Annotated in this window: 49 protein-coding genes (1 of these 49 running past the window's edge); 6 read left to right on the forward strand and 43 right to left on the reverse strand. The window is 69.8% G+C overall.

Annotated features, from left to right (window positions below; all coding sequences use genetic code 11):
• Window positions 1–535 precede the first annotated feature (535 nt).
• Window positions 536–1,837, reverse strand: a complete 1,302-nt coding sequence (gene tyrS, locus MQH31_RS19965) for a tyrosine--tRNA ligase (protein ID WP_243013519.1) — start codon at window positions 1,835–1,837, stop codon at window positions 536–538.
• A 165-nt stretch (window positions 1,838–2,002) separates the two neighbouring features.
• Between tyrS and MQH31_RS19970 the strand changes: the two genes are divergently transcribed.
• Both MQH31_RS19970 and MQH31_RS19975 read left to right on the forward strand, forming a co-directional pair.
• Window positions 2,003–2,728: a DNA-binding protein gene (locus MQH31_RS19970; RefSeq protein WP_243013520.1), complete on the forward strand. Its 726-nt coding sequence runs from the start codon at window positions 2,003–2,005 to the stop codon at window positions 2,726–2,728.
• Window positions 2,725–3,321: a hypothetical protein gene (locus MQH31_RS19975; protein ID WP_243013521.1), complete on the forward strand. Its 597-nt coding sequence runs from the start codon at window positions 2,725–2,727 to the stop codon at window positions 3,319–3,321. Before MQH31_RS19970 ends, MQH31_RS19975 begins: the two co-directional genes overlap by 4 nt.
• Window positions 3,322–3,875: 554 nt before the next feature.
• Here the strand turns inward: MQH31_RS19975 and MQH31_RS19980 are convergent.
• The 15 genes from MQH31_RS19980 to MQH31_RS20050 all read right to left on the reverse strand — a co-directional run bounded on the left by MQH31_RS19980 (window position 3,876) and on the right by MQH31_RS20050 (window position 21,073).
• The gene (locus MQH31_RS19980; RefSeq protein ID WP_243013522.1) at window positions 3,876–4,499 is read right to left on the reverse strand and encodes a DNA-3-methyladenine glycosylase; all 624 of its coding nucleotides are present in this window, start codon (window positions 4,497–4,499) and stop codon (window positions 3,876–3,878) included.
• Between the two features lie 53 nt (window positions 4,500–4,552).
• Window positions 4,553–5,989, reverse strand: a complete 1,437-nt coding sequence (gene argH / locus MQH31_RS19985) for an argininosuccinate lyase (protein ID WP_243013523.1) — start codon at window positions 5,987–5,989, stop codon at window positions 4,553–4,555.
• 10 nt (window positions 5,990–5,999) lie between these two features.
• Window positions 6,000–7,199 (reverse strand): argininosuccinate synthase, encoded by a 1,200-nt coding sequence (locus MQH31_RS19990; RefSeq protein WP_134531704.1) that lies wholly within the window; start codon window positions 7,197–7,199, stop codon window positions 6,000–6,002.
• Between the two features lie 33 nt (window positions 7,200–7,232).
• Window positions 7,233–8,165: an ornithine carbamoyltransferase gene (gene argF / locus MQH31_RS19995; protein WP_134531705.1), complete on the reverse strand. Its 933-nt coding sequence runs from the start codon at window positions 8,163–8,165 to the stop codon at window positions 7,233–7,235.
• Between the two features lie 35 nt (window positions 8,166–8,200).
• On the reverse strand, window positions 8,201–9,403 hold the full coding sequence (locus MQH31_RS20000) for an acetylornithine transaminase (protein WP_279239344.1): 1,203 nt from the start codon (window positions 9,401–9,403) through the stop codon (window positions 8,201–8,203).
• 106 nt (window positions 9,404–9,509) lie between these two features.
• On the reverse strand, window positions 9,510–10,415 hold the full coding sequence (gene argB / locus MQH31_RS20005; protein WP_243013562.1) for an acetylglutamate kinase: 906 nt from the start codon (window positions 10,413–10,415) through the stop codon (window positions 9,510–9,512).
• Between the two features lie 131 nt (window positions 10,416–10,546).
• Entirely contained in the window at window positions 10,547–11,719 is a 1,173-nt protein-coding gene (argJ, locus tag MQH31_RS20010) for a bifunctional glutamate N-acetyltransferase/amino-acid acetyltransferase ArgJ (RefSeq protein ID WP_243013524.1), read from the reverse strand.
• Entirely contained in the window at window positions 11,716–12,762 is a 1,047-nt protein-coding gene (gene argC / locus MQH31_RS20015; RefSeq protein ID WP_243013525.1) for an N-acetyl-gamma-glutamyl-phosphate reductase, read from the reverse strand. The genes argJ and argC overlap by 4 nt, the downstream gene beginning before the upstream one ends.
• A gap of 316 nt (window positions 12,763–13,078) precedes the next feature.
• On the reverse strand, window positions 13,079–15,661 hold the full coding sequence (pheT, locus tag MQH31_RS20020) for a phenylalanine--tRNA ligase subunit beta (protein WP_243013526.1): 2,583 nt from the start codon (window positions 15,659–15,661) through the stop codon (window positions 13,079–13,081).
• Window positions 15,661–16,719 (reverse strand): phenylalanine--tRNA ligase subunit alpha, encoded by a 1,059-nt coding sequence (gene pheS, locus MQH31_RS20025; protein WP_134531710.1) that lies wholly within the window; start codon window positions 16,717–16,719, stop codon window positions 15,661–15,663. Before pheS ends, pheT begins: the two co-directional genes overlap by 1 nt.
• A gap of 102 nt (window positions 16,720–16,821) precedes the next feature.
• Window positions 16,822–17,685: an amino acid ABC transporter permease gene (locus MQH31_RS20030; RefSeq protein ID WP_243013527.1), complete on the reverse strand. Its 864-nt coding sequence runs from the start codon at window positions 17,683–17,685 to the stop codon at window positions 16,822–16,824.
• Window positions 17,682–18,329, reverse strand: coding sequence for an amino acid ABC transporter permease (locus MQH31_RS20035; RefSeq protein WP_243013528.1), 648 nt, complete (start codon window positions 18,327–18,329; stop codon window positions 17,682–17,684). Before MQH31_RS20035 ends, MQH31_RS20030 begins: the two co-directional genes overlap by 4 nt.
• Before the next feature lie 105 nt (window positions 18,330–18,434).
• Window positions 18,435–19,325 (reverse strand): glutamate ABC transporter substrate-binding protein, encoded by an 891-nt coding sequence (locus MQH31_RS20040; protein ID WP_243013529.1) that lies wholly within the window; start codon window positions 19,323–19,325, stop codon window positions 18,435–18,437.
• Window positions 19,326–19,380: 55 nt separating this feature from the next.
• Entirely contained in the window at window positions 19,381–20,169 is a 789-nt protein-coding gene (locus tag MQH31_RS20045; protein WP_243013530.1) for an amino acid ABC transporter ATP-binding protein, read from the reverse strand.
• 100 nt (window positions 20,170–20,269) lie between these two features.
• On the reverse strand, window positions 20,270–21,073 hold the full coding sequence (locus MQH31_RS20050) for a TrmH family RNA methyltransferase (protein ID WP_243013531.1): 804 nt from the start codon (window positions 21,071–21,073) through the stop codon (window positions 20,270–20,272).
• Window positions 21,074–21,208: 135 nt separating this feature from the next.
• Between MQH31_RS20050 and MQH31_RS20055 the strand changes: the two genes are divergently transcribed.
• Window positions 21,209–23,434, forward strand: coding sequence for a glycosyltransferase family 39 protein (locus MQH31_RS20055; protein WP_243013532.1), 2,226 nt, complete (start codon window positions 21,209–21,211; stop codon window positions 23,432–23,434).
• Between the two features lie 273 nt (window positions 23,435–23,707).
• Here the strand turns inward: MQH31_RS20055 and rplT are convergent, their stop codons facing one another.
• From rplT to infC, 3 genes are read right to left on the reverse strand one after another with little or no spacing between them, the layout of a single operon-like run.
• Window positions 23,708–24,094 (reverse strand): 50S ribosomal protein L20, encoded by a 387-nt coding sequence (rplT, locus tag MQH31_RS20060; protein ID WP_134446990.1) that lies wholly within the window; start codon window positions 24,092–24,094, stop codon window positions 23,708–23,710.
• Window positions 24,095–24,121: 27 nt separating this feature from the next.
• Window positions 24,122–24,316: a 50S ribosomal protein L35 gene (gene rpmI, locus MQH31_RS20065; protein ID WP_134531716.1), complete on the reverse strand. Its 195-nt coding sequence runs from the start codon at window positions 24,314–24,316 to the stop codon at window positions 24,122–24,124.
• Window positions 24,309–24,893 carry a translation initiation factor IF-3 gene (gene infC, locus MQH31_RS20070; protein WP_134446986.1) on the reverse strand — a complete coding sequence of 195 codons (585 nt, stop codon included), beginning with the start codon at window positions 24,891–24,893 and terminating at the stop codon, window positions 24,309–24,311. Before infC ends, rpmI begins: the two co-directional genes overlap by 8 nt.
• A gap of 294 nt (window positions 24,894–25,187) precedes the next feature.
• Here infC and MQH31_RS20075 point away from each other — a divergent pair, with 294 nt between their 5' ends.
• Window positions 25,188–25,535, forward strand: a complete 348-nt coding sequence (locus MQH31_RS20075) for a DUF1844 domain-containing protein (RefSeq protein ID WP_134531717.1) — start codon at window positions 25,188–25,190, stop codon at window positions 25,533–25,535.
• A gap of 135 nt (window positions 25,536–25,670) precedes the next feature.
• Here the strand turns inward: MQH31_RS20075 and MQH31_RS20080 are convergent, their stop codons facing one another.
• The 8 genes from MQH31_RS20080 to MQH31_RS20115 form a co-directional block, all read right to left on the reverse strand.
• Window positions 25,671–26,450 carry a DNA-formamidopyrimidine glycosylase family protein gene (locus tag MQH31_RS20080; RefSeq protein ID WP_243013533.1) on the reverse strand — a complete coding sequence of 260 codons (780 nt, stop codon included), beginning with the start codon at window positions 26,448–26,450 and terminating at the stop codon, window positions 25,671–25,673.
• Window positions 26,451–26,548: 98 nt separating this feature from the next.
• Window positions 26,549–31,492 carry an Lhr family ATP-dependent helicase gene (locus tag MQH31_RS20085; RefSeq protein ID WP_243013534.1) on the reverse strand — a complete coding sequence of 1,648 codons (4,944 nt, stop codon included), beginning with the start codon at window positions 31,490–31,492 and terminating at the stop codon, window positions 26,549–26,551.
• A 49-nt stretch (window positions 31,493–31,541) separates the two neighbouring features.
• Complete coding sequence (locus tag MQH31_RS20090) at window positions 31,542–32,363, reverse strand: SseB family protein (protein WP_243013535.1); 822 nt, start codon at window positions 32,361–32,363, stop codon at window positions 31,542–31,544.
• A complete protein-coding gene (gene priA, locus MQH31_RS20095; RefSeq protein WP_243013536.1) occupies window positions 32,347–33,087 on the reverse strand; it encodes a bifunctional 1-(5-phosphoribosyl)-5-((5-phosphoribosylamino)methylideneamino)imidazole-4-carboxamide isomerase/phosphoribosylanthranilate isomerase PriA in 741 nt (246 codons plus the stop codon). Before priA ends, MQH31_RS20090 begins: the two co-directional genes overlap by 17 nt.
• 63 nt (window positions 33,088–33,150) lie before the next feature.
• Window positions 33,151–33,783, reverse strand: a complete 633-nt coding sequence (gene hisH / locus MQH31_RS20100) for an imidazole glycerol phosphate synthase subunit HisH (protein ID WP_134534921.1) — start codon at window positions 33,781–33,783, stop codon at window positions 33,151–33,153.
• Window positions 33,780–34,418: an imidazoleglycerol-phosphate dehydratase HisB gene (gene hisB, locus MQH31_RS20105; RefSeq protein ID WP_134534922.1), complete on the reverse strand. Its 639-nt coding sequence runs from the start codon at window positions 34,416–34,418 to the stop codon at window positions 33,780–33,782. The genes hisH and hisB overlap by 4 nt, the downstream gene beginning before the upstream one ends.
• A 25-nt stretch (window positions 34,419–34,443) precedes the next feature.
• Complete coding sequence (locus MQH31_RS20110) at window positions 34,444–35,532, reverse strand: histidinol-phosphate transaminase (RefSeq protein WP_372488199.1); 1,089 nt, start codon at window positions 35,530–35,532, stop codon at window positions 34,444–34,446.
• Between the two features lie 139 nt (window positions 35,533–35,671).
• Complete coding sequence (locus MQH31_RS20115; RefSeq protein WP_134534923.1) at window positions 35,672–36,034, reverse strand: LysM peptidoglycan-binding domain-containing protein; 363 nt, start codon at window positions 36,032–36,034, stop codon at window positions 35,672–35,674.
• Between the two features lie 404 nt (window positions 36,035–36,438).
• Here MQH31_RS20115 and lexA point away from each other — a divergent pair, with 404 nt between their 5' ends.
• The gene (lexA, locus tag MQH31_RS20120) at window positions 36,439–37,062 is read left to right on the forward strand and encodes a transcriptional repressor LexA (RefSeq protein WP_241975417.1); all 624 of its coding nucleotides are present in this window, start codon (window positions 36,439–36,441) and stop codon (window positions 37,060–37,062) included.
• 186 nt (window positions 37,063–37,248) lie between these two features.
• On the opposite strand, the gene metE is transcribed toward lexA, so the two are convergent.
• The 3 genes from metE to hflX form a co-directional block, all read right to left on the reverse strand.
• Entirely contained in the window at window positions 37,249–39,588 is a 2,340-nt protein-coding gene (metE, locus tag MQH31_RS20125) for a 5-methyltetrahydropteroyltriglutamate--homocysteine S-methyltransferase (protein ID WP_243013538.1), read from the reverse strand.
• 203 nt (window positions 39,589–39,791) lie between these two features.
• The gene (locus tag MQH31_RS20130; protein ID WP_243013539.1) at window positions 39,792–40,808 is read right to left on the reverse strand and encodes a methylenetetrahydrofolate reductase; all 1,017 of its coding nucleotides are present in this window, start codon (window positions 40,806–40,808) and stop codon (window positions 39,792–39,794) included.
• Window positions 40,809–41,014: 206 nt separating this feature from the next.
• Complete coding sequence (hflX, locus tag MQH31_RS20135) at window positions 41,015–42,565, reverse strand: GTPase HflX (protein WP_134534926.1); 1,551 nt, start codon at window positions 42,563–42,565, stop codon at window positions 41,015–41,017.
• Window positions 42,566–42,606: 41 nt separating this feature from the next.
• Here hflX and MQH31_RS20140 point away from each other — a divergent pair, with 41 nt between their 5' ends.
• Complete coding sequence (locus tag MQH31_RS20140; protein WP_134534927.1) at window positions 42,607–43,230, forward strand: class I SAM-dependent methyltransferase; 624 nt, start codon at window positions 42,607–42,609, stop codon at window positions 43,228–43,230.
• 157 nt (window positions 43,231–43,387) lie between these two features.
• Here MQH31_RS20140 and dapF read toward each other — a convergent pair whose 3' ends face one another.
• The 13 genes from dapF to MQH31_RS20205 form a co-directional block, all read right to left on the reverse strand.
• The gene (dapF, locus tag MQH31_RS20145; protein WP_243013540.1) at window positions 43,388–44,269 is read right to left on the reverse strand and encodes a diaminopimelate epimerase; all 882 of its coding nucleotides are present in this window, start codon (window positions 44,267–44,269) and stop codon (window positions 43,388–43,390) included.
• 277 nt (window positions 44,270–44,546) lie between these two features.
• Complete coding sequence (gene miaA, locus MQH31_RS20150) at window positions 44,547–45,467, reverse strand: tRNA (adenosine(37)-N6)-dimethylallyltransferase MiaA (protein WP_243013541.1); 921 nt, start codon at window positions 45,465–45,467, stop codon at window positions 44,547–44,549.
• The gene (gene miaB / locus MQH31_RS20155) at window positions 45,457–47,202 is read right to left on the reverse strand and encodes a tRNA (N6-isopentenyl adenosine(37)-C2)-methylthiotransferase MiaB (protein ID WP_243013542.1); all 1,746 of its coding nucleotides are present in this window, start codon (window positions 47,200–47,202) and stop codon (window positions 45,457–45,459) included. Before miaB ends, miaA begins: the two co-directional genes overlap by 11 nt.
• Window positions 47,203–47,284: 82 nt before the next feature.
• Window positions 47,285–48,028 (reverse strand): regulatory protein RecX, encoded by a 744-nt coding sequence (locus MQH31_RS20160; protein WP_243013543.1) that lies wholly within the window; start codon window positions 48,026–48,028, stop codon window positions 47,285–47,287.
• 2 nt (window positions 48,029–48,030) lie between these two features.
• Entirely contained in the window at window positions 48,031–49,182 is a 1,152-nt protein-coding gene (recA, locus tag MQH31_RS20165; protein WP_134534931.1) for a recombinase RecA, read from the reverse strand.
• 285 nt (window positions 49,183–49,467) lie between these two features.
• Complete coding sequence (locus tag MQH31_RS20170) at window positions 49,468–49,689, reverse strand: DUF3046 domain-containing protein (RefSeq protein WP_134446951.1); 222 nt, start codon at window positions 49,687–49,689, stop codon at window positions 49,468–49,470.
• Between the two features lie 46 nt (window positions 49,690–49,735).
• The gene (locus MQH31_RS20175) at window positions 49,736–50,044 is read right to left on the reverse strand and encodes a helix-turn-helix domain-containing protein (protein WP_134446949.1); all 309 of its coding nucleotides are present in this window, start codon (window positions 50,042–50,044) and stop codon (window positions 49,736–49,738) included.
• A gap of 155 nt (window positions 50,045–50,199) precedes the next feature.
• Window positions 50,200–50,733, reverse strand: a complete 534-nt coding sequence (locus MQH31_RS20180) for a CinA family protein (RefSeq protein ID WP_243013563.1) — start codon at window positions 50,731–50,733, stop codon at window positions 50,200–50,202.
• A 15-nt stretch (window positions 50,734–50,748) separates the two neighbouring features.
• Window positions 50,749–51,348, reverse strand: a complete 600-nt coding sequence (gene pgsA, locus MQH31_RS20185; protein ID WP_243013544.1) for a CDP-diacylglycerol--glycerol-3-phosphate 3-phosphatidyltransferase — start codon at window positions 51,346–51,348, stop codon at window positions 50,749–50,751.
• A gap of 2 nt (window positions 51,349–51,350) precedes the next feature.
• Complete coding sequence (locus MQH31_RS20190; RefSeq protein WP_134534933.1) at window positions 51,351–54,341, reverse strand: FtsK/SpoIIIE family DNA translocase; 2,991 nt, start codon at window positions 54,339–54,341, stop codon at window positions 51,351–51,353.
• 119 nt (window positions 54,342–54,460) lie between these two features.
• On the reverse strand, window positions 54,461–55,684 hold the full coding sequence (locus MQH31_RS20195; RefSeq protein WP_243013545.1) for an ABC transporter permease: 1,224 nt from the start codon (window positions 55,682–55,684) through the stop codon (window positions 54,461–54,463).
• Between the two features lie 8 nt (window positions 55,685–55,692).
• On the reverse strand, window positions 55,693–56,463 hold the full coding sequence (locus MQH31_RS20200; protein WP_243013546.1) for an ABC transporter ATP-binding protein: 771 nt from the start codon (window positions 56,461–56,463) through the stop codon (window positions 55,693–55,695).
• A protein-coding gene (locus MQH31_RS20205; RefSeq protein WP_243013547.1) for a permuted SH3 domain-containing protein crosses the window boundary here: on the reverse strand, window positions 56,460–57,467 show its 3' portion. 33 nt of this gene lie beyond the right edge of the window; 1,008 of the gene's 1,041 nt are visible here — the last part of the coding sequence; its start codon lies off the right edge, out of view; it ends in the stop codon at window positions 56,460–56,462. The genes MQH31_RS20200 and MQH31_RS20205 overlap by 4 nt, the downstream gene beginning before the upstream one ends.

Raw genomic sequence — 57,467 nt, forward strand, 5'->3', positions numbered from 1 at the left:
CAAGGATCGGACGCACCCGGCTTCAGGCCACACCGTAACCGGCTTAGTGGCTGTCGCTCCGAGGCAACTTGTCTAACCTAACCTCCCCCGCGGTCCCTGTCAAATCGGCCGGAACCCGGTCTCAGACACGAAAAACGCGTCCGAAATAGGATTCTTACCAACCCGATGAAACATGCGGAAGGAAGACTTTCAAGCCTACGCCTGTTGCATCTGAATCAATGATTCAGAGTGTATAAAAGCGTAAAACTTCGGTCCCACGTGAGGCCGGAAAGCACTGCGGCTTTTCCGCACCTTTGGGGTACGTGAAGACATTACGTGCCCCCGCCCACCCCGTCAAAACCCATGCACCCCCGGGCGTGTCACCACCCCCACAACGCCCGCGCCCAGCATCCGCCCACCCCCACCAACACCCCGCCCACACCCCGCGAGAGTACACTTTTGGCCCCTAAAACGGAGTCTTAAGGGCCAAAAGTCCGCTCTCGCGGAACAGTACACCGCGGGTCGGGACCCACGGGGCGGGGACGGGCGGGCGGGGCTACTGGACGAAGATGCCGGCGAGGGTCTTCTTGCCGCGGCGGAGCACGGCGACACCACCGGGGAGCACGGCTCCCTCGATAGTCTGGTCCTCACTGAGGACCTTGACGTTGTTCAGGTACACCCCGCCCTGGTTGATCGCGCGGCGGGCCTCGCTCAGGCTCGTCGTGAGTCCGGTGTCCACGAGCAACTGCATCACCGGCGCGCGCGGGGCGGTCGTCGTGTTGGGGAGTTCACGCAGGGCGGCCTCGAGGGTCGCCTCGTCGAGGTCGGCGAGGTCACCCTGGCCGAAGAGGGCCTGCGCGGCGTGGATGGCAGCATCCGTCGCCGCCCGCCCGTGCACGAGGCTCGTCACCGAGACGGCGAGGGTGCGCTGGGCGAGCCGCTTGAACGGTTCGGTCGCGACCGATTCCTCGAGCCCTTCGATCTCGGCGCGCGTCAGGAACGTGAAGATCTTGAGGCGCAGGATCACATCGGCATCGTCGGTGTTGAGCCAGAACTGGTAGAAGGCGTAAGGGCTCGTCAGGGTGGGGTCGAGCCAGACGGCGTTGCCCTCGCTCTTACCGAACTTGGTGCCGTCGCTGTTCGTGATCAGCGGGGTGCCGATCGCGTGCACACTCGCGCCCTCCGCCTTACGGATCAGGTCTGTGCCGCTCGTGAGGTTGCCCCACTGGTCACTGCCCCCGGTCTGCAGCACGCAGCCGTGCGCGCGGAAGAGTTCGAGGAAGTCGAGGCCCTGGAGCACCTGGTAGCTGAACTCGGTGTAGCTGATGCCGGCGTCGGAGTTGAGCCGGGCGCTCACGGCATCCTTCTTGAGCATCGTGCCGACCCGGAAGTATTTGCCGATGTCGCGCAGGAAGTCGATCGCGCTGAGCGGACCGGTCCAGTCGAGGTTGTTCACGAGGGTGACGGGGTTGTCGCCCTCTGCGCTCAGGAAGCGCGAAACCTGCGCCTGCAGGTAACCGACCCAGGTGCTCACGGTGTCCTTGGTGTTCAGCACTCGTTCCGCGGTGGGCCGTGGGTCGCCGATCAGGCCGGTGGACCCGCCGACGAGGCCGAGCGGCCGGTGGCCGGCGAGCTGCAGGCGGCGCATCAGCAGGAGCTGGACGAGGTTGCCGAGATGCAGGCTCGGCGCGGTCGGGTCGAATCCGCAATAGAAGGTGATCGGCTCCCCCGCGAGCAGTGTGCGCAACTCGGTCTCGTCGGTCGACACCTGCACAAGGCCACGCCAGGAGATCTCCTCCCAGACATTCTCGAAGGTGACGTCGTTGGACTGCTGCTTGAGGATCGCTGGATCTGACACGCAGCCCAGATTACCAGCGCGGCAGTGCCGGGCCGGGAGGACAGGCCTGAACCTTCATCGTAAAGAATTAAGTCTGTACCATGAATAGGAACCTATTTAGTGTGTAGGCTTACTTTATGCGCGCGACTCCGCACGCTGCACCGCAACCGGCCGGGAGGCACGCTCATGTTCGTGATCACCGCAGACCAGATCGACAGCCGCCACGACCGGGACCGGGCCGGCGAGATGATCGCCCGCCTCGCCGCCGACTTCGGCCCCGCCTTCGTGCTGCCCCCCGACCAGACCTCCGGAGACGAGATCCAGGTGCTGCTCACCGACGCGGCGGCCGCGCTCGACGTCGTGTTCGCCCTGCACCGGTCCGGGCACTGGAGCATCGGCCTGGGCATCGGCCCGGTCCGGGAGCCGCTCCCCCACGCCACTCGGCAGGCCTCCGGCGCGGCATTCATCGCCGCGCGGGCCGCCGTGACCCGGGCCAAGAAAGCGGATGCCCGCTTCGCCCTCGACGCGGACGGCTCCGGGACCACGGTAGCCGGGGCATCCGCCGGCCGGTCGAACCCAGGGGCACCTGCGGACTCCGCACCCGAAGTACCGGCACCCGGTTCGTCCGCGGGCGAGCCGATTCTCGCTGGCGCCGAGGTCGAGGCCCTCATCGCGACCGTGCTCCTGCTCCGCCAGCGCCGGTCGCCGGAGGGCTGGGCGGCGGTCGACCTGCTGCGCGACGGCCTGAGCCAGGTCGAGATCGCCGGCCGGCTCGGGATCACGCCCGCGGCGGTGAGCCAGCGGATCAAGTCCTCGCTCTGGAGGGTCGAAGAGGCCGCGCACCCCGCACTGGTTAGGCTCATGGAAGACCTCGAGCAGACTTCGACAGAAACGGACACCGCCGGATCATGATCCAGTCCTTCCAGATCCTCGCCACGCTGTACTGGCTGTTGCTGTTGCTCGTGACCATCGGCTCGCTTGTCTGCGCCGTGATTGCATTCCGGTGGCGGAAACAGAGCTTCGCGATCATCTCGGCGGGCGCCCTCGCCGCGGCCCTCCTGATCGCGGCGGCCCCCGCGCCCGGTGGCAGCGACACCTTCGGCGTCATGCTCGGCCTGATCGCCCTCGCCCTCGCCGTCGTCGGCGGCGGTCCGATGGCCCTGCTCGCGCTCGACTTCGCCACCCATGATTCCGCGCGGCCCGGCCAGCACGGCGGAATCCTCGTCGACGACGGCACGACTCCGGTAGCCCCCGGCGTGACCGGCGCCGTGCACGAGGTGCTCCGCGGCGGCCTGATGATCGGCATCCTCGAACGCCTTGCGGTCGCAGGCGCGATCCTCGCCGGGTTCCCCGAGGCGATCGCGGTCGTCGTCGCCATCAAGGGCGTCGGCCGGTTCACCGAACTCACCGAGGCCGAAACCCGTGAGCGTTTCATCATCGGCACCTTCGCGAGCCTGATCTGGGCGTGCGCGTGCGCCGCCCTCGTCAAGATCGCGACCAGCTAGGCCCCCGCTCCCGTCGCTCGCGCCTCACCCGCACCGGCACGCCCTGCAGATGTCGGGGTCGGCCCGGGCATCCGTGGCTAACTCAGGAGAATCGTCCGGCTCGCGAAAATCAGCCGCACTCGTCCGCGGGCGGGCGACTGCCCGGTGGGCTGATCTCCTGAATTCGACACCGGGAGAACGCGCGACCGGCCGTGTGTGCAGGCAGAATTCCTGAGCCAGTCCCCGCGAGCCGGCATGACCGCCCAGGGCGTGGCTAACTCAGGAGAATCTTCGGGCTCGCGAGCACCGGCCGCACTCGTCCGCGGGCCGACGACCGCCCGGCGGCTAGATTTCCTGAGTTACCCCCCGGGGGCGCGCGTGACCGCCGTTGGCGCAGGCAGAATTCCTGAGCCAGCCCCCGCGAGCCGGCATGACCGCCCAGGGCGTGGCTAACTCAGGAGAATCTTCGGGCTCGCGAGCACCGGCCGCACTGGTTCGCGGGCCGACGACCGCCCGGTGGGAAGATTTCCTGAGTTAGCCCCCTCGGGGCGCGTGACCGCCGCGGGGCGGGCGAGTCAGAGTCGGACCGGGCCGGGGCCGGGCGGCGCGAGGTGCGGATGCCGCCGGTAGGGCGAGACGGTCGGGTCGCCCGGGATCCAGAATCGCCAGGGGAATTCCGCTCCCCCGCCGGGACCGCTGACACCGGTGCGCGGCCCGGTATGTACTGCCGGCACCGGAACGGCGGGCAGGGTCAGGTCGAACGGCGGGACGGCGAGATCGGCACCGTCGTCGTCGAGCCCGATCCCGAGGGCGATCGTGAGTCGAGCCGGTCCCCGCGCCAGGTCGGTGTCGGTCTTCGAGGTCGTGCGGCGCGACCGGGCTTCGGCCAGTCCGTCGACGATTTCGCCGCCGCGGAGCAGGAGCGCTGACGCGGAGCCCTCCGGGGAACAGACGATGTTGGCGCAGACGTGCATTCCATAGCTGAAATACGCGTAGAGGTGCCCGGGCGGGCCGTACATGGTCGCGTTACGCCGGGTGCGACCGCGGAAGGCGTGCGAGCCCGGGTCTGCTCCGTCGCCGAGGTACGCCTCGACCTCGGTGATCCGCAGCGCGACCCCGCCGTGGCGGAGCACAGCACCGAGGAGCAGCGGCGCGAGTTCGACCGACGGCCGCGCGAGCAGGTCCCGGTCGAGGGTCACCGGCGGCGCCCATCACGATGCGGGTCCCGGTCGACGCCCACGGGGATTGCCCGCTAGAGCTTGAGTGCCGACGCGAGCACGCGGACCCGGGCGACGAGCACGGCCCGCTGCTCGGCGACGCGAACCGGGGCGGTGCCGCCCTGGCCGTCGCGACCCTCGACCGACCCGTGGATGCTCAGCACGCTGCGCACCTCCGGGGTGAGATGCGGCGAGATCGCAAGAAGCGCGGAATCCTCCACCTCGTGCAGTTCGAGTTCGTTCTGCTCGGCGTACTTGACGAGCAACCCGGTGATCTCGTGCGCGTCGCGGAACGACACCCGCTGCTTGACAAGCCATTCGGCGACATCCGTGGCCAGGGAGTAACCGGCGGGGGCGAGTTCCGCCATCCGCTCGGTGTGGAAGGTCAGGGTCGCGATCATGCCGGCGAAGGCGGGCAGGAGCACCTCGAGGGTGTCGATCGAGTCGAAGACGGGTTCCTTGTCCTCCTGCAGGTCGCGGTTGTACGCGAGCGGAAGGCCCTTGAGGGTCGTGAGCAGGCCGGTGAGGTTGCCGATCATGCGACCGGACTTGCCCCGGGCGAGTTCGGCGATGTCGGGGTTCTTCTTCTGCGGCATGATCGAGGACCCGGTGGAGTACGAGTCGTCGAGGGTGACGAAACCGAACTCGCGGGTGTTCCAGAGGATGATCTCCTCGGCGAGGCGGGAAATGTCGATGCCGATCTGCGCGGTGATGTACGCGAACTCGGCGACGAGGTCGCGGCTCGCGGTGCCGTCGATCGAGTTCTCGACCACGTGGCCGAAGCCGAGGTCGGTCGCGACGAGCCGGGCGTCGAGGCCGAGGGTGTTCCCGGCGAGGGCGCCGGAACCGTACGGCGAGTAGTCGGCGCGCTTGCCCCAGTCGGTGAAGCGTTCGAGGTCGCGCACGAGCGGCCAGCAGTGCGCGAAGAGGTGGTGCGCCAGTAGGACCGGCTGGGCATGCTGCAGGTGGGTGCGCCCGGGCATGATCGCGGTCTCGTTGGCCTCCGCCTGGGCGGCGAGGGCGTCGATCACCGTGATCAGGTGCGCGGAGATGCTCGCTGCCTTGTCGCGGAGCAGCATCCGGATCAGGGTCGCGACCTGGTCGTTCCGGCTGCGCCCGGCGCGGAGCTTGCCGCCGAGCGGGGCACCGACGATGTCGATCAGGCCGCGTTCGAGGGCGGAGTGCACGTCCTCGTCGCTCTCGGCAGGCTGGAAGCTCCCGTCGGTGATGGCAGCGTCGAGCGTGTCGAGCCCGGCGATCATGGCGGCGAGTTCTTCGGCGCTCAGGTAGCCCGCGGCGGCCAGGGCGCGGGCGTGAGCCCGGGAACCCCGGATGTCGTAGGGCGCGAGCGGCCAGTCGAACTGGGTCGACTTGCTCAACCGGGCGAGCTCGGGGCTCGGTCCCCCAGCGAAGCGACCACCCCAGAGGGCGCCCGCTTCACCGGCGCGGTTGACCGGAGAATCGCCTGTCATGCTCCGGACCCTACTTGCCGGCCAGGTCGCGGCGTGCGGAGATCTTGCTCGGCAGCGACCACAACTCGATGAAGCCCTTGGCCATGGACTGGTCGAAGGTGTCGCCGGTGTCGTAGGTGGCGAGGTTGAAGTCGTAGAGGCTCTGCGGGCTCGTGCGGCCGGTGACGACCGCGCTGCCGGCGTGCAGCTTCAAGCGGATGTCGCCGGTCACGTACTTCTGCGTCTCGTCGATGAACACGTCGAGGGCACGCTTGAGGCCGGAGAACCAGAGCCCGTCGTAGACGAGTTCGGCCCACTTGGCTTCGACGCCGCGCTTGTAGCGGGCGAGGTCGCGCTCGATCGTCATGTTCTCGAGCTCTTCGTGCGCGGCGATGAGGGCGATGCCGGCGGGGGCCTCGTAGACCTCGCGGCTCTTGATGCCGACGAGACGGTCCTCGACCATGTCGATCCGGCCGACGCCCTGGTCTCCGGCGAGCTTGTTCATGATCTCGATGGCCTGCAGCGGGGTGACCGGCTTGCCGTCGATCGCCACGGGCACGCCCTGGTCGAAGCGGATGACGACCTCGGTCGCGTCGCGCGTGACCGTCGGGTCCTGGGTGTACGTGTAGAGGTCTTCGATCGGGGCGTTCCACGGGTCTTCGAGGAAGCCGGTCTCGACCGCGCGGCCGTAGACGTTCTGGTCGATCGAGTACGGGCTCTTCGCGGACTGCTTGATCGGCAGGTTGTGCTCGGCGGCGTAGATGATGGCCTTGTCGCGGGTCAGCGCGAAGTCACGGACCGGGGCGAGGGAGATCAGGTCGGGAGCGAGCGCGGCGACGGCGGCCTCGAACCGGACCTGGTCATTGCCCTTGCCGGTGCAGCCGTGGGCGACGCTGTCGGCGCCGAGCGCCTTCGCGGTCGAGGCGAGGTACTTGGCGATCAGCGGGCGGCTGAGCGCGGAGACGAGCGGGTAGCGCTTCTGGTACAGCGCGTTGGCCTTGAGAGCCGGGACGATGTAGTCGTTGGCGAATTCGTCCTTCGCGTCGACGACGATGGCCTCGACCGCGCCGCAGTCGAGCGCACGCTGGCGGATGGCTTCCATGTCTTCGCCGTCCTGTCCGACGTCGATGGCGAGGGCTACGACCTCCTTGCCGGTCGCATCCTTCAGCCAGCCAATGCCGACCGAGGTATCCAGTCCACCGGAATATGCGAGCACAACACGTTCAGCCATGGTTCTCCCTCTAAATATCTACTAAGTCTCAGTTTACGGGTTGGTGTTGTGGCCGAGCAGCCAGACCAGCAGCGCCTTCTGCGCGTGCAGGCGGTTCTCGGCCTCATCCCAGATGATGCTCTGCGGGCCGTCGATGACATCCGCGGTGACCTCGTAGCCGCGGTCGGCGGGGAGGCAGTGCATGAACAGCGCATCGGGCTTGGCGCGAGCGAGCAGCGCGCTGTCGACGCGGTATGAGCCGAGCGAGGCGACGCGTGCGGCCTTCTCCTCCTCGAAACCCATCGACACCCAGGTGTCCGTGACGACGACGTCGACACCGGTGACCGCTTCCGCGGGGTCGGTGTAGAGCGCGATCGAACCGCCGGTCGTCGCGGCGATCGCCTCGGCATCCGCCAGCACCTGCGGCTGCGGCGTGTAGCCGGCCGGGGAGGCGATGCGGATGTGCATGCCCGCCGTCGCGCCGGCGAGGAGGTACGAGTGCGCCATGTTGCAGGCGCCGTCGCCGAGGAAGGTGAGAGTGAGGCCGGCGAGCTCGCCGCGGTGTTCGCGGATGGTGAGCAGGTCGGCGAGGAGCTGGCACGGGTGGAAGTCGTCGGAGAGCGCGTTGACGACGGGCACGGTGGTGCCGAGGGACATCTCCTCGAGGCCGGCCTGGCCGTAGGTGCGCCAGACGATCGCGGCGACCTGGCGTTCGAGCACGCGGGCGGTGTCGGCGGCCGTCTCCTTGCCGCCGAGCTGGCTGTTGGCAGTGCTGATGATCAGCGGGCTGCCTCCCAGGTCGGCGATGCCGACGGCGAAGGACACCCGGGTGCGGGTGGATGACTTGTCGAAGATCACGGCGACGGTCTGGGGGCCGGCGAGGGGCTTCGCCTGGAACCTGTCGCGCTTGAGCACCAGGGCCAGGTCGAGGATCTCGGCTTGTTCGGCCGGGGAGATGTCGTCGTCGCGCAGGAAATGGCGGGTCACGGGGTCACTTTCGCTGGAATGGGGGATTCTTCAGCCTAGAGGCTGGCCAGGGCGAGCCCGAATCGGCGCCCGAATTCGGCCAGTTCGGTGTCGCCGACGATGAGCGGCGGCGCGAGCCGGAGGGTGGACTCGTTGGCGGCGTTGACGATGAGGCCGGCGTCGAGGGCCGCGTCGGCGAGCTTCAGGGCGACGGGCTCGGCCAGGCCGATGCCGAGGAGCAGGCCGCGGCCGCGGACCTCGAGGATGTGCGGGGAGTCGAATCCGAGGATCAGCTCGCGAAGCTGCTCGCCGCGCCGGGCGGCGTTGGCGACGAGGCCGTCCCGCTCGATGATGCCGAGCACGGTGTTCGCGGTCGTGGTCGCGAGCGGGTTTCCGCCGAAGGTCGAGCCGTGCTGGCCGCGCTGGAAGAGCTCGGAGGCCGCACCGAAGGTGACGAGGGCGCCGATCGGCACGCCGCCGCCGATGCCCTTCGCGATCGAGATCGCATCGGGCAGGATGCCGTCGTGCTGGTACGCGAACCAGTCTCCGGTGCGTCCGGCACCGGTCTGGACCTCGTCGAGGATGAGCAGCACCCCGTGCCGGGTGCAGAGCTCGCGGGCACGTCGCAGGAAACCGTCCGGCAGGTCGATGACACCGGCCTCCCCCTGCACGGGCTCGAGGAAGAGGGCGGCGACGGTGTCGTCGATCGCGGTCTCGAGGGCCTCGAAGGTCGCGTGGATGTGCTCGACGCCGCCGGGAACCGGCAGGAACGGGGCCCGCATCGCGGGCTTGCCGGACAGGGCGAGCGCGCCCATGGTGCGGCCGTGGAAGGACTCGTGCAACGAGAGGATGCGGGTGCGCGGCCGGGCGGGATCGCTCCCGATGTTGAGGCGGGCGAGTTTGAACGCGGCCTCGTTGGCCTCGGCGCCCGAGTTGCAGAAGTATACCCGGCCGGCCGGCCCGGCGCCGGTGATGCGCTTGAGCCGTTCGGCGAGTTCGATCTGGGACGGGGACGCGAAGTAGTTGGAGATGTGCGCGAGGGTACCGACCTGGGCGGAGACGGCGGCGACCATCTCGGGGTGGGCGTGCCCGAGGGAGTTGACGGCGATGCCCGCGAGGAAGTCGAGGTATTCGGTGCCGTTCTCGTCCCAGACGTAGCAGCCGGCGCCGCGGACGAGCATCGCGCGCGGCGGCGCGAAGGTGAGCATCATCGCCGCGGTGTATCGGTCCCGCCAGCCCGCGCTGCGTGCCGCGAGCATGGCCGCGTCGGTCGTGCCCGCGTAGGTTGCCGGTGAGTCGGTGATCGTTTCGCCTGTCATTCTCAAATCCGTTGTGTCGATGTTGTGGTGCGGTGTGGTGCGGGCTTTACTTGGCCCGGGGTACGACTTCGGTGCCGATGCCGCTTCCGGTGAAGACCTCGAGCAGGATCGAGTGCGGCACGCGTCCGTCGATGATGGCCGCCTTGGCGACGCCGCCGTCGACGGCGTCGAGGCAGGCGGTCATCTTGGGGATCATCCCGGATTCGAGGTCTGGCAGCAGGGCGCGGAGTTCCGGAACCTCGATGATCGAGACGAGGGAGTCCCGGTTCGGCCAGTCGCTGTAGAGCCCGGCGACATCGGTGAGGATCACGAGCTTCTCGGCCCCGAGCGCGATGGCCAGTGCCGCGGCGGCGGCGTCGGCGTTGATGTTCAGGGACTGGCCCGGGACATCCGTGTCGGGGGCGATCGAGGAGATCACCGGGATGCGGCCGGCGTCGAGCTGCGCGTGCACGGCCTCGGGGTCGACGCCGATCACGTCGCCGACGAGGCCGAGGTCGACCTCGACGCCGTCGATCACGGTGCCGCGGCGGCGGCCCTGGAAGAGGCCGGCGTCCTCGCCGGACAGGCCGGCCGCGAGCGGGCCGTGCTCGTTGATGTGGCTGACGAGTTCGCGGTTGATCTGGCCGGTGAGCACCATCCGCACGACGTCCATGGCCTCGGGGGTCGTCACGCGGTAGCCGCCGCGGAACTCGCTCTGGATGCCGAGGCGTTCGAGCATGGCCGAGATCTGCGGGCCGCCGCCGTGAACGACGACGGGGCGGAGGCCGGCGTAGCGGAGGTAGACCATGTCCTCGGCGAAGCTGCGCTGCAAGGCCTCGCTGACCATGGCGTTGCCGCCGAACTTGACGACGATGATCTTGTCGTGGAAATGCTTGAGCCAGGGCAGCGACTCGATCAGGGTCTCGGCCTTGACCGCGGCCTCGGCCCGGGTGTTCGTCTCGTTCTCGGTCACGACCGGGTTGCGGTCGTCGGTGGACGGGTCCGCCGGGTCGGTGTCCGCATGCGTGCCTGCGCCCGCGTGCGTTCCCGAACCGGTGTCCGCGAGCGGATGCCGATGCGAGCCCTTGCCGTGCGTGTGCCGGGTCAACTCGAGTACGCGCTGTTCTCTTCGACGTAGGCGTGCGTGAGGTCGTTGGTCCAGATCGTCGCTTCCGCGTCCCCCGCGTGCAGGGTGATCAGCACCGTGACGGACCGGGGGGTGAGGTCGACGAGTTCGCGGGGCTGGTCCGGCTCCCCCGCCGTGCACACCTGAACCCCGTTGATCGTGACGTCGATGTTGTACGGGTCGAAGGCGGCATCCGTCGTGCCGACGGCGGCGAGCACGCGGCCCCAGTTCGGGTCGTTGCCGAAGATGGCGGTTTTGAACAGGTTGCTGCGGGACACCGCGCGCGCGACGGTGACGGCGTCGGCCTCGGTCTCGGCAGCGCGCACCGTGATGGCGACGTCGTGGGCGCTGCCCTCGGCGTCGGCCTGGAGCTGCAGGGTGAGGTCCTGGCAGATCGCGGTGAGTGCCGCGGCGAATTCGGCTTCGTCCGGTGCGATGCCGCTCGCGCCGGAGCCGAGCAGGCTGACCGTGTCGTTGGTCGACATACAGCCGTCGGAGTCGAGGCGGTCGAAGGTGATCCGGGTGGCCGTCCGGAGTGCGGTGTCGAGCTGCGCGGAGTCGAGGACGGCATCGGTCGTGATCACGACCAGCATCGTCGCAAGTCCCGGTGCGAGCATGCCGGCGCCCTTGGCCATGCCGCCGATCGACCAGCCGGCCGGCGCGGTCACGGCGGACTGCTTCGGGGTGGTGTCGGTCGTCATGATGGCCCGGGCCGCGGAGAGGCCGGCCTCTGCGGAGGTGGAATCGTCCTTCTGCAGGGCGAGGGTGGCGTCCCAGATGCCGGCGGTGATCTTGTCCAGGTCGAGCTGTTCGCCGATCAGGCCGGTGGAGCAGACGATGACCTCGCCGGCCGAGACGCCGAGGCGGTCACCGACGGCCTCCGCGGTCGCGTGGGTGGTCTGGAAGCCGATGCTGCCGGTGTAGCAGTTCGCGCCTCCGGAGTTGAGCACGATCGCGCGGACACTGCCGCCGCGCATGACCTGCTGGCTCCAGATCACCGGGTTCGCCTTGCAGCGATTGCTCGTGAACACCGTTGCGGCGCTCGAGAGCGGGCCGAGGTTCTGCACCACGGCGAGGTCGAGTCCGCCGGAGTGCTTGAGGCCGGCGGTGACGCCGGCTGCCGAGAATCCGGCGGGGGTTGTGACGCTCACGGCGCGACTCCATTCATGCTGAGGCCCAGGGTCTCGGGCAGCCCGAGGGCCAGGTTTGCGGATTGGATCGCGGCACCGGCGGTGCCCTTGGCGAGGTTGTCGACGGCGGTCACCGTGACGACGCGGCCGGCGGCCTCGTCGACGGCGAGGCCGATGAGTGCCGTGTTGGCGCCGAGCACGTCGCTCGTGCGGGGGAAGTGCCCGGCCGGGAGCAGGTGCACGAACGGTTCGTCGGTGTATGCGCTCTCCCAGGCCGCGCGCACGGCGGCCGCGGAGGTGCCGGGCACGAGGCGCGCCGTCGCCGTCGCGAGGATGCCGCGGGACATCGGCACGATCACGGGTGTGAAGGAGATGGTCGGGTTCACGGCCCCCGCCCAGCGCAGGCTCTGCTGGATTTCGGGGATGTGCCGGTGGGTGCCGCCGACCGCGTACGGGTTGGCGGAGCCGAGCACCTCCGCGGCGAGGTTCGGGACCTTGAGGCTCTTGCCCGCACCCGAGGGTCCGACGGCGAGTACGGCGACGAGGTCGGCGGCCTCGATCACGCCGGCGTGGATACCGGGCGCGAGGGCCAGGGCGACCGTGCTGGCGTTGCAGCCGGGCGCGGCGATCCGGCGGGCGCCGATCAGGCGGGAGCGCTGCTTGCCGCCGCCGGGGATCGGCAGTTCGGGAACGCCGTAGGCCCAGGAGCCGAAGTAGTCGCCGCCGTAGAACGCGGCCCAGTCGCCGGCGTCTTCGAGCCGGTGGTCCGCGCCGCAGTCGATCACGAGCGTGTCGGGCGACAGCTCAGCGCTCAGGGCACCGGATGCGCCGTGCGGCAGGGCGAGGAAGACGACGTCGTGCCCGGCGAGGTTCGCGGCACTCGTGTCCACGAGAGTGAGGTGCGCGAGGCTGCGGAGGTGCGGTTGCACGTCGATCAGTCGCTGGCCCGCATTGCTGTGCGCGGTCACCGTGCGCACCTCGAATTCGGGGTGTCCGGCGAGCATTCGCAGCAATTCTCCGCCCGCGTAGCCGCTCGCGCCTGCAATTGCTACCGAAAAAGCCATGTGACAAACCTATCGCGCCACCCCGCGCCCCCGGGAATCCGGGCAGAATCGGGCCGGTTCCCGCCGGCATCCGCCCCCGGGCACCGAGACGCGCGCCAGCCGCGCACGCAAGAAAGTTGCGCGGCACCTCTGCCGCTTCGCGCCACCTCCGCCCGATCGCGCGCCAGTTTCGCCGTTACGCGCCACCTCTCCCCAATCGCGCGCCAGTTTCGCCGTTTCGCGCCAGGCATGCTTGGCGCGAAACGGCGCACGTGGCGCGCGCTGGGATCGGAGGGTCGCGGAGGGTCGAGCGGGATTGGGGCGGGGGTGGGTCGGGCTACTCGCGGAGGGTCGCGTCGAAGCGCGCGGCTGCGACGGCGACGCCGGCGAGCTTCGCGTCGCTCGCCTCCGCAGCGGTCAGGGTGCGGTCGGCGGCCCGGAATCGCAGCGCGAACGTCAGCGACTTGAGGCCGGGCTCGATGCCGGTGCCGCGGTAGTCGTCGACGAGTTCGATGTGGTCGAGCAGCGCACCGGCGCCTTCGGACACGGCGGCGAGCACCTCGGCGGCGGGCACCGCCGCGGAGACGACGAGCGACAGGTCCTGCGTCGCGGCGGGCATCGTCTTGATCGGCGCGGCGTGCAGGTCGGCGCCGGCCTGGGCGAAGACGTCGGAGAGGGTGATCTCGGCGACTCCGACCACGGCGGGCAGGTCGAACTCCGCGGCGACGGCGGGCAGCAGTTCGCCCGCGAAGCCGACACTCAGGTCCCCGGCGGGGGTGGCGACGAACAGTTCGGCGGTGCGGCCGGGGTGCATCGCCGGGTGCGCGCCCTGGCGCACGACGATCGGCACGCCGGTCGCGAGCGCGACCTGCTGCACGGCGGTCAGGGCGTCCTGCCAGCCGGCGGCGACGGGCGCCCGGCCCGGCTGGTGCCGCACGGTGTTCCCGGTCAGCACGACCGCGACCGAGAACGGCTGCGGCGGGATGCCCGCGTTGAGCTCGGCCTCGAGGGCTGTGCTCGGGCGCACGGCCCCGGCCGGCACGACGAGGCTGCCGTAGCGGATGCCCGCCACCGGTCGGAAGACGAGTCCCTGTTCGAAGACGGCGAGGTCGGTGATCCCGCGAGAACGGTTGCGGTGCGCGATCCGCAGCAGTCCCGGGATGATCGAGGTGCGCAGGAACGGCGCCTCGCCGTCGAGCGGGTTGGCGACGCGGATCTGGGGCACCTCGGCGACGGCGGGGACGCCGGCGGCGGCACCGGCGGCATCCGCCGACACGGCAGCGGTCGGCGCGAACAGGCGGTTGTCGGCCTCGGAGACGAACGGGTAGGCGAGCACCTCGGTGTGGCCGGTGGCGGCGAGGGTCTGCGCGACCGTGCGGCGCAGGCGCTGCACGAGAGTCAGGCCGCGGCCGGGCGGGGCGACCGGGAGCACGGAGGGGATGCTGTCGTAGCCGACGATCCGGGCGACCTCCTCGGCGAGGGTCCACTTGTCGGTGAGGTCGGGGCGCCAGGTCGGCGGGGTGACCGAGAGCCCGGTCGGGGTCTCGACGAGCTCTCCGCCGATCTCGGCGAGGGCGGAGCGCTCCTCCTCGACGGAGTAGGTGCGTCCGATGAGCCCGGAGATGAAGTCACGCGGGAGCTCGATCGCGACGGGCGGCACCGAGGAGTCGATCGCGGAGCCGAGGGAGTCGGCGGTCCCGCCGGCGAGGTCGACCAGCAACTGCACGACGCGGGCTGCCGCGATCGCGGCGACCTGCGGGTCCACCCCGCGTTCGAAGCGACGCGAGGCCTCGCTCGGGAGCTTGTGGCGGCGGGCGCTGCGGGCGATCGACACCGGGTCGAAGTTCGCGGCCTCGATGAGCACGTTCGTGGTGGTGGCGCCGATCTCGGTGCTGCGGCCGCCCATGACCCCGGCGAGGCCTATGGCACCGGACTCGTCGGTGATCAGGAGGTCTTCCGGGCTGAGGGCGCGCACGACGCCGTCGAGGGTCGTGAGCTTCTCCCCCGGTTCCGCCCGGCGCACCAGGATGCCGCCGGTCAGCGTGTCGAGGTCGTAGCCGTGCAGCGGCTGGCCGAGTTCGAGCATGACGTAGTTGGTCACGTCGACGATGAGGGAGATGGACCGCATGCCGGCGAGGGCGAGCCGGGTGATCATCCAGGCCGGGGTGGGGCGTGAGGGGTCGACGCCGCGCACGGCCCGGGTCACGAAGACGCTCGCGCCCACGCGTCCGCGGATGGGCGCCGCGTCGGCGAGCGTGACGGGGAACTCGACCGTCGAGGCGGCGAGCACGGTCGCGAGGGCCGGGTCGCGGAAGACCGCGCCGGTCGCGTGCGAGTATTCGCGGGCGATGCCGCGGATCGAGAACGCGTAGCCGCGGTCGGGGGTCACGTTGACCTCGACGGCGGTGTCGTCGAGGCCGAGCAGGGCGATCGCGTCCGTGCCGACCGGGGCGTCGTCGAGGCCGAGGTTCTTCAGCAGCAGGATGCCGTCGTGCTCGTCGCCGAGGCCGAGCTCACGGGCGGAGGCGATCATGCCGTCGGAGACATGGCCGTAGGTCTTCCGCGGCGCGATCGGGAACGGGCCGGGGAGCACCGCGCCGGGCAGGGTCACGACGACCTTGTCGCCGACGACGAAGTTGTGGGCGCCGCAGACGATGCCGTGCACGGCGGGGCCGCCGTCCGCCGCGGTCTCGTCGCCGGGGGCGACGCGCACCTGGCACCAGTTGATGATCTTGCCGTTGGTCTGCGGTTCGCCGACGAACTCGAGCACCTCGCCAACCACGATCGGGCCGGTCAGCTCGAAGCGGTGGATCTCTTCTTCTTCGAGGCCGACGCTCACGAGGGCGGCGTGCACGGCTTCGGGGGTCGTGCCGGGTTCGAGGTCGACGAATTCGCCGAGCCAGCTCAGGGGAACGCGCATCAGACGGTCATCCCGTACTGCTGGCTGAACCGTGCATCGCCTTCGACCATGTCGTGCATATCCTTCACATCATTGCGGAACATCAGTGCTCGTTCGACGCCGACGCCGAACGCGAAGCCCGAGTAGACCTCGGGGTCGATCCCCGCCGAGCGGAGCACGTTGGCGTTGACCATGCCGCAGCCGCCCCACTCGATCCAGCGCGCGCCGCCCTTGAAGGTCGGGTGCCAGACGTCGAGCTCGGCGCTCGGCTCGGTGAACGGGAAGTAGTTCGGCCGCAGCCGCACCTTCGCCTCCGGGCCGAAGAGGGCCTGGACGAAGTGGTCGAGGGTGCCGCGGAGGTGCGCCATCGTGAGGCCCTTGTCGACGGCGATGCCCTCGATCTGGTGGAATACGGGCGTGTGGGTGGCGTCGAGTTCGTCGGTGCGGTACACCCGGCCGGGCGCGACAACATAGACCGGTAGTTCGCGGGAGAGCAGGGCGCGCATCTGCACGGGCGAGGTGTGGGTGCGCAGCACGAGGTGCGCCTCGGGCGGGTCGATGAAGAAGGTGTCCTGCATCGCGCGCGCCGGGTGGTCCTCGTCGAAGTTGAGCGCGTCGAAGTTGAACCACTCGCTTTCGAGCTCGGGGCCTTCCGCGACTTCCCAGCCCATCGCGACGAAGACGTCGGCGACGCGTTCCTGCAGCAGGGCCAGCGGATGCCGCGCCCCGGCGTGCCAGGTCGACGCCGCGGCGGTGACGTCCACGGTTTCGGCGGCGAGCTTCGCGGCGGCCTCTGCCGCGCCGATCTCGGCCTCGCGGGCGGCGAGGGCCTGGGTGACCCGGCCCCTGGCCTGGCCGACGAGCTTGCCGGCCGCGGCCTTCTGCTCCTTCGACACCGAACGCATCAGGGCGTTCAGGCGGGAGAGCGGGGACGCCTCACCGGCGTGCTCACGACTCGCCGCCTTGAGGGCGGCCGAGTCGGCGGCGGTGGAAATGGCGGCGAGGGCGGCGGTGACCGCCGCGGTCACGGCCGCTTCGGTGATCTCGGCCGGTGCGGGGTTTTCGGTGGATTCAGACACAGGTCCCAAGTTTAGTGCGTGGGCTCCGGCGTTCCCGGCGTCCGGCACCGCTCAGCGGCATCAGGCATCGCCCGCTCGGTCGCTCGGTCGGACAGCCTTCGGTCAGTTCTCGCTCGCCGACAGCTCGGACTGTGCCGCACTCATCGGCCGCGCCCCACTGCGACTGCGACGACTGCGAATCTCGACCCACTTCGCGACGCCCGAGAGGGCGAGGCAGAGCAGCACGTAAATGGTGCCGAACACTATGGTGGCGGGAATGATCGGCGACCCGTAGGTGAACTGCGCCCCATAGAACTTCGCCAGGTACAACAGTTCGTGGTACGTGACGATGAAGCCCAGCGCGGTGTCTTTGAGCACGACAACCAGCTGGGAGATGATCACCGGCATCATTGCCCGGATCGCCTGAGGAAAGAGGATCAACGACATGACCGCGCTCTTGCGCAGCCCGATCGCGTACGCGGCCTCTTTCTGGCCGGTCGGCAGGGATTCGATTCCCGCCCGGAACACCTCAGCGAGAACGGACCCGTTGTAGAGGGTCAGTCCGGTCACGACCGCCACGAACGGGGTGACGAAAGTCACTCCGAGCGGCGGCAGGCCGTAGTACATGATCATCATCAAAATGAGCACGGGCACCGCGCGGAACAGTTCGATGAAGCCCGTACACGGCACGCGCACCCACGCGTGGTCCGAAAGCCGGCCGATCGAGAGCACCAGCCCCAGCGCGAGGCTGGCCACCGCGGCCACCGCGAATGCGCTCAGGGTGGCAAGAATCGCCAGGCCGATGTTCTGCTGCACGAGCGGGAAGGTGAAGACCCTCCATTTCTCGGCCGAGAACTGCCCGGTGTCGGCCAGCCGGTAGACGACAAAGGTGATCCCGGCCGCGACCACGGCGATCGTGATCGCGCCGAGGATGCGGTTGCGGAGGATCGCGCGGGGGCCTGGGACGTCGTAGAGCACATTCGTCATCGGAGGACCTTCCATCGGCGCTCGAGGTATCGCTGCAGCGCGGAGAGGACCCCCACCAGGATCACGAAGAAGAGTGCCACCCAGAGGAGTACGACGATGGCGGGTTCGCCCCGTTCGGAGAGATTGGCCCGGATTGCGCCGGCTTCCGCGACGGAGAACCCGGCGGCGACGGTGGTGTTCTTCAGCAGGGCGATGAAGACGCTCATCATCGGCGGGATCACGGCCCGGAAGGCCTGCGGCATGATCACGAGGGTCATCGTCTGGGAGAACGGTAGGCCGATCGCCCGCGCCGCCTCGGCCTGGCCGGTCGGCACCGTGTTGAACCCGGAGCGAAGCACCTCGGCAACGTACGTAGCGCTGTAAATGCTCAATGCGATGATGGCGAGAGTTGTGTACGGCAGCTGGACGAGGTGAAGCTTCGGGTAGCCGAACGCGAAGAAGAACATCAGCAGAGTCAGCGGCGTGTTGCGGACGAGGTTGACGTACAGCGTTCCGAACGCCCGCATGACCGGCACCGGCGACACCCGCATGGCGCCGACGACGATGCCGATGCCGAGGGCGAACACCGCCGAGACCGCGAACAGGAGGAGGGTGTTCTGGAATCCGAGCGCGAAGAGGTCGAGATTGTTGAACAGAGTGTCCATGATCTGGTCTTCCCTTCTCCTGCGATTACGAGTGGTGGTCGCCCGGGGCGACCCCGGGCAGCCTGCCGGCGCCGCCCGGACCGGGCGGAGCCGGCGAGCCGGTGGTTAGTAGGCTTCGACCGTGGGCTGCTCGACCTTGGTGCCCGACTTGCCGAGCGTGTCGTCGTAGATCGCGGTCCAGGTGTCTCCACCCGTGGTGAACATGTCGTTGGTGAACGCCCGCAGCGCGGCGTCGCCCTTCGGCATGCCCACGCCGTACTTCTCGACCGTGAAGGGCTCGCCCACGACCTTGAGGCTCTCGGGATCCTGCGCGGCGTAGCCGATCAGGATCGCGGCATCCGTCGTGACGGCGTCGACCGAACCGTCCTTGAGTGCTTCGACACACTGCGAGTAGGTGTCGAATTCGGTGGTCTTCGTGTCGGGGTAGTTCGCCTTGATGTTCTGGATCGGCGTTGAGCCGGTCGCCGAACATACCCGCGTTCCCGCGAGGTCCTTCTCGCTCGTGATCGTCGTGTTGTCAGCGGCGACCAGGAGGCCCTGCCCGGTGACGAAGTACGGGCCGGCGAAGTCGACCTGAGCCTTTCGCTTGTCGTTGATCGAGTAGGTTCCCACGTAGAAGTCGATGTCGCCGTTGACGATCGCGGACTCGCGGTTGGCGCTCGGGATTGCTTCGAACGTGATCTTGTCCTCGGAGAATCCGAGGGACGCGGCGATCCACGTCGCGATTTCGATGTCGAAACCGCTGCGTTCGCCGGTGGCGGCGTCCAGATAGCCGAGGCCGGGCTGGTCCTCCTTCACGCCAACCTTCACCGTGCCGCGCTTCGTCATGGCGTCGAAGGTGGGGCTGCCGGTGAGGGCCACGTCGGTCGCCACCGTGAACGGGGACGTGCCTGCGGAATCGGAGGCGCCGTCGCCTGCCGGGTTGGGCCCGGAACAGCCGGTGAGCGCGAGGGCGGATGCTGCGATCACGGCGAGGAGAGTCATTCTCTTACGCATGTGAGTTCCTTTCGTGGTGCGGGGCGTTTCAGCGCCGCAGAAGTTGTCGTTCAGGTCAATGCGTGATGAGTTTGGACAGGAAGTCCTTCGCCCGATCGGTCTGGGGGTCGGTGAAGAAGCGCTCCGGGGTGGTCTCTTCGAGGATTTCGCCGTCGGCCATGAAGATCACCCGGTTGGCGGCCTTGCGGGCGAAGCCCATCTCGTGGGTGACGACGATCATGGTCATTCCGTCATTGGCCAGGTCGATCATGACCTCGAGAACCTCGTTGATCATCTCCGGGTCGAGCGCGCTCGTCGGCTCGTCGAGGAGGATCACCTTGGGCTCCATGGCGAGGGCCCGGGCGATCGCGACGCGCTGCTGCTGGCCGCCGGACAGCTGGGCGGGCATTTTGTGAGCCTGGTCAGCGACGCCGACCCGTTCGAGGAGGGCCATCGCCCGGGTCTCGGCGTCGGCCTTGGAACGCCCGCGCACCTTGATCGGCCCGAGGGTGACGTTCTGCAACACGGTCATGTGGGCGAACAGGTTGAACGACTGGAAGACCATGCCGACGTCGGCGCGCAACCTGGCCAGGGCCTTGCCCTCTTCGGGAAGCGCCTGCCCGTCGATCGTGATCACGCCGGAGTCGATCGTCTCGAGGCGGTTGATCGCCCGGCAGAGCGTGGACTTGCCCGACCCGCTCGGGCCGATGACGACGACGACCTCGCCGCGGGTGACGACGGCGTTGATGTTCTTGAGGACGTGCAGCTCGCCGAAGTGCTTGTTGACATCGGTCACGACGACGAGTGGCTCACCCCGACGCACCGTGATGTTCGACGTAGCCGGCGTGGGATCTGTTGGCTCCATCACCCCAACTTAGGTCACAAAATGCGATATTCTCGCCATTCTGATCAGTTGGGCACGAACGCAACTCACATTTTGCTCGCCCAACCGGCCTTCGCTTGACCTAAATGCTGCGCTGGGCGAAGGCACTTTCGTACAGGCAAACGGATGCCGCGGTCGCGAGATTCATCGACTCGGCGTGGCCGTAGATCGGCACGGTGATCGACCGGTCGACGAGGGCCAGGTCCTCGTCGGTCAGCCCGCGGGCCTCGTTGCCGAACAGCCAGGCCGTCGGGGCGAGGAGGAGTCCCTCGTTGCGGGCGGCGAGCAGGTCGGTGCCCTTGATGTCGGCGGCGAAGATCTGGAGGCCGGCGAAGCGGGCGCGTTCGCGGACGTCGTCGAGGGTGACGCCGACGGCGACGGGCAGGTGGAAGATCGATCCTGTGGACGAGCGCACGACCTTGGGGTTGTAGAGGTCGACGCTGCGACCGGTGAAGATCACGGCGTCGGCACCGGCGGCATCCGCTGCCCGGATGATCGTGCCGGCGTTGCCCGGGTCGCGCACCTCTTCGAGGATGGCGATGAGCTTCGGTTCCTTGGCGAAGATCTCCTTGACCGAGGTCGGGAACTGGTGGCAGACCGCGACGAAGCCCTGCGGGGTGACGGTGTCCGCCATGGTCTCGAGGACCTGCTCGGTGACGAATTCGACGTCGACGCCCGCGTCGACGGCGGTTTCGGCGATCTCGGGGTGGCGCTCGAGGGCCGTCGGGGTTGCGTACAGCTCGACGACGAGTTCGGGGCGGAAGTTCAGAGCCTCGGCGACGGCCTGCGGGCCCTCGAGGAGGAACAGCCCGGTCTCGGAGCGCGCGGCCCGGTTCGACAGCTTCGCAACGGCCCGCACGCGCGGAGAACGGGGATTATCTAACATGCTCCCAGCCTACTTGCCGGGGCTGGGGCGGCGCGGTTGCCGCGCTGACGGCCGCACATAGCCGTCTCATAGCGGCGGCATAGCCGGCCCATGGTCGCGCTCGGCAAGCTCAAAGGATCAACCTTTGGAGGAGCCATGACCGGCCAACTCGTTCCGGGTCACGTGACCCGCCCACCCCTGTCCGTGCCGCGCACATCCGGTGCGACCACAGACCCCCGCGCGTCCAGCGCCGCCGCGCCGTCGACAGTGCGTCGCGGACTGTTCGCCCGGACCATTCTCGGCGAACGCACGGACGCAGCCTGGATCCGGCCGTCGTTCTGGGCGCTCCTCATCGTGACCGGCCTGCTCTACCTCTGGAACCTGAGCGAGAGCGGCTGGGCGAACAGTTTCTATGCCGCCGCGGTGCAGGCCGGGTCCAAGAGCTGGACCGCGCTGTTCTTCGGCTCACTCGACTCCTCGAACTTCATCACGGTCGACAAGCCGCCGGCCTCGCTCTGGGTGATGGGCCTCTCGGCGCGCATCTTCGGGTTCTCGAGCTGGAGCGTGCTCCTGCCCCAGGCGCTGATGGGCGTCGCGGCCGTCGCCCTCGCCTTCGCGACCGTGCGGCGCAGCCTCGTGGCCTTCGGCCCGCGCCTGGGCGCCGTCGGCGGTCTCGTGGCCGGCGCGGTGCTCGCGTTCACGCCCGCCGCCGCGCTGATGTTCCGCTTCGACAACCCGGATGCGCTCCTGACGGTGCTGATGACCGCGGCGGCGTACTGCGTGATCCGCGCACTTCCCTCCGCGAGCTGGCGGTGGCTCGCCCTCGCCGGCGTCGCCCTCGGCTTCGCGTTCCTGACCAAGATGCTCCAGGGCCTCCTTGTGCTGCCGGCCTTCGGCCTCGCCTACCTATTACTCGCGAACACGACCGTCTGGCGCCGCCTCGCCCACCTCGGTGTCGCGGCGGGCGCCCTCGTCGTGTCGGCGGGGTGGTGGGTGCTCGCGGTCGCGCTGTGGCCGGCATCCGCCCGCCCGTACATCGGCGGCTCGACGGACAACACCGTGCTCGACCTCGTCTTCGGCTACAACGGCCTCGGCCGGATCTTCGGGGCGACCGCCGGCGGCGGCGGGAATGCGGGCGGCGGCACGACCGCGGCTGCCGGGTCGAGCTTCGGCGGTGCGACCGGGCTTGAACGCCTGTTCAGCAGCGAGATGGGCCTCGAGATCTCCTGGCTGCTGCCGACGGCGCTGCTCGCCCTGGTCCTCGGTCTCTGGGCGACGCGGAAGCGGCACCGCACCGATGGGGCTCGCGCTGCTCTCGTGATCTGGGGCGGCTGGCTGCTCGTGACGGGACTCGTCTTCAGCTACATGAGCGGTACCATCCACCCGTACTACACCGTCGCCCTCGCCCCGGCGATCGCGGGCCTCGTCGGAACCGGCGGCGTCGTGCTCTGGCACGGCCGTTCGCAGTGGTTCGGCCGGCTCGGGCTCGCCGCGATGATCACGGCCGCCGGCGCCTGGGGCTTCGTGCTCCTGTCCGAGAACGCGGACTGGCTGCCGTGGCTGCGCTGGATGCTGCTGACGGTGACCCTGCTCGGCGCGGCCGGCTTCGTCGTCGGTGCGGCACGGAGCTGGCGCCGCCTCACGACCGTCGCCGTGCTCGTCGGCATGCTCGGCGGCCTCGGCGGGAGCGCGGCATATGCGATCGCGACGGCATCCGTCGCGCACAGCGGTTCGATTCCCGCTGTCGGTTCGGTCTCGTCCTCGAGCGGCATGGGCGGCGGGATGGGCGGCGGCACCGGCGGCGCCCCCACGGGTGACGGCGGCGGAACGCGGCCAGACGGCGGCACCCCGCCGGAAGGCGCCGGCGGCACTCCCCCGACGGGAGGCACCGGAGGCCCGGACGCCTCGGGTACGACCGGCATGACCGGCACCGATACCGGTACGACGGGCGCGACCGGCACCGGAACGAGCGACGCGGGCACGGATACCGCGGCCAACGCCGGGGACTCCGGCTCCGCTCCCACCGGCTCAGGTTCGGATTCCGCGACCTCCTCCGAGCTGTCCGCGCTCCTCACGACCTCGACAGCACGCTGGGCCGCGGCGGTCGACGGATCGCAGTCCGCGGCCACCCTCGAACTGTCGACCGGCGTCGCGGTGATGGCGATCGGCGGCTGGAGCAGCGACCCGACCCCGACCCTCGCCGAGTTCCAGGCCTACGTCGCGGCCGGCGACGTCGACTACTACATCTCCGGAAGCCAGGGCGGCGGCATGGGCAGCGGCGACGGCACCGCGACGGCCATCGCGACCTGGGTGGCCGCGACATACACCGCCACGACGGTCGGCGGCTCGACGGTCTACGACCTCTCGACCCCCGCCGCCTGACTCGCCCACCACCGCCCAGCACCCGTCAGCATCCGCCCAGCACCGGCGGATGCGTTCCAAATTCAGGAGTTGAGGCCCGAAACGGGCTGAATCCGGCAGTTGAACCGGTTCAGCCGGGCCCGACTCCTGAATTCGGAACAGGGCAGGGCGGGTGTGACCGGGCGCGGGTACGCAAAAACGGGAGTGGGCCCTGGGGCCCGCTCCCGTTTTGGGTGGTGCGGAGTGCTGGTGAAACGAACTGCTGTCGAACTGAACGACGCTGAAGCGTGAAGGCTAGGCCTTGACCTTCGGTGCGGACGTGTCGGCGGGCAGTGCTGCCTTGGCGCTCTCGACGATGGCGGCGAAGGTGGCCGCTTCGTTGACCGCGAGGTCGGCGAGGATGCGACGGTCGACCTCGATGCCGGCCAGGGCGAGGCCCTGGATGAGGCGGTTGTAGGTCAGGCCGTTCTGGCGGGACGCAGCGTTGATCCGCTGGATCCACAGGCGACGGAAGTCACCCTTGCGTGCACGACGGTCACGGTAGCTGTATGTGAAGGAGTGAGTGAGCTGCTCCTTGGCCTTCGTGACCAAACGGGAACGCTGGCCGCGGTAACCCTTGGCGCGCTCGAGGATGACGCGGCGGCTCTTGTGAGCATTGACCGCTCTTTTTACTCTTGCCATTTTCTTGTTCCTTTAGGGGTACGGGGTCTAGCGACCGAGAAGCTTCTTGATGACCTTGGCGTCGGCCGGGGCCAACACCTGGTCGTGGTTCAGGCGGGACTTGCGCTGAGTGCTCTTGACCTCGAGGTTGTGGCGCAAACCGGCCTGCTGCTTCATGATCTTGCCGCTGCCGGTTACCTTGAAGCGCTTCTTAGTCCCGGAGTGGGTCTTCATCTTAGGCATTTTTTTCCTCCTGTTTCGCTGCCTTATCAGCAGCTCTATGTGCATTGGCCTCTGCCTTGGCCTCTGATTTGTTCTTCAGTGGGCCAATCACCATGACCATGTTTCGACCGTCGATGGTCGGGCTCGATTCGACAGAACCGAATTCCGCGACATCCTCGGCAAATCTTTGGAGCAGTCGTACGCCCTGGTCGGGACGGGACTGTTCACGGCCACGGAAAAGAATCATGGCCTTGACCTTGTCGCCGGCCTTGAGGAAGCCTTCGGCGCGTTTGCGCTTGGTCTCGTAGTCGTGCGTGTCGATCTTGAGGCGGAACCGAACTTCCTTAAGAATGGTGTTCGCCTGGTTGCGCCGGGCCTCCTTGGCCTTCTGCGCAGCCTCGTACTTGAACTTGCCGTAGTCCATGATCTTTGCGACCGGCGGCTTGGAGGTAGGGGCAACCTCGACGAGGTCCAGATCCGCCTCCTGTGCCATGCGCAGTGCGACGTCAATGGCCACGACCCCGATCTGCTCGCCGGCGGGGCCGACAAGACGGACTTCAGGGACGCGGATACGGTCATTTGTACGGGGATCGCTGATGCGTCTCTCCTTCTCTCATGCATCGTGACTACAGCCAGGCAACGGATGCCGCCTGGCGACGAAGAGAGGAAAATCGCGTGCGAAATGGTGGAGCGTAATTGCTCAAACTCAGCAATTCAACAAACACTTCGTACGGCACCCTGTCTACCTTCGCGCCACTGTTTCCAGTGCCACGACGGCGGAGTGCAAACAACCCGGTAACCTTTGTGAAGCGGTATGCGCGGGTGGGAGATTATCCACTTTCGTACCGAGATAAATACCTCGGAGCCCGGACGAGTCTAACAGAGGAATTCAGTGACGAGTAGCACAAGCCAGGATGCCAGCCAGGAAACCCGCGATATCGCCGATGTGGCTGCGGTCGAGATCATCACGACGGCGTGCGTGCACCTGATGAGCGCCGCCGCCGTCAAGTGCGGGCTCGCCGACGACCCCGACGCGCAGATCGACCTCGATGAGGCCAGGAAGCTCATCAACGCCCTCGCCGGGCTTGTGACGGCCGCCGCCCCTGACATCGCCGACATGCACGCGCGCAGCCTGCGCGACGGGCTGCGGTCGCTGCAGCTCGCCTTCCGCGAGGCCTCGGCGATCCCCGACCCGATCGGCGCCGGCCCCGGCGAGAAGTACACCGGCCCGGTCAACTAGCCAGCCATCCCCACACCTCGCTGAGGTGTCGCAGATCGACGTTCCCGCGGCCCACGAACAGCGATATGCGACACCTCACGATCGTTGGCAGAGCCACGGGCACCGGCACCGGTGGTCGCGGATGCTGGGGGCCGGTCAGGTCTGGCAGCGGGGGCACCAGTAGGTGACCCGCTGCTCGAGTTCGGAACGGCCGAGCGTGCCCTGGCGGATCCGGGTGCCGCAGCGTCGGCACGGTCGGCCGGCGCGGCCGTAGACCCAGGACTGTTCGCCGCGGCGGGCGGACCCCGTGGTGATCCGGTCGGTTCGGGCGCGGTTCGCGTAGATCAGCCGGTGGGCCAGGTCGACGAGACCGGCGACATCCGTCACCGCTGCCACCGGCCGGGTCGGCACCACGCCCCGCAGGAAGCACAGCTCGTTCACGTACTCGTTGCCGAGGCCGGCGAGGCTGGCCTGGTCGGCGAGTGCGACCGCGATCGGACGCTCGGGCCGGGCCTCGATGCGGCGCACCGCCTCGCGGGCGTCCCAGTCAGCGCCGAGCAGGTCGGGGCCGAGGTAGTCGAGGCGCGCCGCCTCCTGCCCGGCGGGCAGCACCTCGAGCAGCCCGAGTTCGAAGCCGACCGCCACCCAGTCGGCGGTCTCGAGCACGGCCCTCGCCTCGAAGGCCGGCCGCTTCCAAGGGGTTCCGTGCCGGTAGAGGTGCCAGGCGCCCTCCATCTTCAGGTGCGAGTGGATGCTCGCCTCCCCCACCCGGATCAGCAGGTGCTTGCCGCGACTCGCGACCTCGTGCACGGTGTCGCCGGTGAGGTCGACGGTCGCGTAGGCCGGCACACGAATGTCGCAGCCGGTCAGCACGGCGCCGCGCAGCGCCGTGTCGAGGTTGTGCGCGGTCAGCCAGACGGTGTCGCCCTCAGGCATGGTCGCCCCCGGACCGGTCGCGCTCGGGCCCGTCCTGCACGGCCCGGTTCTGCCCGATTCGGTTCTGCCCGCGCCGGCCGCGCCCGGCGTCGTTGTGATCAGGCATGCAGCTTCAGGCCCTTCGGGGTCACGCCGAAGCCGGCGGCCTGGAGCGCGCGGCCGAACGGGGTGCCGATCACGAAGGCGCCGTTGACCGTCTCGACGCCCAGTTTGGCGATCCGCCCGCTCGTCACCGTGGCGGCGAGGGCCCGAGCTGCCGCCGCGAAGAGCGCATCCCGAGCGGCGGCGACGTCGGCATCGACCACGGCACCGGCACCGGCACCGGCACCGGAGCCGGCGCCAGCACCGGTCGGGGCACGACCGGCAGGCTCGGCACCGTCCGTGTCGGCACCGGACGCCGCCAGTCCGGCCGGGTCCGGGGCGGCTACGGCGCGGCTCCCGTCGAAGGCGAGCACGGTCTTCCCGCCGCGTTCGACGTAAAGCACGAGGGCGCCGTCGACGAGCACGACGATCGCGCCGGCCTTCCGGGCGGCACGGTGGGTGGTTCCGGTCGGCAGGGCCGGCCAGGGCAGCACGGCTCCGTAGGGGTTCGCCGGGTCTGTCGCGGCGAGCGTGACCACGACCGGGCCGGCATCCGCCGAGCCGGAGCCCGCTCCCCCGTTGCGACCCGCCTCGGACTCGGTGAAGGACCGCAATCGGTCGATCGTGCCGGCGGTCGCGAACTGGGCGGCGCCGAGCCCGTCGATGAAGTAGCCGCGGCGGCAGCGCCCCGATTCCTCGAAGCCGCTCAGGGTGCGGTAGACGAGGGCGAAGCCGCCGGTGACGCCCTCCCCGACGACGGCACCACGGGTGACGACCCCGTAGCGTTCGAGCAGGGTCTCACCGAGGGCGTGGGCGCGGCGGGTGGGCGAGTCGTCGGCGACGGGCACGATCGACCAGCGTCCGGACACCGTCGGCGGCCCACCGCGGAGGGGCATGGTGGCCCGGCCCAGCCCGCGCCCGCCGTGCAGCCGTGCCCGCGGCGCCGCCCGCCGGGTACTGTGCGCCGTGCGGCCGCCGGAGAGCAGCGCCCGCACCGGCGCGAAGGTGTCGTTGCCGACGAGGCCGGCCCAGACCAGGTCCCAGAGGGCGTCGGCGAGGAGTACGTCGTCCTGGCTGCCGACCGCGTCGGCGAGCTGGCGGAAGAAGAATCCGCCGCCGCCGCCGAGGGTCGCGAGCACCTCGCGCTGCAGCTCCGTGGTTTCGACGGGGGCCGGCGGCGGCAGGGTGAGCGCGGCGGTCTCCGCGAGGTACAGGCTGATCCAGCCGTCGTTGCCCGCGAGGGTGCCGGCCCCCGCCCAGAGCACCTCGCCCGCGTTGGTGAGTTCGTCGAGCATCGCCGGCCGGTAGTCGCTCACCCGGGCGGGCAACACGAGCGACTCCCAGGCCGACGCCGGGATGCGCGCACCCTCGAGCTGTTCGATGACGGATGCGACGCCATCGACGCCGCGGAGCCTCCCGCCGACGTGTTGCCAGGCCGGCAGGAACCGGCCGACGGTGACCTGGTCGACGGGTTCGACCTCGTGGCGGAGCGCCGCGAGGGACCGCCGGCGCAGGCGCCGCAGCACCTCGGCGTCGCACCATTCGCTGCCGGTCCCGTGCGGCCGGTACTCGCCCTCCATGACCCGGCGGTCGCCGGCGAGGCGGCGCAGCGCCCCGAGGGCGACGACCGTTCCGAGACCGAAGCGAGCGGCGACATCCGCCGCCGTGAACGGGCCGTGGGTGCGCGCGTACCGGCTGACCAGGTCGCCGAGCGGGTCGGGCACCGCCTCGGTGAAGGCGGCGGGCACGCCGAGCGGCACCGGAACGCCGAGGGCGTCGCGGAGCCGGCTGGCGTCTTCGATCACGGCCCACCACTGGCGGTCGGCGAAGCCGGCCCGCAGCACCCGGCGCGCGGCGACGAGCTCGAGCAGGCCGGTTTCGGCGTCGGGGCCGCCCTGCCGGTCGAGCCGGGCGGCGACCTCCTCGGTGGTGAGGGGGCCGAGCTGGCGGAGGAGGTCGGCGATGCCCTCGACACCCCGCGCGTGCCGGTCGGCGGGCAGGCGCTGGAGTTCGGCATCCGTCTGTTCGATCACAGCGGGATCGAGGAGTTCCCGCAGTTCGACCCGGCCGAGCAGCTCGGCGAGGAGGCTCGAGTCGAGGGACAGCGCCGTCGCGCGGCGTTCGGCGAGCGGAGAGTCGCCCTCGTACATGAACGCGGCGACATAGCCGAAGAGCAGGGTGCTCGCGAACGGGCTCGGCGTTTCGGTGCGGGTCTCGACGAGCCGGATCGTGCGGCTGTTGATCTTGCGGGTGAGGTCGAGCAGGGCGGGCAGGTCGTAGACGTCTTGCAGGCATTCCCGCACGGTCTCGAGGATGATCGGGAAGGTCGGGTAGGTGCGGGCGACCTCGAGCAGCTGGGCGGCCTTCTGCCGCTGCTGCCAGAGCGGCGACCGGGTGCCGGGGTTGTACTTGGGGAGCAACAGGGCGCGCGCGGCGCACTCGCGGAACCGGGCCGCGAAGAGGGCGGACCCGCCGACCTCGTCGGTCACGAGCTGCTCGATCTCCTCGGCCTCGAAGACGAAGAGCTCGGCTCCGGGCGGTTCGGCGTCGGTGTCCGGGATGCGCGCGACGATGCCGTCGTCGCTCGCGACGCATCCGCCATCGAGGCCGTAGCGTTCCCGCACCCGGGCGGCGACCGCGAGCGCCCACGGCGCGTGCACCTGCATGCCGTATGCGGAATGCAGGATCACCCGCCAGTCGCCGAGTTCGTCGCGGAACCGTTCGACGACGAGGGTGCGGTCGGTCGGCAGCTGGCCGGTCGCCGTGCGCTGGTCGGAGAGGAAGGTGAGCAGGTTGTTCGCGGCGCGCTCGTCGAGCCCGCCGGTCGCGCAGCGGGCGCGGGCGGCGGCCTCCGGCAGGGCCGAGACCTCGCGGACGAAGGCGCCGACGGCCTCCCCGAGTTCCGCGGGCCGGCCCAGGCCGTCACCCTTCCAGAACGGCAGCCGCCCCGGCTCGCCGAAGGCCGGGAGCACGAGCACCCGGTCGTGGGTGATTTCCTGGATCCGCCAGCTCGTCGTGCCGAGGGCGAAGACGTCGCCGACCCGGGATTCGTAGACCATCTCCTCGTCGAGTTCACCGACCCGACGACCCGTCGCCTGGTCGCCGCCGACCATGAAGACGCCGAAGAGCCCGCGGTCGGGGATGGTGCCGCCGCTCGTGACGGCGAGGCGTTGCGCGCCGGGGCGCCCGGTGAGCAGGCCGGTGTCGCGGTCCCAGACGATCCGGGGGCGCAGCTCGGCGAACTGGTCGGAGGGGTATCGCCCGGCGAGGAGGTCGAGGGTGGCTTCGTACGCCGAGCGGGGCAGGCCCTGGAAGGGGGCGCTGCGACGCACGATGTCGAACCAGACCTCGGCCTGGATCGGCTCGAGTGCGACCGCGGCGACGGTCTGCTGGGCGAGGATGTCGAGCGGGTTGGAGGGCACCGCGATCGATTCGATCAGCCCGGCGACCATCCGCTCGGCGGCGACGGCGGCGTGGATGAGGTCGGCGCGGTGCTTGGGGTAGATCACGCCGCGGGAGATCTCGCCGACCTGGTGCCCGGCGCGGCCGACCCGCTGCAGCCCGCTCGCGACGGAGGGCGGAGACTCGACCTGCACGACGAGGTCGACCGCGCCCATGTCGATGCCGAGTTCGAGGCTCGAGGTCGCGACGACGCAGCGCAGGCGGCCGGCCTTGAGGTCCTCCTCGATCATCGACCGCTGTTCCTTGCTCACCGAGCCGTGGTGCGCGCGGGCCAGGAGGGGCTCGGCACCCGCGCTCTGGCCGCTCGCGCCCATCAGGTCGGCGGGCGGGCGTGTCGGCGTCGGGTTCGGGTTCGCCCCGTTCCCGGCGGCGCCGCCGTCGTCGCCGAGCGCGGCGGGGCTCCCGGCGGCGTACCCGTCGTTCCCTGCAGCGGATGCGGAGACCCGCGTCGCCCCGACCGGCGCGAGCTCGCCCTCGGCCCGGTCCGCGGCATCCGCCAGACGCCCGGCGTAGATCTCGTTGAAGCGCGCGGTCAGGCGTTCGGCGAGGCGGCGCGAGTTCGCGAAGACGATGGACGAGGAATGCGCGAGCACCTCGTCGACGATGGCCTCTTCGACATGCGGCCAGATCGAGCCGGCCTGCGGTGCTGCCGCCGCGGTCGACCCCTCGCGTTCGGGAACGGGGCCGAGCTGGGTCATGTCGTCGACGGGGACCACGACGCGGAGGTCGAAGCGTTTGCCCGCTGCGGGATTGACGATCTGCACCGGGGCGGCGCCGCCGAGGAACCGGGCGACCTCCGCGGCCGGGCGGACCGTCGCCGAGAGGCCGATCCGCTGCGCGGGGCGCGCCAGGAGTTCGTCGAGGCGTTCGAGGGAGACGGCGAGGTGGGCGCCGCGCTTGCTCGCGGCGACGGCGTGCACCTCGTCGATGATGACGGTGTCGACGCCGCGCAGGGAGTCGCGGGCCGCGGAGGTGAGCATCAGGAAGAGCGATTCCGGCGTCGTGATCAGGATGTCGGGAGGCGTCTTCACGAGGGTGCGCCGGTCGGCGGCCGGGGTGTCCCCCGAGCGCACGCCGACGGTCACCGTGACCGGGGGGAAGCCGAGCCGGGCCGCGGCCTGCGTGATGCCGACGAGCGGGGCGCGGAGGTTCCGTTCGACGTCGACGCCGAGCGCCTTGAGCGGGGAGATGTAGAGCACCCGGGTGCGCGGGAGCGGGACACCGACGGGCCCGGCGGCACGGGCAGCGGCCCCCGGTGAGCTCGCGGCGGCATCCGTGGACGGGACGGGTGGCACAGACGGCGCCGGTGTCGCCAGCCGGTCGATGGCCCACAGGAAGGCTGCGAGGGTCTTGCCCGAGCCGGTCGGGGCGACGACGAGCGCGTGCGAGCCCCGGGAGATGGCGTCCCAGGCGCCGAGTTGGGCCTCGGTCGGCGCGGCGAAGGCCTGGGCGAACCAGGCCCGGGTGGCGGGCGAGAATCTCTGCAGGACCTCGGTCATCTCCCCATTCTCCCCGTCACCCCTGACAGTGTGCGCTGCGGACTCCCGATCAGCGTGACGCGGCGAGCTGCACCCGCAGGGAATCGACCTGAGTGGCGATCGTGTCACTCGCCGACCAGCGAGCGGCGAGCCGGGCGAGCGTCGCATCGAGTTCCACGCGGGTGAGGCCGTCGACGAGTTCAAGGCGCACCACGAGCTCGGGCCCGGCGAGCCGGCCGAACGGGTCGCCCGCGGAGAGGGCGACGCCGAGCACGCTCAGTTCGCTCGCGATCGACGCCGCGAAGGCGTCCGCGACGGTACGGCTCGCGTAGCTCGGCGTCCACGGCTGGCCCTGCGCGATGGCCCAGAGGGCCGGCCGACGCACAACGTATTCGGTCGGTGCGGTCGGGTCGAGCACGACGAGGTCGGTATTCTCCTGCGCCGCGGCGAGGGCGATCCGGATGCCGTCGGCCGGCACCGGCCGTGCCGCACTGTTCCACGCGTTCATGGCTTCGGCCGAGGTGAACACCGGCAGAACGTTCCGCCCGTCCGGGCCGGCGACGGTGATGATCGAGAGTTCCTGGGTCTTGTCGACGAGGAGGCCGGCCTCGGTGTGGCCGACATCGCCGAGCGCCGTCACGAGCGGGATCAGCAGCCGGGACGTGCGGATCGCCTCGACGACGGCCTCCTCCCCCGACTCCCGGTCCCGGTAGCGGGCGAGGGCGGCGAGCAGTTCGACCGGGGCCGATCCGTCATCGTCGGCGTGGTCGTTGGCCTCGAAGGCCCGGCCGGCCCAGGGCTGCCCGGCGGAGTCGGCGGGCACGCCGTGGCCGCCCGGTCCCTCCGGGCCCCGGGGCAGGCCGGTCGATCCGAGATTAACGGCCGGCGACATCCAGGGCCTCACCGAGGGTGAAGGCGCCGGCGTAGAGCGCCTTGCCCACGATCGCTCCTTCGAGTCCGAGCGGGACCAGTTCGCGCAGGGCGACGAGATCGGCCAGGCTCGAGATGCCGCCGGAGGCGACGACGGGCCGGTCGGTGTGCTCGAGCACCTGACGGAGCAGGTCGAGGTTCGGACCCTGCAGGGTGCCGTCCTTGGTGACGTCGGTCACCACGTAGCGGGAACAGCCGGCCTCTTCGAGGCGGGCGAGCACCTCCCAGAGATCGCCGCCCTCCTTCGTCCAGCCGCGGGCGGCGAGGGTCGTGCCGCGCACGTCGAGGCCGACGGCGACCTGGTCACCGTGCTCGGAGATAGCGCGCGCGGCCCAGTCCGGGTTCTCCAGGGCTGCGGTGCCGAGGTTGATCCGGCTGACACCCGCGCCGAGCGCCGCCTGCAGGGAAGCATCGTCACGGATACCGCCGGACAGTTCGATCTTGACTCCGGTGACCTCGCGGATGACCCGGCTGATCACCTCGGTGTTGGTGCCGCGCCCGAAGGCGGCGTCGAGGTCGACGAGGTGGAGCCACTCGGCGCCCTGGCGCGCCCAGTCGAGGGCGGCGTCGACGGGGTCTCCGTAGTTGGTCTCGGTGCCGGCCTCACCCTGGGTGAGACGCACGGCCTTGCCGTCTGCGACGTCGACGGCCGGGAGCAGGACGAGGCGGGTGGTGGTTTCAGTCACGGTAGTCCTCAGATCAGTGATGGTGGTGCGGCCGGGCCGCCGAACAGAAGCGAACGGGGACGGTCAGTCCCGCAGGGTGCCGATCCAGTTCTTCAGCAGGCGGATGCCGGCCTCACCGGATTTCTCCGGGTGGAACTGGGTCGCGGACAGCGGTCCGTTCTCGACAGCGGCGAGGAACGGTCCGCCGTGTTCCGCCCAGGTCAGCCGGGGGCGTGGGAACGGCGGCGTGACCTCGAGCGTCCACTCCTGGGCGGCGAAGGAATGCACGAAGTAGAACCGCTCGTCCTCGATGCCGGCGAAGAGGCGCGAGTCCGGGTCGGGGGTAACGGTGTTCCAGCCCATGTGCGGCAGGATCTTCGCGGGCAGCTGGGTGACGGTGCCCGGCCATTCGCCGAGTCCCTCGGTGTCGGAGCCGCGTTCGACGCCGTGCTCGAACAGAACCTGCATGCCCACGCAGATGCCGAGCACCGGGCGTCCCCCGGCGATGCGGCGGTCGACGATCTCGTCTCCGCGCACGGCGGTGAGGGCGCCCATCACGGCGCTGAAGGCCCCGACGCCGGGTACGACGAGACCGGACGCCTCGAGGGCGGTACGGCGGTCGCTCGTCAGGGTCACGTCGGCCCCGGCGAGTTCGAGCGCCTTGACGGCCGAGTGCACGTTGCCCGTGCCGTAGTCGAAGACGACGACGCTCGTCACAGGGCGCCCTTGGTCGACGGCACGCCGGAGACGAGCGGGTCGTAGGCCTTGGCCTGGCGGAACGCGCGGGCGAAGGCCTTGAACTCGGCCTCGGCGATGTGGTGCGGGTCGCGGCCTCCGAGCACTGTGACGTGCACGGTGAGGGCGGCGTTGAACGCGATCGCCTCGAAGACGTGGCGCACCATCGAGCCGGTAAAGTGACCGCCGATCAGGTGGAACTCGAACCCGGCCGGCTCCCCGGTGTGCACGAGGTACGGGCGTCCCGAGATGTCGACGACGGCCTGGGCGAGGGCCTCGTCGAGCGGCACGAGGGCGTCGCCGTAGCGGGAGATGCCGGACTTGTCTCCGAGCGCCTGCCGGATGGCGAGGCCGAGCACGATGCCGACGTCTTCGACGGTGTGGTGCACATCGATCTCGATGTCTCCCGAGGCCCGCACGGTGAGGTCGGTCAGGGAGTGCTTGGCGAACGCGGTGAGCAGGTGGTCGTAGAACGGTACCGAGGTGTGGATGTCGGACACGCCGGTGCCGTCGAGGTTGATCGTCAGGTCGATGCTCGACTCGCTGGTCTCCCGCCGCAGGTGTGCGATGCGGGCCTGTGCGGTCGATGACTGTGCGGCCGGTGACTGTGAGCTCATGCGGCTAGTTTATTGGCCCGGACGGTTACGCGTGGCCCAGTGCCTCGAGGGCGTCGAGGAAGACAGTCGTCTCGCGCTCGGTGCCGGCGGTGACTCGCAGGTGGCCGGGGATCCCGACGTCGCGCACGAGGATGCCCTCGGCAAGCAGCGCCTCGAACGTGCCGCGCGGGTCGGAGACACCGCCGAAGAGCACGAAGTTGCTGCCGCTGCGGAGGGGCTGGTATCCGAGCCGGCGCAGTTCGGTGACGAGACGGTCGCGCTGGCCGCGGATGTCGTCGACCATGCGCAGCATTTCGGGCGTGTGCGCGAATGCGGCAACGGCCGCCGCCTGGGTCAGCGCGGAGAGGTGGTACGGCAGGCGCACGAGCCGGAGCGCATCCGTCACGGCAGGGTCGGCCGCGAGGTAGCCCACCCGGGCGCCGGCGAACGCGAAGGCCTTGCTCATCGTGCGGGAGACCAGCAGGCGCTCCCGCCCGGGCAGCAGGGTGAGAGCGGATGCCGTCCCCACCGGGGCGAATTCGGCGTAGGCCTCGTCGACCACCACGATCCCGTCGCAGGCGTCATAGACGGCGGCGATCACATCGAGCGAGAGCGGGGTGCCGGTCGGGTTGTTCGGGGAGCACAGGAAGACGAGGTCGGGATTGACGCGATTGACCCACTCGACGGCGCGCCTCGGGGTGAGTTCGAAGTCGGCGTCGCGGTCACCGGCGATCCAGCGCGTCCCGGTGCCCGAGGCGAGCAGCGGGTACATCGAATAGGTGGGGGCGAAACCAAGCAGGGTGCGTCCCGGACCGCCGAAGGCCTGGAGCACCTGCTGGAGAACCTCATTGGAGCCGTTGGCGGCCCAGATGTTCTGGCGGGTGAGACCGTGTCCCAGGTAGCGGGCCATCGCCTCGCGCAGTTCGGTGAATTCCCGGTCCGGGTACCGGTTGATCCCCCGGATCGCGGCGGCCAGTGCGGCCGCGATGTCGACGGCCACGTCCTCGGGGATGCCGTGGGTGTTCTCATTCACATTGAGAGCGACCGGCACGTGCAGCTGGGGCGCCCCGTAGGGAGTGAGCCCGCGCAGGTTGTCGCGGAGGGGCAGGTCGTTGAGACTGGTCACTCCCCCCATAATACCGGTGGGCATGTTGACGATGGTTCAGTATTCAGCCGGCCCCGTGCTCGGCTCCCCGTGCATTCAGCCCGCTCAGTAATCAGCCGACTCGGCGTTCAGCCTGCTCGGTGTTCAGCCGGCTCAGTAATCGGCGGGCTCAGTATTCGGCGGGAAGGGCCAGGCGCTGGCCGGGCTGCACGCTCTCGGAGGGCAGCTGGTTCAGGTTGACGATGTCGGCGATGACCTCGCGCGGGTCGGCGGAGGGCGCGATGTGCTCGGCGAGCTGCCACAAGGACTGGCCCGACTGGATCGTGACGTAGTCGAACGTCGTTGCGCTGTCGCTCGCGCCGCTGCCGCTCAGCGTGCTGCCGTCTGCGGCGGCGAGGCCGCCGTTGAGTGCGAGCGCGAGGGCGCCCACGACGAGGGGAACGGCGGCGGCGGCGGTCAGCACGGCACGACCGCGCCGCGTGATGCGCAGCCGGGTGTGCGCCCCCGGGACCAGCTCGATTGTTGTGCTCATGTCTGCCTCCTGTGTATTCGTATCCGGCTCTCGGCCGGGAGAGCCGGATACGAAGCTATGTTCCGAATATATATTCGATTGTTCGAACAATCAAGACTTTCTCCGGTTATTATTGGGGTGAAGTACACGACACACTCGAATGAATGTCTCTCTTTCGCCCCACGCTGGTTACAGTTTCGATTGACTGGTCTGAACTCAACCAGCGACCACTGACATTCGGATACGGTCGCCTCACGGCATCCGCCGCGGCGACCGACCACCACCCGCCCACCGCCACCGACAGGAGCGACATCGTGACCCAGGACAGCGTGACCCCGGACAGCGTGACCCAGTTCAGCGGCGGATCCCCTGAACGAGGCGGCACGCGACGGAGGAAGAGCCTCAGCGACAAGCAGCGCGCGATCATGGACGTGATCCAGCGCTCCGTCGGGCAGAGGGGCTATCCGCCGAGCATGCGCGAGATCGGTGACGCCGTCGGTCTGTCGTCGCTCTCGAGTGTCACCCACCAGCTCAACCAGCTCCAGCTCAGCGGTTACCTGCGCCGGGACCCGAACCGGCCACGGGCGCTCGAGGTCCTGATCGAGTTGCCGCAGTCGCCGGAGGACACCGCGGCGGGAGCCGCGGAGAACTTCCAGCAGGGCACCCCGGTCGGCGACGCGGCGATGGTGCCGCTCGTCGGACGGATCGCCGCCGGTGTGCCGATCATGGCCGACCAGCAGGTCGACGAGATCTTCCCGCTCCCGCGCCAGCTCGTGGGCAAGGGCGAACTGTTCATGCTCAAGGTCGTCGGCGAGTCGATGATCGACGCCGCGATCATGGACGGCGACTGGGTCGTCGTCCGCCAGCAGAAGACCGCGGAGAACGGCGAGATCGTCGCCGCGATGCTCGACGGCGAGGCGACGGTGAAGGTGTTCCGGCAGCGTGACGGCCACACCTGGCTGCTGCCGAGGAACACCAACTTCGAGCCGATCCTGGGCGACCACGCCGAGATCCTCGGCAAGATCGTCGCCGTTCTGCGTTCCCTTTAGTCCGGCGCTCCCGGCAGCCCGGCGCCCGCGCTCCAGCGCTCGCTCTCAGTAGGCGCGCCATTTGCGCCGCTTCGCGCCAGGCATGCCTGGCGCGAAGCGGCGAAACTGGAGCGCAGAGAACCGGACCTGGCGCGAAGCAGCGGAACTGGCGCGTCTTGCGCGGCACGGGCTCGCCCCCGGGACAGCTCAGGCGCGGGCGGGCACCCGCTCGGCGAGGCGCGCACGCACGATCCGGGTCGCCTCGATCATGTTGGTCAGGGACTCGACCGTCTCGGCGTAACCGCGGGTCTTGAGCCCGCAGTCCGGGTTCACCCAGACCTGCCCGACCGGGATGGCCGCAACGGCACGGTCGAGCAGCTCCGTGAGTTCGGCGACGCTCGGCACCCGCGGCGAGTGGATGTCGTAGACGCCCGGCCCGATGCCGTGGTCGAAACCGTTGGCCTGGATGTCCGCGACGACCTCCATCCGGGAGCGGGCCGCCTCGATGCTCGTCACGTCGGCGTCGAGGTTGCGGATGGCGTCGATCACGACGCCGAACTCGGAGTAGCAGAGGTGGGTGTGGATCTGGGTGGCATCCAGCACCCCCGCCGTCGCGAGCCGGAACGAACCGACGGACCAGTCCAGGTAGTCGGCGTGCCCGGCCTTCTTGAGCGGGAGCAGTTCGCGCAGGGCGGGTTCGTCGACCTGGACGATGCCGATTCCGGCGGCCTCGAGGTCGGCGATCTCGTCGCGGAGGGCGAGGGCGACCTGACGGGCGGTCTCGCCGAGGGGCTGGTCGTCCCGCACGAAGGACCAGGCGAGGATGGTGACCGGTCCGGTCAGCATGCCCTTGACCGGCTTCGCGGTGAGGCCCTGCGTGTAGGTCGACCACTCGACGGTGATCGGCTTCGGGCGCGAGACATCGCCCCACAGGATGGACGGTCGCGTGCACCGGCTGCCGTAGGACTGGACCCAGCCGTTCTCGGTGACCGCGAAGCCGTCGAGGTTCTCGGCGAAGTACTGCACCATGTCGTTGCGCTCGGGTTCGCCGTGCACGAGCACGTCGAGGCCGATCTCCTCCTGGAGGTCGACGACCCGGGCGATCTCCGCGCGCATCAGGTCGCGGTACTCGTCTGCGTCGAGCACTCCCGTGAGGAAACGGGCGCGGGCGCGGCGGATCTCCCCGGTCTGCGGGAAGGAGCCGATCGTCGTCGTCGGCAGGAAGGGCAGCGCGAGGGCGGTCTCCTGGGCGGCGAGGCGGTCGGCGTACTCCCCGCGGGTGAAGTCGTCGGCGGTGAGCGCTGCGGCGCGGGCCCTGACGGCACCGTCGCGCACTCCGGGGGCGATGCGGCGGGCGGCGAGGGCTCTGGTCGCGGCGTCGAGCTCGGCGTCGATGGCCTCCCGGCCGTCGGCCAGGCCGCGGGCCAGGGTCGCGACCTGGCCGACCTTCTCGTCGGCGAAGGCGAGCCAGCTCACGAGGTCTGCACCGAGCGCGGACTCGTCGGTGACCGTGTGCGGGACGTGCTGCAGGCTCGTCGAGGTCGAGACGGCGACCCGCGGTGACAGGACGCTGACCTCGTCGAGGTGGGCGAAGGCATCCGCCAGGTCGCCGCGCCAGATGTTGTGCCCGTCGATGACACCGGCGACGAGCGTCTTCCCCTCGAGGCCGGGGACGGCCGCGGGCAGGGCGCCGCGGACGAGGTCGAGGCCGATGGCTTCGATCGGTGCGGCGGCGAGCACGGGCAGGGCGTCGTCGAGGCTGCCGTAGGGAGCGGCGACGAAGATCGCCGGGCGCTGGGCGAGGTGGCCGAGGGTCCCGTACGCCCACTGCACTGCGGTGAGAGCCTCGGCGCGGGGCACAGGGACGCTCTCGCTGACGAGGCCCGGTTCGTCGAGCTGCACCCAGTCGGCGCCGGCGTCCGCGAGGCGCTGCAGCAGCGTCGCGTAGACCGGAATGAGGTCGTCGAGCCGGTCGAGGGGCTCGAAGCCCGCGGGGGCTTCGTCGCTCGGCTTGCTGAGCAGCAGGAACGTCACCGGGCCGACGATGACGGGTCGGGTCAGGAAGCCGGCCGCGCGCGCTTCCTCGAATTCGCGCACGATCCGGTCGCTCGACAGGGAGAACTCCGTTTCCGGTCCGATCTCCGGCACGAGGTAGTGGTAGTTCGAGTCGAACCACTTGGTCATCTCGAGCGGGAGGCTCTCCCCTTCGCCGCGAGCGAGGGTGAAGTATCCGGCGAGGTCGATGCGTCCGTCGGCGTCGAGGAGCCCGGCGAAGCGGGCCGGTACGGCGCCGACCGTGCAGAGCGCGTCGAGCATCTGGTCGTAGAAGGAGAACGACTCGGGGATGGCCGAGTCTGTGCGCCCGAGACCGAGGGCGGCGAGGCGGTCGCGGGTGGCCTGGCGCAGTCCGGCCGCGGTGGCTTCGAGCTCTGCGGCGGTTGTGGTGCCGGCCCAGAACGCTTCGACGGCCTTCTTGAGCTCACGGCGCGGGCCGATGCGCGGGTAGCCGAGGATCGTGCCTGCGGGGAACGGGGAGGTGCTGGTCATGGCGTGTCCTTTGCGGTGAGGGTGCTGTGCGGTTCGGATGGGCGGATCATCGGATGATCGGGGCTTGAGGGGGGGGGTAGGGGCTTCGGGTCGGGCGGTGGTGCGTCGGCCCGATTTCGGGCGCGACGGAAACCCGTGGCGCAGGCGCTGCGTTCGGGTGGACGGGAGAGCTGCGGAGGCGGGAAGGAGCATCCGCCGTCGCTCTACACGATCGTGGGCAGTGCCGTCGGGGCCGGAGCCTGAGGCTGAGCAGGAGTGTCCCGAACCGGCGCCGTCGCGCCGAGCAGGCCGCAGCCGTCGAGCACCTCGAGAACGGTCTCGTGCTGGTTGAAGGCGTAGAGGTGCAGCCCGGGCGCTCCCCCGGCGATCACCTGGGCGGCGAGGTCGACGGCGTGGCGGATGCCGATCTCGCGCTGGCCTTCCCTGGTCGGTTCGATCTCGAGCCGGATGGACAGGTCTGCCGGCATCTGTTCGCCGGACAGCTCGATGATCCGCCGCAGTCTGGCCGGGCTCGTCACCGGCATGATGCCGGGCAGGATCGGGAAGAGCACCCCGGCCTCCCTCGCCCGCTGGACGAAGCTCAGGAAGTGGTCGGCGTGGAAGAAGAGCTGGGTGATGCCGAGGTTCGCGCCGGCCGCCTGCTTGGCGAGCAGGGTGTCGATGTCCTGCGCCGAGGAGCGTGAGCGGGGGTGGCCGTTCGGGAACGCCGCCACGGCGATCCGCACCTTCTCGTGGCCGGCCTTCACGGCGCGGGCGGCCGGGATGCCGGGGATGATCGTCTCGCGGTACGGCGACTTCTCGGCCTGGACGCGGTGGATGAGCTGCACGAGTTCGGCGGCGCTGCCGAAGTCGCCGAGGAACGCCTCGCCCTCCTTCGTTCCGGCAGGGGGGTCGCCGCGGAGGGCGAGGAAGCTGCGCACTCCCGCGTCGAGGAATTCGCGGATCAGCCGGTTCGCCTCCTCGTGGGTGGAGCCGACGCAGGTGAGGTGGGCCATCGCCTCGACGTTCGTCGTGCGCAGGATGCGGCTGAGCACGTCGAGCGAGGAGCGGCGCGAGGATCCGTTGGCTCCGTAGGTGACCGAGAGGAAGTCGGGTCCTGCCGCGGCGAGATGGTCGATCGTCGTCGCGAGGGCGGCAGCGGCGGCATCCGTTTTGGGCGGATACAGCTCGAAGGAGAACGGGATGCGCCGGGTGCGGGCGGAGTCCGGTGGAGTGGACATGCATTCCTCATTCGACAGGAGCCAGTGCGTGCACTGAAATGGCCGGGCGGCCGCGGACCGCCAGGGAGCCCTGGCGGGTGTTCGCGGGCGGGTGCCGGGCTCGGCTGTCGCTCCATGCCGGCGGAGGAAATCCGTCGGCAACGATTGAAGAAAACACTAGCAATCCCCGAACGGGATTGCACGAGTGTGACCGTTCGTTACCGGGGTCAGCTCGCGACGGCGGGCGCGGTGCCTGACGGTGCGAGGAGGAACGGCGCGAACAAGGACTGGATCTCGGTCGTGACGAGGGCGCGTACCCGGGTGCCGGTCTCGGCGTAGTCGGTGCTCAGGATCGTGCCCTGCGCGTGCAGGATCGCGATCAGGTCGCCGCGCTCGTAGGGGATGAGCAGGTCGAGCTCGATCGAGGGGCGCGGGAGCAGGTCAGCGACCGCGGCAAGCACCTCGTCGATGCCTTCGCCGGTGCGCGCGGAGACGAAGATGCCCTTCGGCCAGAGGCCGCGCAGCACCAGGCGATCGTCGTCGCTGACCAGGTCGCTCTTGTTGAAGACGACGAGTTCGGGGATCTCCCGGGCGCCGACCTCGCTGATGACCTCGCGGACCGTCGCGAGCTGGCTCGCCGGGTCGGGGTGGGAGGCGTCGACGACGTGCACGATGACATCGGCGTCCGCGACCTCCTCGAGGGTCGACCGGAAGGCCTCGACGAGTTGGTGCGGGAGGTTGCGGACGAAGCCGACGGTGTCGGTCAGCGTGTAGAGCCGGCCGTCGCTCGTCGTGGACTTGCGCACGGTCGCGTCAAGCGTGGCGAAGAGCGAGTTCTCGACGAGCACGCCGGCGCGGGTGATCCGGTTGAGCAGGCTCGACTTGCCGGCGTTGGTGTAGCCGACGATGGCGACGGAGGGCACGGCGTTGCGCTTGCGGTTGGCGCGCTTGGCCTCTCGGGCGGGCTTCATGGCCAGGATCTGCTTGCGCAGGCGGGACATCCGGGTGTGGATGCGACGACGGTCGAGTTCGATCTTCGTCTCGCCGGGGCCGCGGGAACCCATTCCGGCGCCGGTGCCGCCGACCTGGCCACCGGCCTGGCGGGACATCGAATCACCCCAGCCGCGGAGGCGGGGCAGCAGGTATTCGAGCTGGGCGAGCTCGACCTGGGCCTTGCCCTCCCGGCTCTTGGCGTGCTGGCTGAAGATGTCGAGGATCGTGGCGGTGCGGTCGATGACCTTGACCTTGACGACGTCCTCGAGGGCGCGCCGCTGGCTGGGCGCGAGTTCGGTGTCAGCGATGACGGTGTCGGCGCCGAGGGCCTTGACGATGCCGGCGAGTTCCTGCGCCTTGCCCTTGCCGAGGTAGGTGCTCGTGTCCGGGGTCGCCCGGCGCTGCATGAGGCCGTCGAGCACGGTGGCTCCCGCGGTCTCGGCGAGGGCGGCGAGTTCGCGCATGGAGTTCTCGGCGTCCGCGACGGTGCCCTGGGTGTACAGGCCGATCAGGATGACGTTCTCGAGGCGCAGCTGCCGGTATTCGACCTCGGTGACGTCTTCGAGCTCGGTGGAGAGGCTCGGAACCCGGCGGAGGGCGTTGCGGTCTTCGCGGTCGAGCTGGGCGCCGTCGTGGCCGTCATCGTGCTCGTCGGAGCGGGGCTCCGCGTCGAGGGCCTGGGCGCTCCCGCTGCGAAACAGGGAGTAGCCGGCGGCCTTGGAATCGGCACTGGCAAGTACCCGTGCCACAACATCGTCGTCCGGGGTTTCAACTGGTTCAATCATTCCTTTAACCTTACTTCCTCGAAGAGCGGTAGGTTCCCTCTATGCCTTCCGACCATTACTTCACCCCTGCCCCCGACAGCAAGCTCAGGCTGCAGCAGGTGACCGTGCACCTGGGAGGTCAGGAGCGGGAGGTCACGACCGCCAACTCCGTGTTCAGCCCGGACCACATCGACACGGGCACCAAGGTGCTTCTGGAGAACACTCCGGCACCGCCGCCCGGGGGCGACTTCCTCGATCTCGGCTGCGGCTGGGGTCCGATCAGCTTCCATCTGGCGCTCGCTGCGCCGCGCGCCACGATCTGGGCCGTCGACGTCAACGAGCGTGCCCTCGACCTCGTGCGGCTGAACGCCGAGAAACTCGGGCTCACCAACATCACGGCCGTCACGCCAGACCAGGTCCCTCCGCACGTGCAGTTCCGCACGATCTGGTCGAACCCGCCGATCCGCGTCGGCAAAAACGAGTTGCACAACCTGCTGAGCAGCTGGCTGCCGCGCCTGGAACCCGATTCGGATGCCTGGCTCGTCGTGCAGCGCAACCTCGGCTCCGATTCGCTGCAGCGCTGGCTCGACGGCGAACTACCCGACGACTTCGCGGTCTCCCGCTTCGCGATCAGCAAGGGTTTCCGCGTGCTGCGCGTCAAGCGCCACGGCGAACCCGCCCTCTAGCGGTTCGCGAGCGCACTCGCCCGCCCGTGCCGCAACGCAACGGTCCGCGTCGGCAACGTACCGCGAGAGTACGGTTTCGGCCCTTAAACCCGCGGTTTAAGGGCCGAAACCGCACTCTCGCGGCAGGTACGGGCGGATCCCGGTCAGTCGAGCCGGGTCAGTTGAGGCGGAAGACGCCGTCGTAGACGAGCTCGGCCGGCCCGGAGAGCGCGACGTGCTCGCCGTCCTCGGCCGGGAACATCCGCACGCCGAGCGTGCCGCCGGTCACCTCGACCCGCCACTGGTTCGGGGCTCCCTGGCCCGCCCAGTAGCGGGTCGCGAGGGCGGCCGCTGCGGCTCCGGTGCCGCAGGAGAGCGTCTCGCCGCTGCCGCGTTCGTGGACGCGCATCCGGATGTGCCCGACCCCGTCGACGATCAGGGGGTCGCCGGGCACGACGAATTCGACGTTGGCGCCGTCGGCGGGTTCGGGGTCGAGCTGCGGGATGTAGCTGAGGTCGGCGCTCTCGAGTTCTCCCTGGTCGGCGAGGGCGACCACGACGTGCGGGTTGCCGACGTTGATGCCGAGTCCGGGCCGGGCGACGGCGAGGTTCCTGGCGCGCACGAGCGGTTCACCGCCGTCGAGCCGCCAGCGACCCAGGTCGACCTGGTAGCCCGCTGCGTTCCGCTGCACGTCACGGACGCCCGCGCGGGTTCCGACGACGAGGGTGTCGCCGCCGGGCACGTCGGCGAGGCCCTGTTCGGCGAGGAACCGGGCATAGACCCGGATGCCGTTGCCGCACATCTCGGAGAGGGTCCCGTCGGCGTTCCAGTAGTCCATGAACCACTCGGCCTGGTCGTCTTCCGCGAGGGCGGCCGCGCCCGCCTCGAGGCTGCGCGAGCGGACCGCGCGGATGATGCCGTCCGCGCCGATGCCGAAGCGGCGGTCGCAGATCGCACGGATCTGCGCCGGGCTCAGGTCGATCTGCCCGTCGGGATCGGCGAACAACACGAAGTCATTGCCCGTGCCCTGGCCCTTGGTGAAGTTGAGATCGATGCCCATCAGACCAGTGTAGGGACGAGACCCCGGGTCGGCCGACCCCGAGCGCCGTCGCGGACGATCACGTCGCGTCGCCCCTCCCGGAACACCGGACGCGCCGATCACCCCCGCAAGCCCGGCCCACCGGTACCGGCCCTGCCGGACGGCCGGTCCCGCACACCGACGACCCGCGCCCAGCATCCGCTGCCCGAACCGATTCGACGGAGATTCTGCCCGGAAAGCGCTTCAAACGCCGTCCCACGTGCACAAAACGCAGAATCTCCGTCGAATTCGCGAGGGGTCAGAGGTGTGAGCGGGCGGCCCTCAGGCGGTCGGGGGCGTCGTAATCGATCCAGTGCGTGTCCACTGAACGTTTGAACCAGCTGACCTGACGGCGGGCGTAACGACGGGTCAGCTGCTGAGTCTGCTCGATCGCCTCGGCCTGGCTGAGCCGGCCGCTGAGCTGGCCGAGCGCCTGCGCGTAGCCAATGGCGCGGCTCGCGGTCACCCCGGATTCGAGGCCGGCGGGGATGAGGCCGCTGACCTCGTCGAGGAGGCCGGCAGACCACATCCGGTCGACGCGGGCGTCGAGCCGCGCGGTGAGCTCCTCGCGTGGTGCCCGCAGGCCGAGGGTCACGGTCGGGCGCCAGTAGACGGGTTCTCCCGGCAGCGCCGCGAGGTGCGGTGCCCCGGTGAGCTCGACGACCTCGAGCGCGCGCACGAGGCGCCGGCCGTTGCTCGCGCCGATGCGGGCGGCGGCGCCGGGGTCGACGATCTTCAGGCGCGCATAGAGCGCGCCGGGACCCTGCTCGACGAGTTCGGCCTCGAGCCGGGCGCGCAGCACCGGATCGGTGGCGGGAAACTGGAAGTCGTAGACCACGGAGGACACGTAAAGTCCCGATCCGCCGACGAGGATGGGCACGGCGCCGCGGGCCGTGATGTCCTCGATCGCGGCACGGGCCTCGGTCTGGTACCGGGCGACAGCGGCCTCGTCGGTCACGGCGAGCACGTCGAGCAAATGGTGCGGGATGCCGCGCTGGTCGTCGGCGCCGAGCTTGGCGGTGCCGATGTCCATTCCGCGGTAGAGCTGCATCGCGTCGGCATTGACGATTTCGGCCGGGGTGCCCTCAGCACCGAGACTCTCGGCGAGGTCGAGGGAGAGCTCGCTCTTGCCGGTGCCGGTCGGTCCGACGATGACGACGAGCACCCGGTTAGCGCTCACCGTCGTCGACGGCGTAGATCGGAACGGTGGAACTCGCGTTGGCCGCAGGGATCCGTCCGGCGGGAGCCGAACTGGCGGACACGGGACCCGGGGTCACCCCGGAGACCGGCGTCGCCTGCGGGGTCAGGTGCGAGACGGCCTGCGAAACGGGGTGCGGGGTCGCGTGTGAGGCGGCCTGCGGGGTCGGGTGCGCGGCGGTGGGACGGAGGCCGAGGGTGGGCATCCCGAGCGAGACGGCACCGCCTGCTGAGGCGCCGGCATGGCTCGGCACACCGCAGGCATCCGCTTCTGCACGGTCCCAGGCGTCGCCGGCCGTGGTCCGGCGGATGCGCAGCGGAGCCCCGTCCCGGGAATCGGCGATCAGGTGGAAGGGCGCCGCTTCGGTCACCGTCACGGTGACGAGGTCTCCGGGGCGAGGGCGCTCCGAGCCCTCGGGCACGTCGAAGTGCACGAGGCGGCTATCGGGGGCACGCCCGCTCATCCGGTGGGTGTCGGAGTCCTTGCGGCCCTCACCGTTCGCGACGAGCAGTTCGACCTCCCGGCCGATCACGGCCTGGTTCTCCTCCCAGGAGATCCGCTCCTGCAGCGCCGCGAGGCGCTCGTAGCGGTCCTGGACGATCTCCTTGGGCACCTGGTCGGCCATCTCGGCCGCCGGAGTACCCGGGCGGATCGAGTACTGGAACGTGAACGCCGTCGCGAACCGTGCCCGTTCGACGACCCGGAGGGTATCCTGGAAATCCTCCTCGGTCTCGCCGGGGAAACCGACGATGATGTCCGTGCTGATCGCGGCTTCGGGCATCCGCGCCCGGACCCGATCGAGGATGCCGAGGAATCGCTCGGAGCGGTAGGACCGGCGCATGGCTTTGAGCACCCGGTCGGAGCCGGACTGCAGCGGCATGTGCAGCTGCGGCATCACGGCGGGGGTGTCGGCCATGGCCTCGATGACGTCGTCGGTGAACGCGGCGGGGTGCGGGCTCGTGAAGCGGATGCGCTCGAGCCCCTCGATCTTCCCGGCGGCGCGGAGGAGCTTGCCGAAGGCGAGGCGGTCGCCGAATTCGACGCCGTAGGAGTTCACGTTCTGGCCGAGCAGGGTGACCTCGATGGCGCCGTCGTCGACGAGAGCCTGGATCTCGGCGAGGATCTCGCCCGGGCGGCGGTCCTTCTCCTTGCCGCGCAGGGCGGGGACGATGCAGAAGGTGCAGGTGTTGTTGCAGCCGACGGAGATGGACACCCACCCGCTGTAGCTCGAGTCACGCTTGGTCGGCAGGGTCGAGGGGAAGGTCTCGAGGGAATCAAGGATCTCGAGCTGGGCCTCACCGTTGTGCCGGGCGCGTTCGAGCAGGCTCGGGAGTGCACCCATGTTGTGGGTGCCGAAGACGACGTCGACCCAGGGCGCCTTGCCGAGGATGACGTCCTTGTCCTTCTGGGCGAGGCAGCCCCCGACGGCGATCTGCATGCCGGCGTGACGCCGTTTGATCGACGCGAGCTGGCCGAGGTTGCCGTAGAGCTTGTTGTCGGCGTTCTCCCGCACCGCGCAGGTGTTCAGCACGACGATGTCGGCCTCTGCCCCGTCGGCGGGAACGTACCCGGCGGCCTCGAGAGAGCCGCTCAGCCGTTCGGAGTCGTGCACGTTCATCTGGCAGCCGAAGGTGCGCACCTCGTAGGTGCGCGCCCGGCCGTCGTCGTCGCGGGCCGCCGGCGACGGCGCGATCAGGGTCTGCGTGCTCAAAGTCATAGTGACTCCAGTTTACGCGACCGCGCCCGTGCACCCGGCGGTGCAGCGTTCCGGGTCGCCGGGCGGTCCGCGCCGGACGGGTTCAGCGGAACCGCACGCCCGAGGAGTCCCCGCCGCCGTTGCGCGAGTCGAGCGCGGCCTGAACCGCCTCGCGCACCACGGAGGACGGGTAGCCCTTGCGCATCAGGAAGGCGTTGAGCCGGCGATCGATGGTGCGATCGTCGAGACGGCCCAATTGCTGCACGCGCTTGATCGCGACCTCGATGGCCCGTTCGGTCTCGTCGTCGGGCATCGCGTCGATGGTCTCCGCGATGAGTTCCTTGTCGAGGCCGCGGCGGCGCATCTCGGCCTGGACGCCGGAGCGCCCGAGACCCTTTCGCTCGTGCTGGCTGTAGACGATCTGCTCGGCGAGCTTCGCCTCGTCGAGATAGTCGAGACGGATGAACCGTTCGACGATCTCTTCGATCTCGCTCTCCGGAAGGTCGAGCCCGACGAGCACCCCGCGGGCCTCCGAGATGGACAGCGAGCGGGCGCGAAGCCGCTGCAACAGGACCTGTTCGGCGTGTTCGTTCTCGGCTTCGGTCTCGGCAGCACCGCCGTCGGCAGCACCGCCGTCGGAAGCGTCACCGGTCTGGACGGCGCCATCGGCACCCTCCGCTCCGGAATCGTCGGCAGCCGGTGACTGCGCCCCCGGCAGGTAGCTCACGGTCGCGAGCTTGCCGCGACGCTTGGCCGGGGCCCCGGTCGCCCGGCCGATGGCCGGAGCAATGTCCGGAGCAATGGCCGGAGCGATGTCCGGCTCATCCTTCGGTTCGAAGTGCACCATGCTCAGGCGCCCTTCCGGGCGGCGAGCCGGGCTTGGGTGGTCTTCGGCTGGCTGACGTCTGCTCCTGCGGCCGCACGGGCCGCTGTCGCGGCTTCCTTCGCGGCGAGCTCGGTCGCGGCTTCCGCGGCGGCGGCGGCCTTCTTGGCGGCTGCGCCTTCCGGCGAGATACCGAGCTTGAAGAGGATCTTGCTCTCGATCTCGTTGGCCATGTCCGGGTTCTTCAGCAGGAAGTTACGGGAGTTCTCCTTGCCCTGCCCGAGCTGGTCGCCGTCGTAGGTGTACCAGGCGCCGGACTTCTTCACGATGCCGTGTTCGACACCGAAGTCGATCAGGCTGCCTTCGCGGGAGATGCCGATGCCGTAGATGATGTCGAACTCGGCCTGCTTGAAGGGCGGCGCCATCTTGTTCTTGACGACCTTGACCCTCGTGCGGTTACCGACGGCTTCCGTGCCGTCTTTCAGGGTCTCGATCCTGCGGATGTCGAGGCGAACCGAGGCGTAGAACTTGAGGGCCTTACCGCCGGCGGTGGTTTCGGGGCTGCCGAAGAAGACACCGATCTTCTCGCGGAGCTGGTTGATGAAGATCATCGTGGTGTTGGTCTGGCTGAGCCCACCGGTGAGCTTGCGGAGGGCCTGGGACATCAGTCGGGCCTGGAGACCGACGTGGGAGTCACCCATCTCGCCCTCGATCTCGGCGCGGGGCACGAGGGCTGCGACGGAGTCGATGACGATGAGGTCGATCGAGCCGCTGCGCACGAGCATGTCGGCGATTTCGAGCGCCTGCTCCCCCGTGTCGGGCTGGGAGACGAGGAGGGCGTCGATGTCGACGCCGAGCTTCTTCGCGTAGTCGGGGTCGAGGGCGTGCTCTGCGTCGATGAACGCGGCGATGCCGCCACCCTTCTGGGCGTTGGCGATGGCGTGCAGGGTGAGCGTGGTCTTACCGGAGGACTCCGGTCCGTAGATCTCGACGATGCGCCCGCGCGGGAGCCCGCCAATGCCGAGGGCCACGTCCAGGGCGATCGAGCCGGTGGAAATGGTTTCGACCGGTGCCCGGTCGTCGCTGCCGAGGCGCATGATCGAGCCCTTGCCGAACTGGCGGTCGATCTGGGCGAGCGCGGTGTCGAGCGCCTTCTCGCGGTCTGCTGCTGATGCCATGGTGGGTCTCCTTCGGTCGTGCGTTTCGGCGCCTATAGGCTGTCGCGACACACTCACCGGGAGGACCCCGGTGCGTGCTCTGGGACAAGGCATTCGCTGTCTGTCACTGACGAAGGCGACTGTACGCCGCACCCCCGACATTGATCGGGAAACGCGACGACGGTGGACACTTCTGCACTGACTCCTGCTGGTGAGGAGCCTACCAAAGGTCGAACACGTATTCGAGCACCGACGCGCCGAAATGGTCGCGTCGTCGAAGTAAGGAGGGAAAGGAGGGCGGGCGCCCTAGGGGCGCGGCGCGGGCACGCCGGCGCCGAACCATCGGCTCTTGGGCACGTCGGTCTCGGCGCAGAGGGCGAGCCAGACGTCGCGCGCCGGAACACCGCCGGCCAGGGCCTGGTCGGCGGTGTTCCCGAGCGAGGTCAGCACGAGGTCGCGGGTCAGCACACGACCGTAGGACTCACCGAATTCGTCTTTCAGCGCCTGACGGAATTCACTGAGTCTCACGAAGCCACCTGGTCGGAGGGGAAGGAGGGGATGGGGAGGCCCGGGGTCAACGAACCATCATGCCGGTGTCGTACGTCGCGACGAGCTCGTCGGGAACGGTGTCGGGGAAACGATCGATTCCCTCGATGACGGCGAGGCGGTCTCCCACCTCACGCATGATGACCGAGATCGGGGTGTCCAGCGCGTCGGCGACGGACGCCAGAATCTCGGATGACGCTTCCTTCTGGCCGCGCTCCACTTCGCTCAGGTAACCCAGGGCCACGCTGGCCTTGCTGGCAACCTGACGCAGTGTGCGCCCTTTCTGCAGTCGGAAGTCCCTGAGCACATCGCCGATTTCCTGTCGCACAAGAATCATCGGAACCTCCTTCTCGTACTTATTAGGTACAACTATTTGGGTCATACCGGTGACGGATGGACAACAGTACTACATCCAGCCGACTCCTGCAGACTACCCAGAACGACTGGGGTTTGCTTGTGAATATGTACTGTGTAACCCAGCGTTTACGCGAACTATTCCGTCGGTAACGTGGCTATCAGCGCACGCACAGCTTCGACGGCCGCCCGCACTGTCTTCGCCCGGATCGCGGCCCGGTCACCGGTGAGGTCGAGCGCCACCGCCGAGGTTTCCGTCCCGATCGACAGGCCGAGGTAGACCGTTCCCGGTTGACGGCCGCCCTGGGGGTCCGGGCCGGCGACGCCGGTCGTCGAGACGCCGATATCCGCGCTCCGGCCGCCGAGGGTGAGCCGTCTGCGTGCTCCCCCGGCCATCTGGCGCGCGACCTCCGGGTCGACAGGTCCGTTGGCGGCGAGGAGTGCCGGGTCGACGCCGAGGAGGGTGTGCTTGAGTTCGGTCTGGTAGGCGACGATCCCGCCGGCGACGACGACGGATGCCCCGGGAATCCTGATGAGTTCGGCCGCGAGCGCTCCCCCGGTCAGGGACTCCGCGACGGCGATGGTGAGGCCCCGGCGGGTGAGTTCGGCGATCAGGGACGCGGTGGGGTCATCCGCATCGGGCACTTCGGGCACATCGGGCACATCGGGCACATCGGTCACGGCGGGTCAGCCGTCGTGCCGGGACTGGCGCGAGACGCGCCGGGCGGCGACGAGGTAGTCGATGCCGGTCGATACGGTCAGCACGAACGCGACGGCCATGGCTGCGTAGTTGACCCAGTGGATCCAGTCGCCGAGCACGAGCCAGAGCGGAACGAGGAAGAGCGAGATCGCGACCGACTGCATGATGGTCTTGAGCTTGCCGCCGCGGGAGGCCGGGATGACCCGGTCGCGGAGCATCACGAAGCGGAAGGCGGTGATGCCGAGCTCGCGGACGAGGATCACGATCGTGACCCACCACCACAGTTCGCCGAGGATCGACAGGGCGACGAGCGCTCCCCCGGTGAGGACCTTGTCGGCGATGGGGTCGAGCAGCTTGCCGAGGTCGGTGACGAGGTTGTGCTTGCGGGCGATCGCGCCGTCGATGCCGTCGGTCGCGATCGCGAGGATGAACAGCACGGCGGCGGCCCAGCGCAGCGCGCCGTCGTGGCCGGCGTCGGCGAGCAGCATCCAGATGAACAGCGGGGCGAGCAGGATCCGCACGACCGTGATCAGGTTGGGCAGGTTCCAGTTGCTCGGGCGTGCGACGGGTTCGGATGCTGTGGCCATGATCAGTCCCTGCCGGTGAGGTTCCAGGCATCCTCGTCTGCTGACGATGCCTCTTCCTCAGGGTAGCCCTCGCTCATCTTCGCGACCGGGTCGCCTGCGTAGCGCGGGTCGGGCTGGGAATCGGAGCGGGCATCCGCGTCGTGGGCGGCGTTGGCCTGCCTGGCGGCCGTCGCGGCGTGGTGCTCGTCGTCGGAGCCGCGGAGCAGGGCGAGCACGCTCGGCAGCTGTTCGACGGTGACAAGCACGTCGCGGGCCTTCGAGCCCTCCGAGGGGCCGACGATCTCGCGGGACTCGAGCAGGTCCATCAGACGGCCGGCCTTGGCGAAGCCCACCCGCAGCTTCCGCTGCAGCATCGAGGTCGAGCCGAACTGGGTGGAGACGACGAGTTCGGCCGCGGCGAGGAGCACCTCGAGGTCGTCGCCGATGTCGGAGTCGATCTCCTTGCGGGGAGCGGCCATCGAGACATCCGGCCGGTAGTCGGGGCGGGCCTGCTGGGTGACGTGCTTGACGACCCGCTCGATCTCGGCCTCGCTGACCCAGGCGCCCTGCACCCGGATGGCCTTCGAGGCGCCCATCGGCAGGAAGAGCGCGTCGCCCTGGCCGATGAGCTTGTCCGCGCCCGGCTGGTCGAGGATGACCCGGGAGTCGGTGACGCTCGTCACCGCGAACGCGAGGCGGGAGGGCACGTTGGCCTTGATCAGACCGGTGACGACGTCCACGCTCGGGCGCTGGGTGGCGAGCACGAGGTGGATGCCGGAGGCGCGGGCCAGCTGCGTGATCCGCACGATCGAGTCTTCGACGTCGCGCGGGGCGACCATCATCAGGTCGGCGAGCTCGTCGACGACGACGAGCAGGTACGGGTACGGCTTGAGGGTGCGGGCGCTTCCGGCCGGGAGCACGATCTCGTTGCCGACGACGGCCTTGTTGAAGTCGTCGATGTGGCGGAAGCCGAAGCTCGCGAGGTCGTCGTAGCGCATGTCCATCTCTTTGACGACCCATTGCAGCGCTTCGGCGGCCTTCTTCGGGCTCGTGATGATGGGGGTGATGAGGTGCGGCACGCCGGCGTATGCGGCGAGCTCGACGCGCTTCGGGTCGATCAGCACCATGCGCACGTCGCTCGGCTGGGCGCGCATCAGCAGGCTCGTGATCATCGAGTTCACGAAGCTCGACTTGCCAGAACCGGTCGAACCGGCGACGAGGAGGTGGGGCATCTTGGCGAGGTTCGCCACGACGAAGCCGCCGCCGACGTCCTTCCCGACACCGATGGTCATCGGGTGGGTGCTGTTCGTGGCCGCCGCCGAGCGGAGCACGTCACCGAGGGTGACGATTTCGCGGTCGGTATTCGGGATCTCGATGCCGATCGCGCTCTTGCCGGGGATCGGCGAGAGGATCCGCACCTCGTTCGACGCGACAGCGTACGACAGGTTCTTGCTGAGGGCGGTGACCCGCTCGACCTTGACACCGGGGCCGAGTTCGATCTCATACTGGGTCACGGTCGGGCCGCGGGAGAACCCGGTCACCCGGGCGTCGACCTGGAACTGGGTGAGCACTTCGGTGATCGAGGTGACGATCACGTCGTTCGCCGCGGAACGCGCCTTCGCTGGCGGTCCGGCGGTCAGGGTCGTGTTCGACGGCAGCTCGTAGGGCACGGCCGGGTGGTCGCCCGTGTCCGGGTGCAGTGGATGCCCGTCCTCGCCGGGAACAGCACCGGTCGCCCCTGCGAGGCCGTCGAGCCCGGGAAGTACTTCGGTGAGTCCTGCGGCCGCCGCGGACCCCGGGCCTCCGGTCGCCTCGTCGTCGTGCAGGCCGAAGTCCGAGCCGCGCGTCACGTCGATCTCACCGGTGAAACGCTTGATGGCGTCTTCTGCGCGGAGCAGGTCCTCGAGCACCTCGGTGCCGTAGTGGTCGCCGCCGGCGCCGCCGCCGGACAGCCCGACCGAGAACGGCGTCGCCGGAGTGGGCACCGGGGAACCGTCCGCCGGGGCGATGGCGCTGTCGAAGCCGCCGCGTCCGTCGCCGCCGAGCAGGGTGCTGAGCGGATCGTCGCCGTCCCCCGACCCGCCGGCGCCCTTCTTCGGGCCGTGGGCACCGGCATCCGACACGAGGGCGCCGCCGAAGTCGGGGTCTTCCTCGCGCTTGCTGTTGTTGCGGCGCCACCAGGGCAGGGCGCTGTTGCCGTCCGGCTCGCCGTCGACGCCGTCGAGTTCGACCTGGGCGGTCTTCTCGGCGCGCTCGAGTTTCGCGGTCTTCGCCGCCGCGCGCTCGTCCTCCGTGGAGAGCTCTGCGCCGAACAGCCAGGCGTAGAGCTCGCGCGACCGCTGCCCGATCCGGTTCGGCGGGGTCTTCGTGATGATCAGCAGGCTCAGGGCGAGCAGCAGGATGATGATGACGGTGGCGCCGATGGCGGTCGTGAGGGCGATCAGCGGCGCCGCGACCATCCAGCCGATCACACCGCCGGAGAGTGCGAGCACGTTCATGCCCTGGGTGGGCGTCGGCTGGCCGCCGTAGACGTGGCAGAGCCCGGAGACGGAGACGAGCAGCAGGCTCAGCCCGATGCCGATCCGCCCGTTGTCGTGCACGGAACTGGGCTTACGGAACAGCCAGATCGCGAAGACGAAGAGGATCACCGGCAACGCGAACGCGACCCGGCCGAACAGCCCGCCGAAGGTCCACGCGTCGAAGTTGCGGGCGACGGCGTTGTCGATCAGGAACCATTCCACGACCGCGCCGGCGACGGCGAGCAGCACGAGGAAGAACGGCAGGCCGTCGCGGCGTTCCTCTTTGGAGAGTTTTTCGGGGCCGAGCGCGCGCGCGGCGGCGCCGGCGACGTGGGCCAGGGCGAGCCAGGAACGCACGAAAAGGCCGGGTTCGGTCTCCGCGGCGGAGAACTTGACCGTCTTCTGGGCGGTGGTGCGGGCAGCCGGCTTGCGCGCGGGTGTACCGCGCGCCGGCGTGGTGCGGGCGCGCCCGGTCGACTTAGTGCTCGTGGCCATGGAGTCCACGGTACCGCCGAGCCGCCGATTCCGCGCGAGCCCACGCGGTCGACGTCGCGGCCCGGCTCACCGGGCAGGTGCACCGGGCAGGTGCGCCGGGCAGGTGCGCCGGGCTGCGTTCAGTAGCGGATGGCGTCGATCACCTTGACCCGCACGGCCACGAGCGCGGGCAGCAGGCCGGCGAGCGCGCCGACCGCGGTTGCGCAGACGAGGCCGAGCACCGCGGCTTCCACCGGGAACGGCGGGAAGTCGGTCACCTGGCCCTGGCCGATGAAGCCCTCGACGAGGGGATTCGTGACGATCAGCACGGCGGCGATCACGCCGACGACGCCTGCGACGATGGTCGCGACGACGCTCTCCATCATCACGGAGAAGAAGACCCGGCCGGCGGTTGCGCCGAAGCTGCGCCGGATGCCGATCTCCCGGATCCGCTGCTTGAGGGTGACGAGGGCGATGTTCACCAGGCCGAGCGCCCCGAGCAGGAGGACGAGCAGTGCGACTCCCCCGACCACGAGCTGGAGCGGCAGGTACGGGTTGTCTCCGCTGTACGCGGCGTAGTCCTGCCGGTAGACCTGCACGTTCGCCGTGCTTCCGAGCGCGCCCTGCACGTCCCTGGTCAGTGCGGCGCGCAGGTCCTCCGCGAGTGCCGGCGGCACCCAGAGCTCATAGCTCGGGGGCTGGCCGGATCCGCGCAGGGCGAGGGTGTCCGCCGGGCCGAGCGCCTGCACGGCGTCCGCGAGCATGTACATCGCCGGCGCGTTGTCCCAGGCCGTGGTCTGGTACACGCCCGTGATCACGGCCGTGGCGTTCTGGGTGCCGAGCAGGGTGGTCGTCGGGTGGGTGCGGAGGTCCGGTCGGCCGATCCGGTCGTAGAAGACCGAGTTCACGAGGACGGCCGGGGCCAGCCGGTCGGCGTCTGCGGCCGTGAACCAGTCGCCGTGCAGGAGGCGGATGCGGTGCATGGTGCCGTAAGCGGGGTCGACGCCCTGGATCTGCACTTGCGCAGCGCCGTCCCTGAACTGCACGAGCTGGCTGGTCTGCACGAGCCTGCTCGCGTGACCGACCCGGTATCGCGCGAGCTCGGTCTCCCAGAGCGCCTGCATCGCAGCGGAGTCCGGTGCCGTGCCGTCGCTCTGCGAGATCTGCATCGACAGGCTCGCCGGCCGGCCGCCCTGCCGCTCGCTCTGTTCGACGGTGGCCTGCTGCGCCACCGAACCGAGCGCGACCACGGTCGTGATCGCGCACACGGCGACGGCGACGCCGACCAGGGAAAGCAGCACCCGGGTGCGATGGATGCGCAGCTCCTGCCAGGCCTCGACGAAGGAGCCGACGAGGTTGCTCACGACCCGGTTCATGCGAGCATCGCGTCCGGAATCGTGGCCGGCGCCGTGCCGCGCACCGCGTCCAGCGCAGGGTCATGCGCACGGTCGCGCACGGGGTCGTGCACCGGGCGGAGCCCGCCGCCGTCGAGGCGGAGGTGCCGGGTGGCGGTCGCCGCGATGTTCGGGTCGTGGGTGATCGTGACGAGGGCGGCGCCGGAGTCGGTCGCGACCTCGTCGAGCAGGGTCATCACGGCAGCGCCGGTCTCGAGGTCGAGCGCCCCGGTGGGCTCGTCGGCGAGGATCAGCCGGGGGCTGCGGACGAGCGCGCGCGCGATCGCGACCCGCTGCTGCTCGCCGCCGGAGAGTTTGTCCGGCAGGGCGGTCAGCCGGTGACCGAGGCCCACCCGGTCGAGCATCTCCGCTGCGATCCGGGAACGCTGCCAGAACGCCCGGCCCTCGGCGTAGAGCAGCGGCGTCATCACGTTCTCGAGGGCGGTGCGGCCCTGCAGGAGGTTGAACTGCTGGAAGATGAAGCCGACGTCGCGGCCGCGTACCCGGTCGCGGTGGCCGCTCGAGAACGATTGCACGGGCCGGTCGTCGAAGAGCATCACGCCGGTCGTGGGGTTGTCGAGTAGCCCGAGCAGGTTCAGCAGGGTGGACTTTCCCGAGCCGGATCGGCCGACGATGGAGACGCGGTCGCCGACAGCGACGTCGAGGTCGACCCCGCTGAGGATGGTCAACGGCGGAGCGTCGATCAGCCGCACCGTGCGGGTGACGCCCTCGAGGTGGAGGAGCGTCATCCCGCGACTCCGGCGGAGACGCCGGGGGCTGAGCAGAATTTGCTCCCGTCCGGGAGCACCTGGCACCCGTCGGTTGCCGGATCGACGGCGCCGGGCACGAACTGGTCGATCAGGTCGCCGGCCACGAGGCCGGTGCGCACCTCGACGTTGGTCCCGTCGGTCAGGCCGAGGGTGACGGGGCGTTCCTCCGTGCCGCCGTCCGGCAGCACGAACCAGACGATGCCGGTTTCGGCGGACCCCTTGACCGCGGTCGTCGGCACCACGAGCACGTTCTCCGCCTTGCCGCCTGCGAGGGTGATCTGCGCTGCGAGGCCGGGGAAGACCGTCACGCCGGCCGGAACCGCGCAGCTCACGGTCGTGGTCGTTCCGCCGCCGGCCGACCCTGCCGAGCCCGACGATCCGGTGGCCCCGTCCGTGCCGGTTCCGCCGCCCCCGCCGGCGCCGGCGAGCGGGGTCGTGATGCTGAGCCCGGTGCAGGTGAAGGGCGCGGGGCCGTTGGTGATGGCGATGGATGCCTCGGTCGGCCGGTTCACCAGCCGGTACTGCTGCTCGGGGCTGAGCGAACCGCTCACCGAGAACGTGGGAGGGGCGAGCTGTCCCGTCGTGTCGCCGATCGCGACGGACTGGCCGTGGATCACGGTGAGCGAACTGACAGTGCCCGCCGCGGTCGCGAGGACCTTGACGAACGTGACGGCCGGCTTGGGCTGGGTCACGGTGACCTGGCCGGCGGCATCCGTCGACTCGACCGGGTCGCGGGGCGTCTCGACCTTGATGTCGTAGAGCTTGTCGCCGTTCGCGACCGTCTGGCCGACCGTGGCGAACACCTCGTCGACGGTGCCGAGTGCGGTGGCCCGCACCGGGACGGCCGGGTCGGCGTTGACGGTACCCGGCACGACGACGTCGTTCGTGATCGTGCCGAGGCTGACCGGCAGCTGCGGTTCGATGAGCTCTGCGCTCGGCTGGGCGGGGTCGTCGGCGACCGCGGTGTCAGGGAAGAACGCGAC

It is taken from the genome of Cryobacterium zhongshanensis (assembly GCF_022760445.1).
GTDB classification, from domain to species: domain Bacteria; phylum Actinomycetota; class Actinomycetes; order Actinomycetales; family Microbacteriaceae; genus Cryobacterium; species Cryobacterium algoricola.

What these genes read in the sequence shown, in the direction of transcription:
- MQH31_RS19970 (WP_243013520.1), top strand. Translation starts at nt 2,003, where the DNA reads ATGTTCGTGATCACCGCAGACCAGATCGACAGCCGCCACGACCGGGAC.
- MQH31_RS19975 (WP_243013521.1), top strand. Translation starts at nt 2,725, where the DNA reads ATGATCCAGTCCTTCCAGATCCTCGCCACGCTGTACTGGCTGTTGCTG.
- argH (WP_243013523.1), bottom strand. Translation starts at nt 5,989, where the DNA reads ATGACAGGCGATTCTCCGGTCAACCGCGCCGGTGAAGCGGGCGCCCTC.
- MQH31_RS19990 (WP_134531704.1), bottom strand. Translation starts at nt 7,199, where the DNA reads ATGGCTGAACGTGTTGTGCTCGCATATTCCGGTGGACTGGATACCTCG.
- MQH31_RS20000 (WP_279239344.1), bottom strand. Translation starts at nt 9,403, where the DNA reads ATGCTCGCGGCACGCAGCGCGGGCTGGCGGGACCGATACACCGCGGCG.
- argC (WP_243013525.1), bottom strand. Translation starts at nt 12,762, where the DNA reads ATGGCTTTTTCGGTAGCAATTGCAGGCGCGAGCGGCTACGCGGGCGGA.
- pheT (WP_243013526.1), bottom strand. Translation starts at nt 15,661, where the DNA reads ATGCGCGTTCCCCTGAGCTGGCTCGGCGAATTCGTCGACCTCGAACCC.
- MQH31_RS20030 (WP_243013527.1), bottom strand. Translation starts at nt 17,685, where the DNA reads ATGACGAATGTGCTCTACGACGTCCCAGGCCCCCGCGCGATCCTCCGC.
- MQH31_RS20035 (WP_243013528.1), bottom strand. Translation starts at nt 18,329, where the DNA reads ATGGACACTCTGTTCAACAATCTCGACCTCTTCGCGCTCGGATTCCAG.
- MQH31_RS20040 (WP_243013529.1), bottom strand. Translation starts at nt 19,325, where the DNA reads ATGCGTAAGAGAATGACTCTCCTCGCCGTGATCGCAGCATCCGCCCTC.
- MQH31_RS20045 (WP_243013530.1), bottom strand. Translation starts at nt 20,169, where the DNA reads ATGGAGCCAACAGATCCCACGCCGGCTACGTCGAACATCACGGTGCGT.
- MQH31_RS20050 (WP_243013531.1), bottom strand. Translation starts at nt 21,073, where the DNA reads ATGTTAGATAATCCCCGTTCTCCGCGCGTGCGGGCCGTTGCGAAGCTG.
- MQH31_RS20055 (WP_243013532.1), top strand. Translation starts at nt 21,209, where the DNA reads ATGACCGGCCAACTCGTTCCGGGTCACGTGACCCGCCCACCCCTGTCC.
- rplT (WP_134446990.1), bottom strand. Translation starts at nt 24,094, where the DNA reads ATGGCAAGAGTAAAAAGAGCGGTCAATGCTCACAAGAGCCGCCGCGTC.
- rpmI (WP_134531716.1), bottom strand. Translation starts at nt 24,316, where the DNA reads ATGCCTAAGATGAAGACCCACTCCGGGACTAAGAAGCGCTTCAAGGTA.
- MQH31_RS20080 (WP_243013533.1), bottom strand. Translation starts at nt 26,450, where the DNA reads ATGCCTGAGGGCGACACCGTCTGGCTGACCGCGCACAACCTCGACACG.
- MQH31_RS20085 (WP_243013534.1), bottom strand. Translation starts at nt 31,492, where the DNA reads ATGACCGAGGTCCTGCAGAGATTCTCGCCCGCCACCCGGGCCTGGTTC.
- MQH31_RS20090 (WP_243013535.1), bottom strand. Translation starts at nt 32,363, where the DNA reads ATGTCGCCGGCCGTTAATCTCGGATCGACCGGCCTGCCCCGGGGCCCG.
- hisB (WP_134534922.1), bottom strand. Translation starts at nt 34,418, where the DNA reads ATGAGCTCACAGTCACCGGCCGCACAGTCATCGACCGCACAGGCCCGC.
- MQH31_RS20110 (WP_372488199.1), bottom strand. Translation starts at nt 35,532, where the DNA reads ATGGGGGGAGTGACCAGTCTCAACGACCTGCCCCTCCGCGACAACCTG.
- MQH31_RS20115 (WP_134534923.1), bottom strand. Translation starts at nt 36,034, where the DNA reads ATGAGCACAACAATCGAGCTGGTCCCGGGGGCGCACACCCGGCTGCGC.
- lexA (WP_241975417.1), top strand. Translation starts at nt 36,439, where the DNA reads ATGGACGTGATCCAGCGCTCCGTCGGGCAGAGGGGCTATCCGCCGAGC.
- metE (WP_243013538.1), bottom strand. Translation starts at nt 39,588, where the DNA reads ATGACCAGCACCTCCCCGTTCCCCGCAGGCACGATCCTCGGCTACCCG.
- MQH31_RS20130 (WP_243013539.1), bottom strand. Translation starts at nt 40,808, where the DNA reads ATGTCCACTCCACCGGACTCCGCCCGCACCCGGCGCATCCCGTTCTCC.
- hflX (WP_134534926.1), bottom strand. Translation starts at nt 42,565, where the DNA reads ATGATTGAACCAGTTGAAACCCCGGACGACGATGTTGTGGCACGGGTA.
- MQH31_RS20140 (WP_134534927.1), top strand. Translation starts at nt 42,607, where the DNA reads ATGCCTTCCGACCATTACTTCACCCCTGCCCCCGACAGCAAGCTCAGG.
- dapF (WP_243013540.1), bottom strand. Translation starts at nt 44,269, where the DNA reads ATGGGCATCGATCTCAACTTCACCAAGGGCCAGGGCACGGGCAATGAC.
- miaB (WP_243013542.1), bottom strand. Translation starts at nt 47,202, where the DNA reads ATGACTTTGAGCACGCAGACCCTGATCGCGCCGTCGCCGGCGGCCCGC.
- MQH31_RS20160 (WP_243013543.1), bottom strand. Translation starts at nt 48,028, where the DNA reads ATGGTGCACTTCGAACCGAAGGATGAGCCGGACATCGCTCCGGCCATT.
- recA (WP_134534931.1), bottom strand. Translation starts at nt 49,182, where the DNA reads ATGGCATCAGCAGCAGACCGCGAGAAGGCGCTCGACACCGCGCTCGCC.
- MQH31_RS20175 (WP_134446949.1), bottom strand. Translation starts at nt 50,044, where the DNA reads ATGATTCTTGTGCGACAGGAAATCGGCGATGTGCTCAGGGACTTCCGA.
- pgsA (WP_243013544.1), bottom strand. Translation starts at nt 51,348, where the DNA reads ATGGCCACAGCATCCGAACCCGTCGCACGCCCGAGCAACTGGAACCTG.
- MQH31_RS20190 (WP_134534933.1), bottom strand. Translation starts at nt 54,341, where the DNA reads ATGGCCACGAGCACTAAGTCGACCGGGCGCGCCCGCACCACGCCGGCG.
- MQH31_RS20200 (WP_243013546.1), bottom strand. Translation starts at nt 56,463, where the DNA reads ATGACGCTCCTCCACCTCGAGGGCGTCACCCGCACGGTGCGGCTGATC.